Source organism: Cytobacillus sp. S13-E01, from assembly GCF_029193815.1.
Classification (GTDB): domain Bacteria; phylum Bacillota; class Bacilli; order Bacillales; family Bacillaceae_L; genus Bacillus_BV.
On sequence record NZ_JARFVC010000001.1, the window covers coordinates 115,343 to 173,013 of the forward strand.

56 protein-coding genes and 1 pseudogene (2 of these 57 running past the window's edge) are annotated in these 57,671 nt (G+C 36.6%); 2 read left to right on the forward strand and 55 right to left on the reverse strand.

The window, feature by feature from the left end:
* The 39 genes from fliF to PY093_RS00725 form a co-directional block, all read right to left on the reverse strand.
* Window positions 1–1,032, reverse strand: partial view of a flagellar basal-body MS-ring/collar protein FliF gene (gene fliF / locus PY093_RS00535; protein ID WP_275643899.1) — the 5' portion only. The gene continues 567 nt to the left of window position 1, outside the view; 1,032 of the gene's 1,599 nt are visible here — the first part of the coding sequence; its start codon is at window positions 1,030–1,032; the stop codon falls past the left edge of the window.
* 116 nt (window positions 1,033–1,148) lie between these two features.
* On the reverse strand, window positions 1,149–1,454 hold the full coding sequence (fliE, locus tag PY093_RS00540; RefSeq protein WP_275643900.1) for a flagellar hook-basal body complex protein FliE: 306 nt from the start codon (window positions 1,452–1,454) through the stop codon (window positions 1,149–1,151).
* A 9-nt stretch (window positions 1,455–1,463) separates the two neighbouring features.
* Window positions 1,464–1,919, reverse strand: coding sequence for a flagellar basal body rod protein FlgC (gene flgC, locus PY093_RS00545; RefSeq protein ID WP_275643901.1), 456 nt, complete (start codon window positions 1,917–1,919; stop codon window positions 1,464–1,466).
* 2 nt (window positions 1,920–1,921) lie between these two features.
* Entirely contained in the window at window positions 1,922–2,317 is a 396-nt protein-coding gene (gene flgB, locus PY093_RS00550; protein WP_275643902.1) for a flagellar basal body rod protein FlgB, read from the reverse strand.
* A 409-nt stretch (window positions 2,318–2,726) separates the two neighbouring features.
* On the reverse strand, window positions 2,727–3,506 hold the full coding sequence (codY, locus tag PY093_RS00555) for a GTP-sensing pleiotropic transcriptional regulator CodY (protein WP_275643903.1): 780 nt from the start codon (window positions 3,504–3,506) through the stop codon (window positions 2,727–2,729).
* A gap of 148 nt (window positions 3,507–3,654) precedes the next feature.
* Window positions 3,655–5,055, reverse strand: a complete 1,401-nt coding sequence (gene hslU / locus PY093_RS00560; RefSeq protein ID WP_275643904.1) for an HslU--HslV peptidase ATPase subunit — start codon at window positions 5,053–5,055, stop codon at window positions 3,655–3,657.
* Between the two features lie 15 nt (window positions 5,056–5,070).
* Window positions 5,071–5,613, reverse strand: a complete 543-nt coding sequence (hslV, locus tag PY093_RS00565; RefSeq protein WP_275643905.1) for an ATP-dependent protease subunit HslV — start codon at window positions 5,611–5,613, stop codon at window positions 5,071–5,073.
* A 29-nt stretch (window positions 5,614–5,642) separates the two neighbouring features.
* Window positions 5,643–6,545 (reverse strand): tyrosine recombinase XerC, encoded by a 903-nt coding sequence (gene xerC / locus PY093_RS00570; RefSeq protein WP_275643906.1) that lies wholly within the window; start codon window positions 6,543–6,545, stop codon window positions 5,643–5,645.
* 56 nt (window positions 6,546–6,601) lie between these two features.
* On the reverse strand, window positions 6,602–7,915 hold the full coding sequence (gene trmFO, locus PY093_RS00575) for an FADH(2)-oxidizing methylenetetrahydrofolate--tRNA-(uracil(54)-C(5))-methyltransferase TrmFO (protein ID WP_275643907.1): 1,314 nt from the start codon (window positions 7,913–7,915) through the stop codon (window positions 6,602–6,604).
* Window positions 7,916–8,056: 141 nt separating this feature from the next.
* On the reverse strand, window positions 8,057–10,132 hold the full coding sequence (gene topA, locus PY093_RS00580; RefSeq protein ID WP_275643908.1) for a type I DNA topoisomerase: 2,076 nt from the start codon (window positions 10,130–10,132) through the stop codon (window positions 8,057–8,059).
* Between the two features lie 184 nt (window positions 10,133–10,316).
* Window positions 10,317–11,201: a DNA-processing protein DprA gene (gene dprA / locus PY093_RS00585; protein ID WP_275644179.1), complete on the reverse strand. Its 885-nt coding sequence runs from the start codon at window positions 11,199–11,201 to the stop codon at window positions 10,317–10,319.
* Window positions 11,202–11,290: 89 nt separating this feature from the next.
* Entirely contained in the window at window positions 11,291–12,193 is a 903-nt protein-coding gene (gene sucD / locus PY093_RS00590) for a succinate--CoA ligase subunit alpha (protein ID WP_275643909.1), read from the reverse strand.
* 17 nt (window positions 12,194–12,210) lie between these two features.
* Window positions 12,211–13,371: an ADP-forming succinate--CoA ligase subunit beta gene (sucC, locus tag PY093_RS00595; RefSeq protein ID WP_275643910.1), complete on the reverse strand. Its 1,161-nt coding sequence runs from the start codon at window positions 13,369–13,371 to the stop codon at window positions 12,211–12,213.
* A gap of 281 nt (window positions 13,372–13,652) precedes the next feature.
* Entirely contained in the window at window positions 13,653–13,928 is a 276-nt protein-coding gene (locus PY093_RS00600; RefSeq protein WP_275643911.1) for an EscU/YscU/HrcU family type III secretion system export apparatus switch protein, read from the reverse strand.
* The gene (locus tag PY093_RS00605) at window positions 13,925–15,235 is read right to left on the reverse strand and encodes a hypothetical protein (protein WP_275643912.1); all 1,311 of its coding nucleotides are present in this window, start codon (window positions 15,233–15,235) and stop codon (window positions 13,925–13,927) included. The genes PY093_RS00600 and PY093_RS00605 overlap by 4 nt, the downstream gene beginning before the upstream one ends.
* A gap of 30 nt (window positions 15,236–15,265) precedes the next feature.
* Entirely contained in the window at window positions 15,266–16,042 is a 777-nt protein-coding gene (locus tag PY093_RS00610; protein WP_275643913.1) for a ribonuclease HII, read from the reverse strand.
* 120 nt (window positions 16,043–16,162) lie between these two features.
* On the reverse strand, window positions 16,163–17,023 hold the full coding sequence (gene ylqF / locus PY093_RS00615; RefSeq protein ID WP_275643914.1) for a ribosome biogenesis GTPase YlqF: 861 nt from the start codon (window positions 17,021–17,023) through the stop codon (window positions 16,163–16,165).
* 47 nt (window positions 17,024–17,070) lie between these two features.
* Entirely contained in the window at window positions 17,071–17,595 is a 525-nt protein-coding gene (gene lepB / locus PY093_RS00620) for a signal peptidase I (protein WP_275643915.1), read from the reverse strand.
* A 426-nt stretch (window positions 17,596–18,021) separates the two neighbouring features.
* Complete coding sequence (gene rplS, locus PY093_RS00625) at window positions 18,022–18,366, reverse strand: 50S ribosomal protein L19 (RefSeq protein WP_275643916.1); 345 nt, start codon at window positions 18,364–18,366, stop codon at window positions 18,022–18,024.
* 143 nt (window positions 18,367–18,509) lie between these two features.
* Window positions 18,510–19,247, reverse strand: coding sequence for a tRNA (guanosine(37)-N1)-methyltransferase TrmD (trmD, locus tag PY093_RS00630; RefSeq protein ID WP_275643917.1), 738 nt, complete (start codon window positions 19,245–19,247; stop codon window positions 18,510–18,512).
* Window position 19,248: 1 nt separating this feature from the next.
* Window positions 19,249–19,764, reverse strand: a complete 516-nt coding sequence (rimM, locus tag PY093_RS00635) for a ribosome maturation factor RimM (protein WP_275643918.1) — start codon at window positions 19,762–19,764, stop codon at window positions 19,249–19,251.
* Between the two features lie 10 nt (window positions 19,765–19,774).
* On the reverse strand, window positions 19,775–20,161 hold the full coding sequence (locus PY093_RS00640; protein WP_275643919.1) for a YlqD family protein: 387 nt from the start codon (window positions 20,159–20,161) through the stop codon (window positions 19,775–19,777).
* A gap of 218 nt (window positions 20,162–20,379) precedes the next feature.
* Window positions 20,380–20,610, reverse strand: a complete 231-nt coding sequence (locus PY093_RS00645; protein WP_275644180.1) for a KH domain-containing protein — start codon at window positions 20,608–20,610, stop codon at window positions 20,380–20,382.
* 14 nt (window positions 20,611–20,624) lie between these two features.
* Window positions 20,625–20,897, reverse strand: a complete 273-nt coding sequence (rpsP, locus tag PY093_RS00650; RefSeq protein WP_193472748.1) for a 30S ribosomal protein S16 — start codon at window positions 20,895–20,897, stop codon at window positions 20,625–20,627.
* A 92-nt stretch (window positions 20,898–20,989) separates the two neighbouring features.
* On the reverse strand, window positions 20,990–22,330 hold the full coding sequence (gene ffh, locus PY093_RS00655) for a signal recognition particle protein (protein WP_275643920.1): 1,341 nt from the start codon (window positions 22,328–22,330) through the stop codon (window positions 20,990–20,992).
* A 12-nt stretch (window positions 22,331–22,342) separates the two neighbouring features.
* Window positions 22,343–22,672 (reverse strand): putative DNA-binding protein, encoded by a 330-nt coding sequence (locus tag PY093_RS00660; protein ID WP_275643921.1) that lies wholly within the window; start codon window positions 22,670–22,672, stop codon window positions 22,343–22,345.
* Window positions 22,673–22,910: 238 nt separating this feature from the next.
* Window positions 22,911–23,906 (reverse strand): signal recognition particle-docking protein FtsY, encoded by a 996-nt coding sequence (gene ftsY / locus PY093_RS00665; protein WP_275643922.1) that lies wholly within the window; start codon window positions 23,904–23,906, stop codon window positions 22,911–22,913.
* A gap of 30 nt (window positions 23,907–23,936) precedes the next feature.
* The gene (smc, locus tag PY093_RS00670) at window positions 23,937–27,497 is read right to left on the reverse strand and encodes a chromosome segregation protein SMC (RefSeq protein ID WP_275643923.1); all 3,561 of its coding nucleotides are present in this window, start codon (window positions 27,495–27,497) and stop codon (window positions 23,937–23,939) included.
* Between the two features lie 135 nt (window positions 27,498–27,632).
* Window positions 27,633–28,373: a ribonuclease III gene (gene rnc, locus PY093_RS00675; protein ID WP_275643924.1), complete on the reverse strand. Its 741-nt coding sequence runs from the start codon at window positions 28,371–28,373 to the stop codon at window positions 27,633–27,635.
* A 229-nt stretch (window positions 28,374–28,602) separates the two neighbouring features.
* Window positions 28,603–28,836 carry an acyl carrier protein gene (gene acpP, locus PY093_RS00680; RefSeq protein WP_275643925.1) on the reverse strand — a complete coding sequence of 78 codons (234 nt, stop codon included), beginning with the start codon at window positions 28,834–28,836 and terminating at the stop codon, window positions 28,603–28,605.
* 151 nt (window positions 28,837–28,987) lie between these two features.
* On the reverse strand, window positions 28,988–29,728 hold the full coding sequence (gene fabG, locus PY093_RS00685) for a 3-oxoacyl-[acyl-carrier-protein] reductase (RefSeq protein ID WP_275643926.1): 741 nt from the start codon (window positions 29,726–29,728) through the stop codon (window positions 28,988–28,990).
* A complete protein-coding gene (gene fabD / locus PY093_RS00690) occupies window positions 29,721–30,674 on the reverse strand; it encodes an ACP S-malonyltransferase (protein WP_275643927.1) in 954 nt (317 codons plus the stop codon). Before fabD ends, fabG begins: the two co-directional genes overlap by 8 nt.
* Before the next feature lie 25 nt (window positions 30,675–30,699).
* Window positions 30,700–31,689 (reverse strand): phosphate acyltransferase PlsX, encoded by a 990-nt coding sequence (gene plsX, locus PY093_RS00695; protein WP_275643928.1) that lies wholly within the window; start codon window positions 31,687–31,689, stop codon window positions 30,700–30,702.
* Window positions 31,690–31,701: 12 nt separating this feature from the next.
* Complete coding sequence (fapR, locus tag PY093_RS00700) at window positions 31,702–32,271, reverse strand: transcription factor FapR (protein ID WP_275643929.1); 570 nt, start codon at window positions 32,269–32,271, stop codon at window positions 31,702–31,704.
* Window positions 32,272–32,382: 111 nt separating this feature from the next.
* Window positions 32,383–34,431, reverse strand: a complete 2,049-nt coding sequence (gene recG / locus PY093_RS00705) for an ATP-dependent DNA helicase RecG (RefSeq protein ID WP_275644181.1) — start codon at window positions 34,429–34,431, stop codon at window positions 32,383–32,385.
* Window positions 34,424–35,311 (reverse strand): L-serine ammonia-lyase, iron-sulfur-dependent, subunit alpha, encoded by an 888-nt coding sequence (gene sdaAA, locus PY093_RS00710; RefSeq protein WP_275643930.1) that lies wholly within the window; start codon window positions 35,309–35,311, stop codon window positions 34,424–34,426. The genes recG and sdaAA overlap by 8 nt, the downstream gene beginning before the upstream one ends.
* Before the next feature lie 66 nt (window positions 35,312–35,377).
* A complete protein-coding gene (sdaAB, locus tag PY093_RS00715) occupies window positions 35,378–36,040 on the reverse strand; it encodes an L-serine ammonia-lyase, iron-sulfur-dependent subunit beta (protein ID WP_275643931.1) in 663 nt (220 codons plus the stop codon).
* Window positions 36,041–36,139: 99 nt separating this feature from the next.
* Entirely contained in the window at window positions 36,140–37,825 is a 1,686-nt protein-coding gene (locus tag PY093_RS00720; RefSeq protein ID WP_275643932.1) for a DAK2 domain-containing protein, read from the reverse strand.
* 15 nt (window positions 37,826–37,840) lie between these two features.
* Entirely contained in the window at window positions 37,841–38,203 is a 363-nt protein-coding gene (locus PY093_RS00725; protein ID WP_275643933.1) for an Asp23/Gls24 family envelope stress response protein, read from the reverse strand.
* Window positions 38,204–38,460: 257 nt separating this feature from the next.
* Between PY093_RS00725 and rpmB the strand changes: the two genes are divergently transcribed.
* A complete protein-coding gene (gene rpmB / locus PY093_RS00730) occupies window positions 38,461–38,649 on the forward strand; it encodes a 50S ribosomal protein L28 (RefSeq protein ID WP_193472733.1) in 189 nt (62 codons plus the stop codon).
* A gap of 79 nt (window positions 38,650–38,728) precedes the next feature.
* Here the strand turns inward: rpmB and spoVM are convergent, their stop codons facing one another.
* The 16 genes and pseudogenes from spoVM to PY093_RS00805 form a co-directional block, all read right to left on the reverse strand.
* Window positions 38,729–38,809, reverse strand: coding sequence for a stage V sporulation protein SpoVM (spoVM, locus tag PY093_RS00735; RefSeq protein ID WP_275644182.1), 81 nt, complete (start codon window positions 38,807–38,809; stop codon window positions 38,729–38,731).
* Between the two features lie 484 nt (window positions 38,810–39,293).
* A pseudogene (locus PY093_RS21270) lies at window positions 39,294–39,368 on the reverse strand (thiamine diphosphokinase); the annotation flags it as partial.
* Window positions 39,369–39,488: 120 nt separating this feature from the next.
* Window positions 39,489–40,130, reverse strand: coding sequence for a ribulose-phosphate 3-epimerase (rpe, locus tag PY093_RS00740; RefSeq protein WP_275643934.1), 642 nt, complete (start codon window positions 40,128–40,130; stop codon window positions 39,489–39,491).
* 4 nt (window positions 40,131–40,134) lie between these two features.
* Window positions 40,135–41,019, reverse strand: a complete 885-nt coding sequence (gene rsgA / locus PY093_RS00745; RefSeq protein WP_275643935.1) for a ribosome small subunit-dependent GTPase A — start codon at window positions 41,017–41,019, stop codon at window positions 40,135–40,137.
* A gap of 21 nt (window positions 41,020–41,040) precedes the next feature.
* On the reverse strand, window positions 41,041–43,011 hold the full coding sequence (pknB, locus tag PY093_RS00750; RefSeq protein ID WP_275643936.1) for a Stk1 family PASTA domain-containing Ser/Thr kinase: 1,971 nt from the start codon (window positions 43,009–43,011) through the stop codon (window positions 41,041–41,043).
* Between the two features lie 5 nt (window positions 43,012–43,016).
* Window positions 43,017–43,766 (reverse strand): Stp1/IreP family PP2C-type Ser/Thr phosphatase, encoded by a 750-nt coding sequence (locus PY093_RS00755; protein ID WP_275643937.1) that lies wholly within the window; start codon window positions 43,764–43,766, stop codon window positions 43,017–43,019.
* A 169-nt stretch (window positions 43,767–43,935) separates the two neighbouring features.
* Window positions 43,936–45,279: a 16S rRNA (cytosine(967)-C(5))-methyltransferase RsmB gene (gene rsmB, locus PY093_RS00760; RefSeq protein WP_275643938.1), complete on the reverse strand. Its 1,344-nt coding sequence runs from the start codon at window positions 45,277–45,279 to the stop codon at window positions 43,936–43,938.
* On the reverse strand, window positions 45,272–46,222 hold the full coding sequence (gene fmt, locus PY093_RS00765; protein WP_275643939.1) for a methionyl-tRNA formyltransferase: 951 nt from the start codon (window positions 46,220–46,222) through the stop codon (window positions 45,272–45,274). Before fmt ends, rsmB begins: the two co-directional genes overlap by 8 nt.
* Window positions 46,223–46,230: 8 nt before the next feature.
* On the reverse strand, window positions 46,231–46,704 hold the full coding sequence (gene def, locus PY093_RS00770; RefSeq protein WP_275643940.1) for a peptide deformylase: 474 nt from the start codon (window positions 46,702–46,704) through the stop codon (window positions 46,231–46,233).
* Between the two features lie 111 nt (window positions 46,705–46,815).
* Complete coding sequence (priA, locus tag PY093_RS00775) at window positions 46,816–49,230, reverse strand: primosomal protein N' (RefSeq protein WP_275643941.1); 2,415 nt, start codon at window positions 49,228–49,230, stop codon at window positions 46,816–46,818.
* A complete protein-coding gene (coaBC, locus tag PY093_RS00780; protein ID WP_275643942.1) occupies window positions 49,227–50,432 on the reverse strand; it encodes a bifunctional phosphopantothenoylcysteine decarboxylase/phosphopantothenate--cysteine ligase CoaBC in 1,206 nt (401 codons plus the stop codon). Before coaBC ends, priA begins: the two co-directional genes overlap by 4 nt.
* Before the next feature lie 315 nt (window positions 50,433–50,747).
* Window positions 50,748–50,981 (reverse strand): DNA-directed RNA polymerase subunit omega, encoded by a 234-nt coding sequence (gene rpoZ, locus PY093_RS00785; RefSeq protein ID WP_275643943.1) that lies wholly within the window; start codon window positions 50,979–50,981, stop codon window positions 50,748–50,750.
* A 2-nt stretch (window positions 50,982–50,983) separates the two neighbouring features.
* Window positions 50,984–51,598: a guanylate kinase gene (gene gmk / locus PY093_RS00790; protein WP_275643944.1), complete on the reverse strand. Its 615-nt coding sequence runs from the start codon at window positions 51,596–51,598 to the stop codon at window positions 50,984–50,986.
* 15 nt (window positions 51,599–51,613) lie between these two features.
* Complete coding sequence (remA, locus tag PY093_RS00795) at window positions 51,614–51,877, reverse strand: extracellular matrix/biofilm regulator RemA (RefSeq protein WP_275643945.1); 264 nt, start codon at window positions 51,875–51,877, stop codon at window positions 51,614–51,616.
* Between the two features lie 140 nt (window positions 51,878–52,017).
* The gene (locus tag PY093_RS00800; protein WP_275643946.1) at window positions 52,018–52,899 is read right to left on the reverse strand and encodes a YicC/YloC family endoribonuclease; all 882 of its coding nucleotides are present in this window, start codon (window positions 52,897–52,899) and stop codon (window positions 52,018–52,020) included.
* A 408-nt stretch (window positions 52,900–53,307) separates the two neighbouring features.
* Complete coding sequence (locus tag PY093_RS00805) at window positions 53,308–55,986, reverse strand: calcium-translocating P-type ATPase, SERCA-type (protein WP_275643947.1); 2,679 nt, start codon at window positions 55,984–55,986, stop codon at window positions 53,308–53,310.
* A gap of 214 nt (window positions 55,987–56,200) precedes the next feature.
* Here PY093_RS00805 and PY093_RS00810 point away from each other — a divergent pair, with 214 nt between their 5' ends.
* A protein-coding gene (locus PY093_RS00810) for an Rqc2 family fibronectin-binding protein (protein WP_275643948.1) crosses the window boundary here: on the forward strand, window positions 56,201–57,671 show its 5' portion. 239 nt of this gene lie beyond the right edge of the window; 1,471 of the gene's 1,710 nt are visible here — the first part of the coding sequence; its start codon is at window positions 56,201–56,203; its stop codon lies beyond the right edge, outside the window.

Genomic DNA, 57,671 nt, shown 5'->3' on the forward strand with positions numbered 1-57,671 from the left:
TTCGATACGTTCATAATCACCAGTTCCTGCAGTCCCGTCTGCAGGATAATTAGGTATTTCATTTTCACCTGCACCTACGATTCCACCTGCTTGGTTCGCATTACCCGTAAACGTTTCTGTTATACGCTCTACACTAATCTCAATACCTTCTTGATTCTCTACATCAACTGGCGTTACTATATTTTCTTCACGATTTTCCTGAGTGAAATCAAGGTCTGTTGTTACAGATACAACTACATTTTCTGGGCCCATCATCATACCCAGCATCTGTTGAACTTGTCTTTGAATATCTCGTTCAATTTCCTTTTTGACGTCCAATTGAGTCGCTATATTTCCTACAACTGAATTATTTTTTTCATTTTCAAGGTCAAAGTACTCAAAAAGTTGATTGGTAATGACGATATTATCAGTAGGGAGGTCTGGAACACTTCTTGAAACCAAGTGATACAATGAAGTGATTTGTTCTTGGTCGAATTTATAGCCAGGCTTAGTATTCAAAACGATGGAAGCAGAAGCAGCTTGCTGCTGTGTTCCGACAAAGATATTTTCTTTTGGGAGGGTTATCATTACTTTTGCATCATTTATACCTTCAATACCCTTTATTAAGTTTGCTAGTTCTGTCTGCATTGCCTCTAGCTTAAGTACACCAAATTCATTATCCGTCATCCCAAAACCAGCGTTCTGGCTAAAAAATGAATAATCAATACTACCACTATCAGGTATACCCTCTGCAGCTAACTCGACTTTCAATGTATCGACAACTTCTTGGGGAACCCTTATAGTTGTGCCATTATCAGCTAATTCTGATTTAATCCCCCTAGAATCTAATGTAGCTTTAATTTGTCCTGTTTCTTGTGGTGTCAGGTTACTATATAAAGGAACAAAGTTACTTCTAGTGGTTAATGCTGTAATGATTGCAATTACCAAAACAACAGATACAGCCGCACCGATCATCCATCCCTTTTGAGATTTCGTTCTATTTTTCCAGGATTCTACAATTCTATTTTTATATTGTGTCAATTTTTCGTTCATTTCATAACGCGCCCCCGGTTATTAAAATCGTTTGTTCTCCGATGCAGCTAATAACCGCCCTAAAGAATATATAGTAAGATCATTTTATTGCTACGTTTTATACCTGCATTCTCATTTTATACCTGCATTCTCATAACTTCTTGATATGCCTCAATTACTTTATTCCGTATTTCTAAGGTCGTTTGTAGTGTAACACTAGCTTTTTCTGCAGCAATCATAACCTCATGCAAATCTACATTTTCACCCTTTGCTAGCTTCACTGTCATTTCATCCGATTTTAACTGAGCATCGTTGACGCTATTTATCGCATCTTTTAACATACCAGAAAAGGCCTGATGAGCTTCATTTGGAGTTGTCACTTTTTTTTGTGAAAAAGGACTTGTAACTAATTGCTGATTTGCAATAGCAAGTTTATCTATCATTTATATCACCTATTTCCCAATTTCTAGTGCCTTCATTAGCATCCCTTTAGTTGCATTTAACACCGTCACATTTGCTTCATATGAACGTGTTGCACTAATTAAATCGACCATTTCCTGTAATGGGTCTACATTTGGCAATTGTACATACCCTTCTTGATTTGCATCAGGATGAGCTGGGTTATAAACCATTTTAAACGGAGTTTCATCCTCGACGATTTTCGTCACTATTACGCCACTTCCAACATTATTTCTCCCGTTGTTCATAGCTTTATTTAAAAACGTTGAGAAATTACCTTCACTTGGTTGCATTTCCACCATTTTTCTACGATACGGCTGCCACTGACCATCAACAAACTTTCCGCGAGTTGTATCAACATTGGCCATATTTGATGAAACAACATCCATCCTCAACCTTTGTGCTGTTAATGCTGAAGAGCTTGTATTTAAACTTTGAAAAATCGTCATACTTATTTACCTCCTCGAATAACAGTTTTCAACGAATTAAATTTACTGCCTAATCTATCAGCAACTGCATTGTAATAGATTTGATTCTTTGCAAGCTCTGACATCTCTTTATCAATATCAACATTGTTACCGTTTTGATTAAATGTTCCACTACTTTGATTAAATAAAGGGAAATTACTAGAACTACTTGAGCTAAAAGTAAAATGACGTGGGTCAGTCCTATTGGCCTTTATTGTGTTTGACAAAACTCTATCAAACTCGGTTTTAAAACTAACATCTCTTGCCTTGTAGTTAGGAGTGTCCACATTAGCAATATTTCGTGATATAACCTTTTGCTTTGAAGATGAATAATTCATAGCTTGTTCTAAAGTATTAATAGTACTAGAAAAAAGTTTCAATGGAGAACCCCCATAAAATTTCTACAAATTTCGAACTAATATGATGTATTCTGATAACTATCACTAATTGTAATGAATAATTATGAGTATGTCTATGACACTTATGTTAAAATAACAGTTTTTTCGACAAAATAGGACTTTTTTCTCAAACTATATTAATAAATAAACCTTTAATTCCTATATTTTGTCACAAAACCTGATTTACTGTCTAACTATGCTATATCTTGTAAGCGATGTTATTATTATAAGCTAATAATTTGACATATTCATTACTTTTCTATATAAGTTCTAAAATAACTTTTTTCCATTGACTATATCGGTGTATACAAATTATGTACTAACTATTTTATACACAAAAAGAAGGCTGAGTTTATCAGCCTTCTTTTTTACACTTTGAACTTTTAGGTGGTTAGCTTGTTTTTAATTTCGCTAATTCTACTAAGAATTTATCATTTAATACTTTAATGTATGTCCCTTTCATTCCTAGTGAACGTGATTCAATAACACCGGCACTCTCTAATTTACGCAATGCGTTAACAATTACTGATCTTGTGATCCCCACTCTATCAGCAATTTTACTTGCTACTAATAAACCTTCATTACCATTTAACTCTTCGAAGATATGCTCAATTGCTTCTAACTCACTATATGATAGGGAGCTTATTGCCATTTGTACTACTGCCTTACTTCTTGCCTCATCTTCGATTTCTTCAGCTTTCTCACGAAGGATCTCCATCCCAACTACTGTAGCACCATATTCAGCGAGGATTAAGTCATCATTCTCAAACGATTGTGTTAAGCGTGATAAAATTAGGGTCCCTAGACGTTCTCCTCCACCAATAATTGGAACTATGGTAGTTAAACCCGTTTTAAATAATTCTTTGTTTTCAATTGGAAATGCAGTATATTCACTATCCACATCAAGGTTTGATGAAGTTTCAGGAATATTGAAAAGGCTTTTAGTATACTCTTCTGGGAATTGACGATCCTCTAGCATTTTCTTCATTCGTTCATTTTCAATCTGTTGGTTAATAGCAAATCCCAGTAATTTCCCTCTACGACTTAACACAAATACATTTGTTTCAATTACATCACGTAATGTTTCGGCCATCTCCTTAAAATTAACAGGTTTTCCTGCTGCTTTTTGGAGCATTGAATTAATTTTTCTTGTTCTTTCTAATAACGGCATTATAAATGCCTCCTATTTACTTTTCAAATGTTAAATTATCGATATTAAAAACTGAAACATTTCTAACACATTTCATTTATTTTAGTTTTTTTACGACGAAGCCTACACCATTATTCTTTAGCTGTATTTCGACTTAGAAGTAATAGCATTATAATATGAACTGACTTAAATCCTTGTTTTTAGCGATTTTACTTAATTTATCATCAACGTATTGTGCAGTAATTGTAACATTACCCATTGAAATCTCTGGTGCTTCAAAGGATAAGTCCTCTAATAATCTTTCCATGATTGTATGTAGTCTTCTAGCACCAATATTATCGGTATCTTGGTTCACTTCAAAAGCAACCTCGGCTAACCTACGAATAGCATCGTCAGAAAATTCTAGTTTTATACCTTCAGTTTCCAATAAAGCTATATATTGTTTTAGAAGTGCATTATCAGGTTCTACTAATATTCTTACAAAATCATCAACTGTGAGTTTTGTTAACTCCACCCTAATCGGAAAACGTCCTTGTAATTCAGGGATTAAATCTGATGGTTTCGCCATGTGAAAAGCTCCTGCTGCAATAAATAGAATGTGATCTGTTTTAACAGATCCATATTTCGTTACAACTGTTGAGCCTTCTACGATTGGAAGAATATCACGTTGGACACCCTCACGCGATACATCTGCCGAAGATGAATTATTCTTCCCAGCTATTTTATCGATTTCGTCAATAAAAATGATTCCTGATTGTTCCGCTTTAAACATTGCGTCAGAACTTACTTCATCCATATCAATTAACTTAGATGCTTCTTCTGTAATTAAAACCTTACGAGCATCTTTTACAGTTAATTTTCGTTTTTTACGCTTCTTAGGCATAAAACCACTTAGAGCATCTTGCATATTCATTCCCATTTGCTCCATTCCAGAGCCTTGAAGCATATCAAACATTGATGGTTGTTGTTCGTCGACCTCTACTGTTACATAGTGATCTTCTAATTCACCAAGTGCAAGTTGATGTACCATTCGCTTGCGTTTTTCGGTAACGTTTTCTTCATCTTCTGTTTTTTCTTGTTCGACTTGAGGATTATTTTGTCCACCGCCAAATAACATTTCTAAAGGATTTTTATAAGAAGTTTGTTTTTTTGGACTGGGTACTAATAATTCAACAATTCTTTTGTTTGCATTTTCTTCAGCTTTGCCTTTAACACTGTTCATCTTCTCTTCTTTAACAAGGCGAACGGACGTTTCAACTAGATCCCGAACCATTGACTCTACATCACGACCAACATAGCCAACTTCGGTGAACTTAGTTGCTTCAACCTTTATAAATGGCGCACCAACAAGTTTAGCTAGTCTACGAGCAATTTCCGTCTTCCCAACCCCGGTAGGTCCCATCATTAAAATGTTTTTTGGGACAACCTCATCTCTTAATTTATCATCAAGTTTGCTTCGACGATATCGATTTCTAAGTGCTACTGCTACTGCTTTTTTTGCATCTTTTTGGCCTACTATATATTGATCAAGCATTTCAACAATTTGACGTGGAGTTAGACTGTTTGTCATTTTCTTCTTCCTCCTTTATAACTCTTCAACAATAATATTTTCATTTGTATACACGCAAATTTCACTAGCAATTTCAAGTGCTGCTTTAGCAATCTGAGTAGCAGTTAGTTGCTCTCCAGAATATTTTTTTAGTGCACGACCAGCTGACAGAGCATAATTGCCACCGGATCCTATCGCCAATACGCCATCATCTGGTTCAATTACTTCACCTGTACCTGAAACAAGTAAAATGTTCTTTTCATCCATAACAATCAGCATTGCTTCAAGTTTCCTTAGGACCTTATCACTTCGCCATTGTTTAGCAAGTTCTACTGAAGCACGTTGAAGATTCCCATTGTATTCTTCAAGCTTCCCTTCAAACATTTCAAATAAAGTAAAAGCATCTGCTACAGACCCAGCAAAACCTGCTAGGACTTTCCCTTGAAACAATCTTCTAACTTTACGAGCTGTATGCTTCATAACAACTGCATTTCCAAAGGTTACCTGACCATCACCTGACATTGCACATTTTCCATTATGTTGAACTGCAAAGATGGTTGTCGCATGAAACGTTGTCATAATTTGGACCTCCTCTTTTAGAGAACACTTTATGCCCTAGGATGGGAGGACATATAAATGTTTCTTAAATAATCCTTCGTTACATGTGTGTACATTTGTGTTGATGAAAGATGAGAATGTCCTAAAAGTTCTTGAACAGTTCTCATATCTGCGCCAGCATTTAATAAATGAGTAGCGAAAGTATGACGTAGCATATGTGGACTGATATGAACTAAAGAAGCTGAATCTTTTATCATAGTGTTTAAAACTAACCTAACTCCCCTGGATGTAAGTTGCCCACCACGAAAGTTTAAAAATAAATGATTTGTTTTTGCTTTCGCCTTTTTACCTAGCCCTACCCTGCCTACATTTATGTATTGTTCAATCGCTTCTTTAGCAAAGCCCCCAAAAGGAACATAACGTTGCTTATTCCCTTTGCCATGAACTAGCACTGTTTCGAGTGAAAAATCTATATCATTCAATTCAATTTCACAACATTCACTAACTCGAATTCCGGTTGCATATAATAGTTCTAAAAGAGCCTGATTGCGTTGGCCGATTGGAGTAGTTAAATCGGATACTTCAAAAAGAGACTCTAATTCCTCTTTATATAAAAAATTGGGAATTCTTTGTTCCTTCTTTGGAAGAGATACTAAAGTAAATGGATTCTCCGCAACTATTTTTTCTCTCAACAGAAACTTGAACAAGCTTCGCAAACTCGATATTTTACGAGACACTGACCTACTACTAAGGTTGTTATTATATAGGCCGGTTAAATATAATCGAACGTCTGAATAAACCACTTCAGAAAAATGAGCAATCGTTTGCCGTTTCATGAACTCCATAAATTCCTTAATATCTTGCTCATAGCATACAATTGTATATTTTGAAGCGTTTTTCTCAATTTGTAAATATTGAATAAACAAATGTAATGAAAATTTCACATTTTCCAAATTTTTCACCTCACAAGGGCTACTAAATATTATCATAATTCAGTAGCCCTTGCAAACTATTTCGATTCTTTTTTTATAAAATTCTGAATTGTTTCCAATGCTCTCCCGGCATATTGCTCATACCGTTCCTGCTTGTTTTTAATTCTTTCATTTAAATCAGGAAATAGTCCAAAATTAGCATTCATAGGTTGGAAGTTTTTAGAATTAGTTGTCGTAATATATTTTGCCATACTTCCAATCGCTGTTTCAGCCGGGAATGTCAGCAATTCTTGACCTAATACAAGCCTGGCAGCATTTATTCCTGCAACTAAGCCTGAAGCTGCCGATTCAACATAGCCTTCTACACCCGTCATTTGTCCGGCAAAAAACAAGTTGTTTCTATCACGGTATTGATATGTTGGCTTTAATAGCTTTGGCGAGTTAATAAAAGTGTTCCTATGCATGACACCATATCTCACGATTTCCGCATTCTCAAGACCTGGAATAAGTCGAATAACTTCCTTTTGCGGACCCCACTTTAGGTGTGTTTGGAAGCCTACAATATTATATAAAGTTCCAGCTGCATCATCTTGTCTTAATTGTACCACTGCATAAGGTCTTTTGCCTGTTTTAGGATCTTCTAGTCCAACAGGTTTCATTGGTCCAAATAGCATTGTCTTTTTTCCGCGTTTTCCCATAACCTCGATAGGCATACAACCTTCAAAGAAGATCTCCTTTTCGAACTCTTTAAGTGGAACAGTTTCTGCAGTAATTAATGCTTCATAAAAACGATCAAACTCTTCTTCTGTCATCGGACAGTTTAAGTAGGCTGCTTCTCCTTTATCATAGCGTGATTTAAGGTAAACTTTATTCAAATCAATGCTATCTTTTTCAAGAATAGGTGCCGCTGCATCGTAAAAATACAGATATTCTTCACCGGTAAGAGATCGTAATTGCTCTGAAAGTGATTTTGATGTTAATGGCCCCGTAGCTATTATTGTAGGACCCTCAGGTATTTTTACAATTTCTTCATTATATACTGTTACATTAGGATGGTTTTTAACTCGATCAGTAACATTTGCAGCGAATTCATGACGGTCAACAGCTAAAGCACCACCAGCAGGGACAGCACATGCGTCTGCCGATCCGATTATTACTGAATCCAGGATTCGCATCTCTTCTTTAAGAACACCTACGGCATTTGTTAGTGAATTGCCTCGCAGCGAGTTACTACATACAAGCTCTGCAAATTTATCTGTATGGTGTGCAGGAGTTTGAACTACAGGTCTCATTTCATATAAGTTTACTTTTACGCCTCTTTTTACAACTTGCCATGCTGCTTCACTTCCAGCTAACCCGGCCCCGATTACATTTACTACAACTTCATTCATATTTTAAAGCCTCCAATGCTCTACACTATTAAATGCGATATATACTCCTATTATGGGAATCAAAATCACACTTATACAAATTCATTTTTTAGAATAAAAAGAGGTGAGCATAATGTGAGCTCACCGCAAAATAAGTTTCCTTTATTTTTGAGTCTCTTCTTTGTAATCACATTCTACACATTGTACTTGTAATCCCTTTTTAAGTTTTTTCTCAACTAGCATACTTTCACACTTAGGGCATTTTCTGGCAATTGGTTTATCCCAAGATAGGAACTCACATTTTGGGTATCGGTCACAGCCATAGAAGATTCTTCGTTTTTTACTTTTACGTTCTATGATATTACCCTCATTACAATTAGGACATGTAACTCCTATTTCTTTAACAATTGGCTTCGTATTTCGGCATTCAGGGAAATTGGAACAAGCCATGAACTTTCCGTAACGCCCCATTTTAAAGACCATTGGGTTGCTACATTCTTCACAATCTACGCCTGCTGGTTCATCCTTTATCTCAACTTCTCGCATTTCATTTTCTGCAATTTCTAATCGTTTTGCAAAATCGTGATAAAATTGATCGATAACATCTACCCATTCAACTTTTCCATCTTCGACTTCGTCAAGACCATTTTCCATCTTTGCAGTAAACTCAACATCCAAAATTTCAGGGAAGAATTCTAAAATTAATTCTAAAACAATGTCCCCTAACTCTGTTGGGATAAACCGTTTATTATCCAAGGATACATAACCACGCTTTTGTATTGTATCCAAGGTAGGTGCATATGTGGAAGGTCTTCCTATACCAAGTTCTTCTAGTGTTCTAACTAGACGAGCTTCAGTATATCGTGGAGGCGGCTGTGTGAAATGCTGTTTAGGTTCAATATCTTTCGATAGAACATTGTCCCCTTCTTTCAGGTTAGGAAGCATTTTATCTTTTTCCTCTACCGTATCATCCGTTCCCTCAACATATAGTTTCATAAAACCTGGGAATTTTATCTTTGAACCGGTAGCCCTAAAGATAACATCAGCATTACCGAGATCGACACTCATTGTATCCATCACAGCATGGGCCATTTGACTTGCAACAAATCTTTCCCAAATTAACTTATACAGTCTTAATTGATCCCGGCTTAAATATTCCTTTAACGTGTTTGGTTCTCGTAATGTCGAAGTTGGTCGTATTGCTTCATGGGCATCTTGGGTATTAGCATCTTTCTTTTCTTTTCTTTTTTCATCAGAAAGAAAGTTTTTACCATAGGCTTGCCCAATATATTCAGCAGCCTCGTTTTGCGCAGTCTCAGAAATACGAGTTGAATCTGTACGCATGTATGTAATAAGACCTACCGTACCCTCTTTTCCAAGGTCAATTCCTTCATATAACTGCTGGGCGATCATCATCGTCTTTTTAGCTCGGAAATTAAGTTTCCTAGCTGCTTCTTGTTGCAGGGATGATGTGATAAAAGGTGGTGCTGGGTTTCGTTTACGCTCTTTTTTAGTAACTGACTGAACAGTGAAGGATGCTCCCTCAATTTTTTCAAGAATGTCTTTTACTTCTACTTCATTTGTTAATTCCTGTTTTTTGCCACCAACACCAAAGAATTGAGCTTCAAAGGTTTCTTTTCCCTTTAGAAAATCAGCTTTAATTGTCCAGTATTCTTCTGGAATAAATGCTTTTATTTCTTTTTCTCTTTCAATCACAAGTCTAACAGCAACTGACTGAACTCTTCCTGCACTTAGACCTTTTTTTACTTTTTTCCAAAGCAATGGACTGATATTGTAGCCCACCAATCGATCAAGAATGCGGCGTGCTTGTTGTGCATCAACTAAATCCATATTAATTGCTCGCGGATGCTTGAATGATTCCTTTATCGCATCTTTCGTAATTTCATTAAATACCACACGACAATCAGATGTCACATCTATATTAAGGCTATGTGCTAAATGCCACGCAATTGCCTCTCCTTCTCTGTCGGGGTCAGCTGCAAGAAAGATTTTTTTTGCTTTTTTTGCAGCAGTTTTTAATTCTTTTAAGACAGGACCCTTACCGCGAATAGTAATATATTTAGGTTCAAAGTGATTTTTAGTATCAACACCCATTTGGCTTTTAGGTAAATCCCTAATATGGCCCATTGAAGCCTTTACCTTATATTTTTTACCTAAATAACGTTCAATTGTTTTTGCTTTAGCTGGTGATTCAACTATGACTAAGTAGTCGGACATGAAACAGTTCCTCCTTAAAGAGGGTAATATAAATCTTCACTATTATTAAATATTACTCTATGGTTTGTCAAACAGTTATTTTTAAATAGTTTAAATATAATGTATTAAATTGCTTTTTTATTCTTAGGTTGCATTCACCTAAAAAAGATAGCGGATGGCCTTTTTGTTGAATCGGCATATGACATCATGTATGGATGTTAAGCTCTTCGAAAATATCTTCATGGCTAATTACTAATTTAGCTCCTTGTTGAATAAGGCGATTAGTACCTGTACATTTCTCGTCTAAAATTGAGCCCGGGACAGCAAAGACCTCCCTACCTTGTTGTAGAGCTTGATCTGCAGTAATGAGTGAGCCGCTTCTTTCTTTAGCCTCAATAACGATGGTTCCTGCACTTAAGCCACTAATTATCCTATTTCGCATTGGAAAATGCCATCTCTGTGGTTTCGTGGTGGGGGGATATTCTGAAAGTAATAGATGGTCAATCTCTACACATTCTACTAATTGCTGATTGCTTTTTGGATAAATATGATAAAATCCACTTCCGATTACTGCAATTGTTTTTCCGCCATTAGCAATGGTGAGTTTATGGGCTATTGTATCAATTCCCTCAGCCAATCCACTTACAACGCACCACTCATTTTCAATTAGCGGTGGAATAAGCTTTTGCAAACTTTTAAACCCATATTCAGTAGCTAGTCTCGTTCCAACAACACTTATTAACTTTTTTGTATTTAGTAATGAGATATCGCCTTTTGCGTATAAGACCCAAGGTGGATCAAAAATTTGTTTCAATAATGCAGGGTAGGCATCATCAAAAATTGTAATTACATGAATATTTTTTTCATAATATTGTTTTAGCATACTTTGGATTTTAGTAGAATGCAAATCATTTACTAAATTTAAAAGTGAGGTTTTTGAAATTTCAAGGAGAGTCTCAAGTTTTTTTGGGGAAAGATGATAAATCGAAGATAGGGTAGGATCATATTGTAGTAACCGATGAATTGATTTCCAGCCGACGCCTCTACAGTGATGTAGATGGATTAAGTGTTCTCTAATTGTATTCACAATTGTACCTCCTAATAGATTCTATATTAACTTAGTGATTCCATTTTAAAATCATGCAAAATAGCCCCCATAGGGGGACTATTTTATCATTTTTAGTGTGTTTTACACTTGTCATATAAACCTTTTTCTTTTAACACAGATATTAAAGTTTCACCCATTACTGATGGTGTTTCAGCTACCTTAATACCACATTCGTTCATCGTTTTAATTTTCTCTTCAGCAGTACCCTTACCACCTGAAATAATTGCGCCAGCATGGCCCATACGCTTTCCTGGAGGAGCCGTTTGGCCACCAATGAAGCCTACAACCGGCTTAGTCATATTTGCTTTTACCCACTCGGCTGCTTCTTCCTCGGCAGTTCCACCTATTTCACCAATCATGATAACGGCATAGGTGTCTTCATCTTCATTAAATGCTTTTAATACATCGATAAAGTTTGTGCCATTAACAGGGTCTCCACCAATACCAACAGCAGTTGATTGTCCAATACCCTCTTGAGTTAATTGGTGAACTGCTTCGTAAGTTAATGTTCCAGAACGAGACACAACTCCTACGTGACCTTTAGTGTGAATATATCCTGGCATAATACCAATTTTACATTCGTCAGGCGTAATAACACCTGGGCAGTTTGGACCGACTAAACGAGTCTTTTTGCCTTCCATATAACGCTTTACTTTAACCATGTCTAATACAGGAATATGCTCAGTAATACAAATTACTAGATCCAATTCAGCATCTACTGCTTCCATAATTGCATCAGCTGCAAACGGTGCTGGAACGTAGACTACTGAAGCGTTAGCTCCAGTTGCACTTACTGCATCACTAACAGTATTATATACTGCTACTCCTTCAACTTCTGTACCACCTTTACCAGGTGTTACACCACCAACAATATTTGTACCGTATTCTAGCATTTGCTTCGTATGAAATAATGCTGTAGAACCGGTAATTCCTTGAACAAGTACTTTTGTATCTTTATTAATAAATACGCTCATGAATGTCCCCTGCCTTTCTATCCTACAAGTGATACGATTTTTTGTGCGCCATCTGCCATAGATTCAGCAGCAGTTATATTAAGACCTGACTCTTGTAAAATCTTTTTACCTAGGTCAACGTTTGTTCCTTCAAGACGAACTACTAGAGGAATCTCTAAGCCTACTTGTTTTGTAGCTGCTACAACACCTTCTGCGATAACATCACATTTCATAATTCCACCAAAGATATTTACGAAAATACCCTTTACAGCTTTGTCTGATAGAATAATCTTAAATGCTTCTGTTACTTTCTCAGCAGTTGCACCGCCCCCAACGTCCAGGAAGTTTGCGGGATCGCCGCCATAATGCTTTATAATGTCCATCGTCGACATAGCAAGTCCTGCACCATTTACCATACAACCGATGTTTCCATCAAGTGAAATATAGCTTAGGTCATATTTAGATGCTTCAATCTCTTTTGCATCCTCTTCATCTAAATCGCGATATTCAACAATATCTTTTTGACGATATAACGCATTTGCATCGAAGTTTAATTTTGCATCCAATGCCATTACTTTCCCATCACCTGTAACAACTAGTGGATTGATTTCAGCGATTGAACAATCTTTTTCAACAAATGCAGTGTATAAGCTCATCATGAATTTAACTGCTTGTCCAACTAATTCTTTTGGAATATTAATGTTAAAAGCAACTCTACGAGCTTGGAAACCTTGTAATCCTACTACAGGATCGATAACTTCCTTGAAGATTTTTTCTGGCGTGCTTTCTGCCACCTCTTCAATTTCTGTTCCGCCTTCTTCAGATGCCATTAAAACAACACGAGAAGTAGCGCGATCTAATACTAGACCAATATAGTATTCTTTTTTGATATCGCAGCCCTCTTCAACTAGTAAGCGCTTTACCTCTTTACCTTCTGGACCTGTTTGGTGAGTTATTAGAGTTTTTCCTAGTATTTCACTAGCATATGTACGAACCTCTTCTAGGTTTTTAGCAACCTTAACTCCTCCAGCCTTACCACGTCCACCCGCGTGGATTTGAGCCTTAACTACACAAACCTCTGTGCCAAGTTCTTTTGCAGCGTCAACAGCTTGTTCAACCGTAAATGCTACTTTACCATTTGGAACAGCAACCCCGTATTTTCTGAGGATTTCTTTCCCTTGATACTCATGGATATTCATTTCCCATCCTCCTATCATATGTAAGCCTTTTGTGAGAAAATTCAAGCAACTAAAATCTTGCTTTATTTTCATATTTAGAAATCAGAACATTCATTTATAGTTTCTGATCAAAAAAATTAGACTGCGTTTACATTGTATAAAATGATATGTACATTGTCTACTATTCAATTCAAATAAGTACATTTAAATCTAAAATTTTCTTACTTTCTTAAAGTGATTAAACACCGTTACATCAATAGACCCACCAAAAACTATCCAAAAATAATAATTTTAGAATTATTTTATTGATTCATTTTTTTATCTACTTTGTAAATAAATGCAAAAATTTCCGCTACTGCCTGATATAATTCTTCAGGTATTGTTTCATTAATCTTTAATTGACTTAATAGCTGAACTAATGTCGGGTCATCTTGGATTGGAATATTTTGTTCCCGTGCTAGCTTAATAATGTTCTCAGCAATCACACCTTGACCTTTAGCAACAATTGCAGGTGCCGGCTTAATTTTATCATAAGATAAAGCTACTGCACGTAATGGCTCAATTTTGTTTTTCTTCATATCCGCAAATCAACTCCATGAAATCCTTCAAAACTACTCCTTGAAACGATTGATTCTTTTTTTGGCCCAAGGCTCAGTTCCGTTCCATTTACTACCTGTAAGCTCGATAGCTTATAATTAATATGTTCAAGGCCTTCTACTAAGGATGGTTTCAGACTTGCAATTATTAGATCTAATCGCCTGTTATCATTAAAAATTGTTATATTCATCACTCTGTTTTGTATTTTAACATCAACCGTTATTTCTTTAAGATGTTCTAACTCCAAGTTAAAAATGATGTGACAATAGTTTGGATCTATTTCTCCATTATTTTGTTTTTTACCATTGAATTGGATTGTCAAATCAGTAAGTATACTACCTAACTGAATAGGTAATTGGAGAATTAATTGTTGAAACGACCCAGTTTCTTGTGAAAGTAACTGCTGACCTGTTAGTCTATTAATAATATGTTCGATTCCATCTTTCATCGGTGTTTGTCCAAGTTCGGATAAAGTTGACAATAGAAGCGGCTTTAAAGTATCATTTTGGATTTGCCTCTCACCTCTACTTAATGACGTAACCACATCATGTTCATATTGTAGGCCAAACATGGTCAAAAGTTGTTTCATAGCTGTTAAAGTATTCGGGCCATCATCCCACGGCTGAGAAAGGCCTACTCCTGACTCTTTGGCCACAATAAACTTTAGCTTCTCGAGAAGTTGATTCACACTTGCAGATTTGCTCTGCAGCACCTCTAGTGAATCATGCAACTTTGTTAAATGGTTAACTAGGGGAGTTTCGTCCTGAAGGGCTACCATAGCTTTAAAGCTGTTATAGGTGAAAGGTAAACCTCGTGTAAGTAAAAGTTTAAATGCAATTAAGCCTTTCGATACTCCCTCTTCCACTGGAAGCCACTGTCTGGCATGATGCAAATTTTCCTTGGAAAAAGGAATATTATTTTTCAGGAAAAACTGTGTTAGTTCAAGATTTTCTTTCGTGCTTTTAAGACCTAACTTTTGCATAATTTGTGTTGCTGGTTTGTTTGAATTCCCCATGTTCATTGATGAATTCTCTTTAACTCTATCCAGTATTTTCAACTCTGTTTGTTCTTTACTAGGTTGTACTTGAAACAAGTACTGATTATCAATACTTAGCGGTGCTTGAAGTTTAGCAACTAATTTCAATTTTCCTACTTGAATTTGAGCAATATCATCCTTGTATAATTTAACAACCCTGCCTTGAAAAATCTGACCTTTCTTAAAAGCTAAGGCATGACTTTGTCCGATATTCGCACTTTTTAGCATTGATTGGATCATGTTTACCTTCATTATCTTTTCCCCTTGAGTGTAGATAGATCTTTAAATAGGATTCATAACATTTGCCACCGGTGCAAATGACTGTCTATGTTCGGCTGTCGCCCCATGTTTATTTAATGCGTCTATATGTAGAGAAGTCCCATATCCCATATGTTTCTCAAATCCGTATAAAGGGTATTTATCTCCTAACCTCTTCATTAGCCTATCTCGTGTAACCTTTGCAATAATAGAACTAGCTGCAATCGATATGCTTGTGGCATCACCTTTGATTATTGAAGTTTGAGGGATTTGTACGGGTAATTTCATCGCATCTATTAATAAATGCTCTGGTTTTAGTGATAATTGCTTAATAGCTTTTATCATAGCTAACTTAGTCGCCTCATAAATATTCACTTCATCAATTTTTTTCGCCGATATGATGCCAATCCCAATAGAAAGTGCTTCTTGATTAATAGTTTCAAACAGTTCATCTTTCTTTTTATCTGTCAGCTTTTTCGAATCATTAATTCCTAACAATTTAAAGTCTCTTGGGAGGATCACCGCAGCTGCAACTACCGGACCAGCCAATGGTCCGCGGCCAACTTCATCAATACCTGCAATATAGTTAATCCCTCTTTTATATAATGCACTTTCATACTTAGACATTTCTAAGAAACTAATTTCAAAATTCAGCTCTTCGTTTTTACCATTCAACCATTTTTTTACTAATTTTTGGACCCCCTTACGACTATCTTGCTGGCATTCCGATATAAATGGATGATTTACATCTGTCATTGTCCCTAATAATTTCTCAATATCTTTTATTGTTTTAGTATTCATCGTTAATAACTCACTTTCTTTAATGCTTTATTCTTATATCGACAAAAACACAAAAAAATAAAGACCTGCTAGTGTGGTAGCAAGTCCAGTTCTGATTATCTACTAATTAGTATCGTATTATTAATCTTCAACTTCTTCCTTAGGTTCTTCAAACGATATTGGACCAAGCTTTTCTGAACGAAGCTCGCGTAATATAAGTTCAGCTGTTTTATCATAATCAATATATCCACCTGAGACCATACAGCCTCTCCGCTTACCGATTTCATCAAAAAGCGACACGATATCTTCTGGATATTCATCTAGATTATATCTTTCCTTTAAACGATTTGGATATTTCTCTTTTAAAAACGTAAGGGCATAGACGGCTATATCTTGAAGATTAATGATTGTATCTTTAATCGCTCCAGTCACAGCAAGCTTTTGACCAACTTGTTGATCTTCAAACTTTGGCCATAGAATACCAGGAGTATCAAGTAACTCTAATTCCTTACCAACTTTAATCCATTGTTGAGCCTTAGTTACACCGGGTCTATCACCCGTTTTGGCAATATTTTTTTTGGCTAGTCTGTTAATCAATGTAGACTTTCCGACATTTGGAATTCCGACGATTAAGGCACGTATAGCCCTTGGCTTAATACCTTTAGCAGCCATTTTATCAAACTTTTCCTTTAGTATCTCTTTTGAAGACGTTATAATCTGTTTTAGTCCACTTCCCGTTTGTGAATCAATTGCCAAAGCATGAATTCCTTGTTTTTTATAAAAGGAAATCCATTCTTTAGTCATTCTCGGGTCAGCCATGTCAGCTTTATTTAAAAGGACCAGGCGTGGTTTATTCGTAATAATTTCATCAATCATTGGATTCCTTGACGCAGCAGGAATACGTGCATCAACTAATTCAAATACAATGTCAATGAATTTTAATTTTTCTGTTACTTGTCGTCTCGCTTTGGCCATATGGCCTGGAAACCATTGAATTGTCATTTATTCACCAACTTAACTTAATTTTCTTCGCATTAGTGAACCCATTATCATTTTTTTATAATTCTCACATCAGATAAAGGCCAATATACCAAATTTGTTTTTCCAAGTATTTCTTCCATAGGTACAGGTCCAATATGGCGGCTATCCTTACTGAACCTTCGATTATCACCCATTACAAATACTTGACCTTCTGGGACACGTTCAAAAACAAACGGTTCTGTTAATGGACCATCCACCAATTCTGACTTATATTGATCTAAATAAGCCTCTTCATATGCTTTTCCATTAACATATAGTGTGTCGTCTTTATATTCAATGTAATCACCTGGTAGACCTATGATTCGCTTAATATAATCCTTCTCTTCTGTTGCATGGAAAACAACGATATCAAACCTTTCTGGACTGCCGATTTTATTTACAATCATACGATCTTCATTTTGAAGTGTAGGCATCATTGATAAACCATCAACAACTATCGGCGCAAACAAAAAATAACGAATCGTAGCCGCTAAAATCACAGCAATTGCTAATGCTTTAATCCATTCCCAAAGCTCATTTTTTTTTCGAGTCATCTCCTGTTCCTCCACCTAACAATAGTCTTTGTACAAAGATAAGTAAGTAAATATAAAATTATTTACCTAGTTTTGGTGTTTAGCTCTGGGCGCCATCGACTCGAGGTCATAAGCCAATCCCGTCCGGAAGGTAAAGAACAACCTTCCAGCCGGCTCGTCTTATGCTTGACTTGCTCAAGAAGTGCTAATGTCGATGTTCGCCACAGGACGTGGCGGGTTTTAATCGACGCTCAGGTAGGCTGGCGCCCTACGCTTTTTCTCTTATGTATTATAACAATTTCTATTAACCCTATGTCAAACAATGCTAGCAACAAAAGTCCAGACACTGATAAAAGTTTAAGAGAAACTACATTCATACACTACTTATTATATGTAGTTTTTTATGAAATTAAAAGGAGCTTGTTAAACAAGCTCCTTTTCTTACTATTATCGAATTTCTTTAATACGTGCTTTTTTACCACGAAGTTCACGTAGATAGTATAATTTCGCACGGCGAACTTTACCACGACGAAGTACTTCTAGCTTAGCAATTTTTGGTGTGTGCACAGGGAACGCACGTTCAACACCTACACCATAAGAGATCTTACGTACTGTAAATGTTTCGCTAATTCCGCCACCACGACGCTTAATTACAACACCTTCATATACCTGAACACGTTCGCGTGTACCCTCGATAACTTTAACGTGTACACGTACAGTATCTCCAGGGCGGAACGTAGGAAGGTCTGTTCTTAATTGTTCTTTCGTAATTTCTGCGATTAATTGTTGCATCGACTTTCATCTCCTTCTCACAGATGCTCATAACAATGCTTTTTACTATCATTGCAGCGGAACATCGTTATAAAGACAAGTGCAATATTTATTGCCCAAGTCACAAAAAATATCATACCATAACACCTAGTATGTTGCAATAGTTACTCTACTTCTTTCTCTATTTCTTTTAACCATTTTTTTTGTCTTTCTGACAATTCATAGTTTGTTATCAAATCAGGGCGGCGAAGAATTGTTCTTCGCAACGATTCTCGTTCTCGCCATTCATCTATTTTTTTGTGATTTCCGTTTAGGAGAACTTCAGGTACCTCTAATCCACGGAAATTAGCAGGTCTTGTATAATGAGGATGCTCTAATAATCCACTACTATGAGAATCCTTTATAGGAGAATCTTCATTCCCTAATACGTCAGGTAATAAACGGACAACACTATCAACAATTACCATTGAAGCTAATTCTCCACCAGTAAGTACATAATCACCAATCGATATTTCATCTGTTACAACATGCTGACGAATACGCTCATCGTAGCCTTCATAGTGTCCGCAGATAAAAATAAGGTGATCTTCTTTAGAAAGTTCTTCCGCTTTTTTTTGATTATACCTTTCACCTTGAGGGCACATAAGAATCACACGAGGTTTCTTTTCATTCTGATTTGTCAAGTCAGCAACAGCATCAAAGATAGGTTGGGGTGTTAAGACCATTCCAGCCCCACCTCCATAAGGATAATCGTCTACATTTTGATGTTTATTTGTTGAGTAGTTGCGAAAATTTACAACATTATAGGTTACTGCGTTTTTTTCTTGTGCCTTTTTTAAAATCGACTCCCCAAATACACCGGAAAACATCTCTGGAAAGAGAGTTAAAATATCGATTTTCATACTATAGTAGTCCTTCCATAAGGTGGATTTTAACAATTTTATCTGCTACATTAACCTCTTTTACAATATCATTAATATAAGGGATTAAAACTTCCTTACCACCTTTTCTTTTAACGACCCAAACATCATTTGCACCCGGGGTTAACACTTCACTTATCTTCCCTAACTCTTCTCCATCCTCTGTTAAAACGGTACAACCGATTATTTCATGAAAATAATATTCGTTTTCTTCTAGCTCACCTAATTGTTCTTTAGGTACTTTAATAATTGCATCTCTAAGCTTTTCAACTTCATTTATCCCGTTATAGCCTTCAAATGTAAGTATATCAAATGATTTATGAACTCTATGACTAGTAACAGTTACTTCAAATGGCTCCGTACTATTTGGCATAAAAAGATAGAGCTTATTACCCACCTTATACCTTTGGTCACCAAAGTCCGTTTTGGATACAACTCTAACTTCCCCTTTAATGCCTTGTGTATTAACAATTTTCCCAACATTAAACCAATTCTCCATACTTTCACCTCTAACGTATGTCCTCTATAACTCCATCTTTAACAAGAATTATTTTTGTAGAACTTATTTCATCCCAATTATCACCAATAGAAACATCAGCAATACCTTGAATTTCTTTTTCCTTTATCTCACTGCCTAAAGGAAGTGTATGTAGTTGATCAATTTGAAAATCAATGAGCTTCACTTTTTCCTGTCTTGCATCGATTTCCTTAGCAAAGTAAGCTTGAACTTGGTTGGGGCTATACTTGTTATTCTTAGCTGTTTTTTTAGCATCAAACCGCAATTGTTCACATTCATTTACTAGCTGTCTTTTTTTATGTTCAAAGCTTTCTAAGAGCTTAGCTTTACTTTGTTCGGTCAAAACCTGTTTAACAACTACATTACGTATTATTTTCACTACAATCACCTCGAGTAAAAGCTAGCCTTACTACTAATAAGAAAAAAAGAAAGGGGCAATCAGATTCTAAGGAAATACTCTTTTTTTCGTATATAAAAAAGGGGAGGTTTCCCTCGCCCTTATTCTTCGTAAAGCAGTAATCTTGTTTATGAATTCATAAGCAGTTTACCCATTTAAGATTGTCCACTTACTCAAAAATCAAGTTAACATCACTTTACCTATTCGTTAATCTCTAGATGAATTCGTTTATTAAGTCCAGTGCCTGCTGCATAAACAACAGTTCGAATTGATTTAATAACTCGACCTTGTTTACCGATTATCTTTCCCATATCATCTTTATTGACAGATAATACGTACGTAATTGTACGATCATCAGAAGCTTCTGTAACAGTAACTTCATCTGGCAAATCTACAAGGGCCTTGACAACTGTTTCAATTAACTCTTTCATCTTTACCATATTCATTACTTGCTTTGTTTAGCGTTGTGGAATTTTTCCATAATGCCTTGTTTAGAAAATAAGTTACGAACTGTATCAGATGGCTTAGCACCATTTTGTAACCATTTTAATGCTAACTCTTCATTAATTTTTACTTCAGCTGGTTGGTTTACAGGATTGTAAGTTCCAACTGTCTCAATGAAACGTCCATCACGTGGTGAACGAGAATCAGCTACTACGATACGATAAAAAGGAGATTTGTTTGCTCCCATACGTTTTAAACGAATTTTTACTGCCATTTTATATAGCACCTCCGAAATTATTTAAACAAGATATAATATTAGCAATTACTTTTATGTTTGTAAAGTATTTTTTCTTAACACAGGATACTTTACATAAATGGTAATTTAAACCCTTTTTTCTTACCCTTTGTCATGCTTGTCATTTGCTTCATCATTTTTTTCATGTCTTCAAATTGCTTTAGTAGTCTATTCACTTCTTGAACAGTTCTTCCACTACCTTTTGCAATTCGTTTTTTACGACTCGCGTTGATGATGTCTGGGTTAACTTTCTCTGCTTTTGTCATCGAACGAATAATCGCTTCAACATGATTAATTTGTTTTTCATCAACTTGAACATTTTTCAAGCCTTTCATTTTGTTCGCACCAGGAAGCATCCCTAATATTTCATCTAATGGACCCATATTACGAACTTGTGAAAGCTGATCTAAAAAGTCTTCGAAGGTAAATGACGCTGAACGCATTTTTTGTTCTAGCTCTTTAGCCTTATCCTCATCAACAGAGGCTTGTGCTTTTTCAATTAATGTTAGCACATCACCCATGCCGAGAATTCTCGAAGCCATCCGTTCAGGATGAAATGCTTCAATTGCGTCTAGTTTTTCACCTAGACCTACAAACTTAATCGGCGTATTTGTTACAGCCTTAACAGACAGAGCTGCCCCACCACGAGTATCTCCATCTAACTTGGTTAAAACTACACCTGTTAATCCGAGTAGATCATTAAAGCTTCCGGCAACATTTACTGCATCCTGTCCGGTCATTGCATCAACAACAAGGAAAATTTCATCTGGCTTTGCAATTTCTTTGACTTGCTTTAATTCATCCATTAAAGTTTCGTCAATATGAAGTCGCCCCGCTGTATCGATAAGAACATAATCATGATGTTCTTCCTTTGCCTTTTCAATGGCTTGTTTTGCAATTTCAACAGGACTGATCTTATCACCAAGTGAAAAGACAGGCATACTCAATTGTTTTCCAAGAGTTTCTAATTGTTTAATTGCAGCTGGTCGATATATATCAGCAGCAACCAACATCGGATTACGGTTATGCTTTTTTCTAAGTAAATTAGCAAGTTTACCTGCCGTTGTCGTTTTACCCGCACCCTGTAAACCAACCATCATAATAACCGTTGGTGGACGCTTTGCGACGGCTATTTTACTTTGCTCGCCACCCATAAGATTTGTAAGTTCTTCTTGGACAACCTTAATAACCTGTTGACCAGGGGTTAGGCTTTTCATCACTTCTTGTCCAATTGAACGCTCACTTACGCGTTTTACAAAATCTTTTACAACTTTAAAGTTAACATCAGCTTCAAGAAGTGCAAGACGAACTTCTCTCATCATTTCCTTTACATCAGCTTCAGTTACTTTTCCTTTTCCACGGATCTTCTGGATAGTGTTTTGCAGTCGGTCGGCTAATCCTTCAAATGCCATGTATGCCGCCCCCTAATCTAATTTCTCAAGCATTTCAATTATATTTAAAAGTTCATCCTTGGAACCGTTTTGGTCGCAAAGATGTTTTAGCTTTTGTAACAATTGTTGTTGCTCTTGAAACTTTTGAAATAGTAACAGCTTTTCTTCATACTCTTCAAGCATTAATTCAGTACGTCTAATATTGTCATATACCGCTTGACGACTTATTTCATATTCTTCTGCTATTTCACCAAGGGAAAAGTCGTCTAAATAATATAAAGACATGTAGCTCCTCTGCTTGGGTGTTAATAACGACTGATAAAAATCAAAAAGATAATTGATTCTTGTCGTTTTTTCAAGCATAGTGGCTGCCCCCTTTGTTAAGTGAAATACCTTTACAAGAGATTATTTTACAATTTACCAGCATGGATGTCAAGTTTTTTTCTTGGCAGTACCGAAAAGCGCAAGGCGCCTGGAGCTAGACACTAAGACTAGTTACAAATTTATATCCTTTCTTATCTTTCATGAAAAGCGCAAGGTCCCCGGAGATAGAATTTAAAAAACACCCCTGCATTCATCTGCAGGAGCGTCAAATACCTTATCAATCCTCTTCTGTATCCTTCTCAATCAAATCAGAAAATAAACCATATACAAATTGTTCTGCATCAAACTTTTGTAAATCATCAACCTTTTCTCCTAATCCAACAAACTTAACTGGTATTTCTAACTCATTTCGAATAGCTAAAACGATTCCTCCTTTAGCTGTTCCATCTAGCTTTGTTAAAACGATTCCAGTAACGTTTGTAGCTTCAGAGAACGTTTTGGCTTGTGTCATTGCATTTTGTCCAGTTGTTGCATCTAGAACTAATAGAACCTCATGTGGAGCGCCAGATTGCTCACGCTCGATTACACGTTTTACTTTTTCGAGCTCTTTCATTAAGTTCACTTTATTTTGCAACCGCCCAGCTGTATCACATAATAAAACATCTACATTTCGTGATTTAGCTGCTTGAACTGCGTCAAACATAACTGCAGCTGGATCTGAACCTTCTGATTGTTTGATAACATCAACACCTACTCGCTCACCCCACACCTCGAGTTGATCGATTGCCCCAGCTCTAAATGTATCACCTGCAGCTAGCATGACAGACTTACCTTCATTTTTCAAACGGTGCGCTAATTTACCGATAGTCGTCGTTTTCCCTACTCCATTAACTCCAACAATTAAGATTATTGTTAAACCATCGGATTGGAGATTTAGGTCTGGCGATACTTCATTTCCACCTTTATAAATATCAACAAGCTTTTCTGAAATTACTGCTTGAACATCTTTTGTTTCTTGGATGTTTCTTCTTTTGACCTCCATTTTTAGTTGGTCTATAAGTTCCATTACGGTAGAGACCCCAACATCAGCAGATATTAGAATCTCTTCTAATTCTTCAAAAAAGTCTTCGTCAACTTTACGGTACTTGGCAACAAGGTCATTTATACGTTCAGAAAATGAGTTGCGCGTTTTCGACAACCCTTCTTTAAACTTTTCACTAACTGTGTCACTTTGCTTTGTTATTTTTTCTTTTAATTTTTTGAAAAAGCTCACATTACCATTCCTTTCGTTATTAGTTATTTCTTAAACTAGCTCTTTGGTTTCTTCCAGTCTAACAGAGACTAACTTTGAAACTCCGGATTCCTGCATTGTCACACCGTAGAGGACGTCAGCCTCTTCCATTGTACCCTTTCGATGTGTAATAACAATAAATTGCGTATCATCACTAAAATTTTTAAGATATTGTGCAAACCTGAATACATTTGCTTCATCAAGTGCTGCTTCTACCTCATCGAGCACACAAAATGGTACTGGTCTTACTTTTAGGATTGAAAATAGAAGTGCGATTGCTGTTAGTGCTCTCTCACCACCTGATAATAAACCGAGATTTTGCAACTTTTTACCAGGCGGCTGCGCGACAATATCAACTCCTGTATTTAATAAATCAGTAGGGTCTGTCAAACGTAGATCCGCTCTTCCCCCACCGAATAAAGCTTGAAACACCGTTTCAAAGTGTGAACGAATACTTGTAAACGTCTCATTAAAGCGCTTTTTCATTTCATCGTCCATTTCATCGATTACTTTGTACAAGGTGTCCTTTGCTTCTTGTAAATCATTTTTTTGTTCTAACAAGAACTCATAGCGCTCTGACACCCTTTCAAACTCCTCAATTGCTCCAATGTTAACCAACCCTAATTCATCAATCGCAAGCTTGATGAGTTTTACTTTTTTACGAGCTTCCAAAGCATCAATTTCAAGCGAATATTTTTGCTTAGCAGCTTCAAAGGTTATATGATACTCCTCACGTAGATGTGTCAACCTATTTTCTAGTTCGACATCCAGTCTGTTCATTTTGACTTCTTCATCTTTGAGAATATCTACGAGCTGTTTGTACTGCCTTTTTCCCTCTTTAAGCTCTCGCTCGAGGTCCTCAACACTAGTTTGTATCTGCAAGCGTTGTTGTCGGCGACTTGAGATGAGTTGAATGGTTTGATTTTTATCATTAAATTTTCGCTTGGCAGCAGCTTCTAATTCCACTTCCCCGGAACTACTAGACGACATCTCATTTGTTAATAGCGATAAATCCTCAGTTGTTTCAGTATATTTTGATTCTGTCTCTAGAAACTCATCTGTTGTGCGTGAAAGTTTCTCTTGCTGATTTTCTAGTAACTGAAGCTTTCCTGCTAGTAGTACTTTTATATCTGTGATTTCTGATTGCAATGTCTCTTTCAACATTTGTTGGTCATTTCTCTGGAAATTCAACTGATTAATTGTTGTGTCAAGTGCTTGTAATTCGGTAGAAATAGTAGTTAACGTCCGTTCCAGCTCCGAAGTGCGTGAAGCCATTTTTTTATTCTCACTATCAGTCATCTGTTTTTCCTGATCATATAGTGTTAAATGGTCGTTCGCGCTTTTTTCTTTAAACTCGACTTCACGAACTTCACTTTTAATCGTTTGATGCTTTAACCGTAAATTTTCCCCATTCTCGCGAAATTGTTCTAGAACTATTTCTTGGTTAGAAATAGACTGCTTTAACGTCTTAACTTGTTCTTCAAGTTGTGCGGTTTTCGTCTCCATTTCTGCTAATTTCTGGGTAATATCCTCTAATTCACGACTTCTCCCTAGTAATGAATTAGACTTTTGTTTAACAGCACCACCTGTCATAGAGCCACCTGGATTGACAACATCACCATCCAAAGTAACAAGCCGAAAACGGTAATTTATAAGCCTCGCTAAATCATTTGCACCTTTTAAATCCTTTGTTACAATAACAGTTCCCAACAGACTAGTGACCACCGACTGAAACTTAGTTTGAAATGCAACAAGGTTTGAAGCAACTCCTATAAATGCAGTGTGACTTGTTAAAGACTGTAGTTGACTTGCTGGGATTGTGCGTTCCTTGATTACCGTCAGAGGTAAAAAAGTAGCCCTTCCAAATGAATGCTGCTTTAAAAAGTTAATGGCCTTTCTTGCATTTTGTTCATCGTCAACAACAATATGCTGGGTTGCAGCACCAAGTGCAATCTCAATAGCAGTCTCATATTCTTTAGGTACACTTATTAATTCAGCAATCGCCCCTTCTATTCCTTCGAGCTTTCCCTCTCTTGCTTTAAGGACTTCTTTTACTCCTTGGAAAAAGCCTGTGTAATCATCCTGCATTTCCTCAAGCATTTCTTTCCGCGATTTTGTCTGTTGTAAAAATTGATAGGCCTGATAAAGAATTGATTCCTGCTTTTGATACTTTGCCTTTAGGTTTTCAAGTTTAATTTGTTCGTTACGATAGGATTTGATTTGTTGGTCTAATTCAGCTTCTATAGTAGAAAGCACCGTTTGGAGACGAATTTTTTCATTTTCAATTTCCATACGTTCTTTAATGTATTTTTCGTTCGTTTCAACTAACCTAATATTTTTATTTTGCTGTTGCTTTATTTGATCTTGCAAATAACTTAATTCGTTACGTGAAGAAGCTTGTCGATTTAATAACTCGATATATTCACTTTTTAAATCCTCGAGCTTTTCTTCTATATTTTGATCATATGCAGAAAATAATGCTTGTTTATCTTTTAGTGAAGCTTTTATAGCATTCACTTCTTTAGTCAAAGATTTCACAAAGTCATTCTCGATTACTTTTACTTGTGATAGATGATCTAACTTTTCTTTTAGTTCTTCAACAAGACTTTGCAATTGGGCTTTGTTTTGATGGGCATTCTTCTTACGTTCTTTTAAAACTTCCTTTCGCCCCTCCAGTTTTTCTAGCTCCTCACTAGCAATTAGTAATACTTGTTGTAAGTCGTTTATAGATCCATCAAGAGCTTCAACATGGTCACGATGTTTTTCGATTTCAGCCTCTTTCATTTGCAGTGCAAAAGACATATCTAGTTCCTGTTGTTTATGGAGTTTAATTTGCTCATTAAAGGCTTCCCATTTTTGATGAAAATCCTCTATCTCATAAACAGTTAACGCAACCTCAATATGCTCTAGTTCTTCTTTCTTCTGTAAGTAATCCTTTGCAATGGATGCTTGTATCTTTAAAGGCTCTACTTGACTTTCTAATTCATGTAAAATATCATTTACACGATTAACATTTTCTTGCGTTTCTGCTAGTTTATATTCTGCCTTTTTCTTGCGATTCTTATATTTAAGAACCCCAGCTGCTTCTTCAAAAATACTACGTCGTTCCTCTGCTTTACTACTTAATATTTCTTCTACTTTTCCTTGACTTATGATTGAAAATGCTTCACGACCAAGTCCTGAATCCATAAAAAGGTCAACAATATCCTTAAGTCTACAGCTTTGTTTATTTATAAAAAACTCACTATCACCAGAACGGTAGACTCTTCTCGTTACACTAACTTCATGGTAATCTATTGGCAAAAAGTGATCTTCATTATCTAATGTTAGGGTTACTTCAGCAATATTTAACGCTTTTCTGGAATCACTACCTCCAAAGATAATGTCTTCCATTTTTACACCTCGGAGTGATTTTGCAGATTGTTCACCTAAAACCCATCGGACGGCATCTGTAATATTACTTTTCCCGCTTCCATTAGGACCCACAACTGCTGTAACACCTGGTACAAAATCAATTGCAATTCTTTCGGCAAATGATTTAAAACCAACAATATCTAAACGTTTGAGGAACATAAGCCCCCCCCTTAAGCAAAAATTAGTATGTATGACATAGAAGTCTTACATATTTTATCATAAAGTACAGTTTTGGTCAGAATGTTTTTTATTAGTAAAATAAATAATCCCCCATTTCATATGGAGGGATCGTTTTTATTTTATTTCATTCTTTTCCTGTAAAAGCTTAAGTGCAACTTGAGCAGCCTTTTGCTCTGCTTCCTTTTTAGATTTTCCTGTGCCGATTCCAAGCTCAACTCCGTCCATCGAAACTCGTGACATAAATTCACGATTGTGGGCAGGTCCTTTTTCTTGTAAAACCCGATATTCTACTATGCCTCTCCCATCACGTTGAACTAATTCTTGAAGTTGACTCTTATAATCCATCACATGAGAAAAAGCACCTTCATTTATTTTTGGAAAAACGACACTCTCAAGAAACCCTCGTACCTTTTCAATACCTTGGTCTAAATATAATGCACCTACAAATGCTTCAAATACATCTGCTAATAAGGCCGGTCGCTCACGTCCACCTGTTAATTCTTCACCTTTACCAAGCAGGACCAAATCACCAAATGCAAGACCATGTGCAAACGATACTAGGGAAGGTTCACAAACAATTGAAGCACGAAGCTTTGTTAATTCACCTTCACTCATATAAGGGTATTTTTTGAAAAGATACTCAGAAATAGTCAGCTCTAAAACTGCATCTCCCAAAAATTCTAACCGTTCGTTATCTTCGTACGGTTTTTTGCGATGCTCATTCACATAAGATGAATGAGTAAAAGCATGAATTAATAATTTTTCATTGTTAAAGGCAATTCCTATTCTTTCTTGAAAGCTTGTAAATTTTGGACCTACATAATTTCTTTCTTTGCGATTAACTCGTTTTATCATATGTTCCTCCATAAGAAAAGCGCAGTGCGCCAGCCTAAACTATGTTCAAACTTTTCTTTCCTTTTTAACTTTTACCATTACCCGAAAACAATTACAAAAAAAAACAGAGGTATGCACTTACCAAAAGTGTTTCCCATTCATTTTAAAGTTATCATGAAGTACTAGTTATTGTTTAAGATAAAGATGTAAAGCCCCGTAATAATATAATTACGGGACTTTACAAAAAATATTAAGCCTTGCTATTTATGTAGTTAACAGCATCTCCAACAGTTGCAATTTTTTCCGCATCATCATCAGAGATTTCCATATCAAACTCATCTTCAAGTTCCATAACAAGCTCAACTACATCAAGGGAATCAGCACCAAGATCATCTTTAAAATTAGATTCCAATTTCACTTCTGCCTCATCAACGCCTAAACGATCAACGATAATTTTTGTTACACGCTCTAATACTTCTGCCATCTTCAGTCACCTCCCCTCAAGTATTATAGTAGATTTTAGTTAAAAAAACCAGGTCAAGTAAATATTACTATAAAGGTAACTTCCCTCAGAGGGTGTTAATGCCCGTTAATGCGGGATAAGACTGAGTGTTGTAGTCTAGTGTAATAATATTTTACATTACCATACCACCATCAACATGTAGGGTTTGTCCTGTCATATAATTACTTTGTTCAGAAGCAAGGAAAAGTACTACGTTTGCAATGTCCTTCGGTTCACCAAATTTAGCGAGTGGAATTTGCTTTAACATCTCTACTTTTACTTCTTCTGCTAGTTTATCTGTCATATCTGTTGTAATGAAGCCAGGTGCAATCGCATTTACATTAATATTCCTTGTAGCTAGCTCTTTTGCAGTTGTTTTCGTTAAGCCAATCACACCTGCTTTGGCAGCAACATAGTTAGCTTGACCCGGATTTCCACTAACACCAACAATAGATGCTATATTAATAATTCTTCCAGAGCGTTGTTTCATCATTTGTCTGGTAACTGCCTTCGTACAGTTGAAAACGCCCTTCAAATTAATATTTATTACGTCATCCCACTCTTCTTCTTTCATTCTCATTAGCAAATTATCACGTGTAATCCCTGCATTATTTACTAGTATATCTAATGTGCCAAATGTCGCTATGACTTCTTTAGTCATAGCTCCGACTGACTCCGCGTTTCCTACATCGGCTTGTACAGCGATTGCTTCTTTACCGAGTGCTTTAATTTCAGCTACCACTTCAATCGCCTTTGCTTCACTTCCAGAATAATTAACTGCTACACTTGCACCCTGACGCGCTAGTTCAATTGCAATAGCACGTCCGATTCCTCTTGAAGCCCCTGTTACAAGCGCTACTTTTCCATTAAGCATTTTGTGTCTCCCCCTTGATTGATTCAATTGTAGAAAGGAGTGATTCCTCATCACTGATTGAATATGTTGTAATTCGTCGATTCACTTTCTTTACTAGGCCTGACAAAACCTTACCGGGGCCGATTTCAATAAAGGTATCTACACCTGAATCTAGTAACGTTGTAACAATACCCTGCCATAAAACAGGAGAATATAATTGCTCAATAAGCTTCGTTTTAATTTCATCTGCTCTAGTAATTGGCATAGCCGTTACGTTTGAAATGACTGGAATTGTTGCATCTTGGATTTTAATATGATTTAATACTTCTGTAAACTTCTCAGCTGCAGGCTGCATTAAGGATGAATGAAACGGACCACTTACCTCCAAAGGAATGGCTCTTTTTGCACCATTTTCCTTTGCCATAGCAGAAGCTAACTGTACACCCTCAGTTGAACCTGAAATAACAATTTGACCAGGACAATTTAAATTAGCTAATTGTACTGGATTACCTTCAGAGGTAATTTGATTTGTTATTTTAAGCAGATCTTCACTTTCCATCCCAAGGATTGCAGCCATTGTACCTTTTCCTGCAGGAACTGCTTCTTCCATTAGCTCCCCACGTTTACGTACTGCGAATACAGCATCTTCAAAGGCAATCGCATTTGCTGCCACAAGAGCTGTATACTCTCCAAGACTATGACCTGCAACAAAATCAGGTTTGATATTGGCCTCTTTAAATTTTTCTAGTATTGCAATGCTGGTTGTTAAAAGAGCTGGTTGTGCATTTACAGTCAACGTTAAGGTTTCCTTTGGTCCATTAAAAATTAATGAAGATAGCTCCGTATTAAGTGTTTGGTCCGCTCTTTCAAAAACAGTAGCTACATTAGCATATCGTTGCGCTAATTGCTGACCCATACCAACCGTTTGTGAACCTTGCCCTGGAAAAATAAATGCAATTTTCCCCATCCTTTTCTCCCCCTTATAAGTTAGTTTATTTGCTTGTTTTACTCAATGCTTCACAAATGGTGTTCGCAACATTATTAGTAACCATATCTCTCGCTTGTCGTACTGCGTGAAATAGTCCATTTGCGTCTGAAGATCCATGAGCTTTGATAACAGGGGCATTTAAGCCAAAAAGACCTGCTCCACCATATTCCGAATAATCCATTTTCGTTTTTATTCCCTTTAATTGCGGTTTAAGAACCGCGGCTGCTAATTTACTCTGTAGGTTACTTGTCAGAGCTGTTTTTAACATTGAAAAAACAGCAAGCGCAGTACCTTCTATCGTTTTTAACGCTACGTTACCTGTAAAACCATCTGTTACCACAACATCTGCAGCTCCGGTTAATAAATCTCTAGCTTCCACATTTCCAATAAAATTTAATCCTGATTCTTTTAGTAGCTGGAAAGCATCCCTTGTTAACTCATTCCCTTTTTTATCCTCAGTACCGACGTTTAATAAGCCTACTCTTGGGCTTGCTACTCCACGTACTTTTTCTGTGTAAATAGAACCCATAATTGCATATTGCAATAGATGCTCAGGCTTAGCGTCAACATTAGCACCGACATCTAATAAAAGAAATCCTTCTCCTCCGATAGTTGGAAGTGTTGGTGAAAGTGCTGGTCTATCAATACCTTCGATTCGCCCGACTATAAATAAGCCTGCCGTCATTAATGCACCTGTATTCCCTGCAGATATACATGCATCTGCATTTCCTTCACTTACCTCTTTTGCCATTAATACCATAGAGGCATTTTTCTTTCGTCTAACTGCCCTAACAGGTTCATCCGTACCTTCTATTACTTCATCGGTATGTATAATCGTAATACGTTCAACACTTGTTAAGTACTTACGGATTTCTGCTTCTTTACCAACCAATGTTATATGTAGATCTTTAAAGTGTTCGACCGCCTTGATTGCACCTGCAACGATTTCCTTTGGTGCATGATCTCCACCCATCGCATCAATTGCAATTCTCATATGTAATCACCCTTACTCTTTTTTGTTAGAACGGAACATTTCAAATTCACCTGAGAACACCAATTCATTTCCAACGAAACTGTCTACCTCTACAAGCGTTCTCCCTTTAGCTTGTTCCAAACTTTTTACCCTAGCTTTTGCGACAACTCTTTCATTTTCTTTAACTTGCCTAGTAAACCGAATATTCGCCTTAGCAGTTAAAGCTAACTCATCGTTTATAACAGCAACCGCTAGTGAATTTGCTTGAGCAAATAAGTGATGTCCACGGGCAATTTGGTTTCTTTTAAAGACATGCTCCCTTGTTACCTCTAAAATTGATATGGCACTCTTGTCCAAATCGATATCGATAATTTCACCAATTACTTCATCTATAGGCAAAGCTTTAACTTCATTTTCAAGTTTTTTTTCGGCAACATGCTTAATTCGCTCCCTTAATTCAGGAATTGATAACTCTAAGCGATCTAATCTTATTGTTTGAACACTTACAGTAAATTTTTCTGCAAGGTCCTCATCTGTAATAAATGGATTTTCATTTATCGTTTCAAGTAGGCTGCCTTGTCTCTCTTTTTTATTTCGTCTCATGTATTGTAACACCATCCGAACTATTATGACTAGGTACTAACAGTAGTATAAAGTTTAAAAAAGCAGATTGCAAGACTTATACTTGCAATCTGCTTTCACGAACTTATCATTTTAATCGAGCTTTTCACCCGTTAGAATACCGGACTTTTCTAAGACTTCTCTTAAAGGAAGATATTGTTCATCCACCCAGAATGCTTTAGAATTTATTAGTTTTGTTGCATCGTCTCTAGCAACTTCTAAGGCCCGATAATCATGTACCATGTCTGCAACTTTAAACTCTGGCATACCACTTTGTTTTTTTCCAAAGAAGTCTCCTGGTCCTCGAAGTTCAAGATCTTTTTCAGATAGTTCGAATCCATCATTTGTTTCTGTCATAATCCTCATTCGTTCTTTTCCTACTTCCGACTTAGGATCAGCTAATAAAATACAATATGATTGTTCACTGCCTCTACCAACTCGTCCTCTTAATTGATGTAGTTGTGATAAGCCGAAACGCTCAGCATCATAAATAACCATCATAGTTGCGTTTGGTACATTAACTCCTACCTCAACAACTGTTGTTGATACGAGGATTTGCACATCATTTTGGCTGAAATCTTTCATGACAGAATCCTTTTCTTCTGAAGATAAGCGACCATGCATAAGACCAACCTCCCATTTCCCTTGAAAATGATGTGTAAGTGTACTATGAACATCAATTGCATTTTGAACATCTAACTTTTCAGATTCTTCTATTAAAGGGCAAATAACATAGGCTTGCCTGCCTTTTACTAATTCTTTATCGATGAAACTCAGTATTCGAGTTAACATATCATGCTTAGCCCAATAGGTTTCAATCGTTTTTCGCCCTGCAGGCATTTCATCTATAACGGATACATCCATTTCACCGAATACAGTAATAGCAAGTGTGCGTGGTATTGGCGTTGCGGTCATAAACAATACATCAGGACTTTCACCTTTCTCTCGTAAAACACGACGCTGCTCAACACCAAAACGATGCTGTTCATCTGTAATAACAAGACCAAGCTTTTCAAAGCTAACCTCATCTTGTATTAATGCATGCGTTCCTACTAGAATATGAATTTTACCATCTAAAAGTAGTTGAAGTAGTTCTCTTCTTCGCTTACCTTTTACTGAGCCTGTAAGAAGTTCGACTCTAACATTAAAAGGGTTAAATAACGATTTTAGTGATTGAACATGCTGTTCAGCTAGTATTTCAGTCGGGACCATTAATGCTCCTTGATAGCCGGATAACACGGTTGAATACAGTGCAATAGCAGCGACAATTGTTTTTCCTGAACCGACATCACCTTGCAGCAGGCGGTTCATTCGAAAGGGCTTTTCTAAATCAGATGTAATTTCCTCAACTACACGCTGTTGAGCACTTGTTAAAGGGAATGGTAGTGCGCTTATGAACGCTTCTAAAAGCGATACGGAAAAGGAATGCTGTATTCCTTTTGATTGTTCACGTTCATATTTACGTAATGCTTGCATTCTTAATTGGAATAATAAAAATTCTTCATATACAAGTCGGCGTCTAGCCTGCTTTAAATCCTCATGACTTTTTGGTGAGTGCATAATACGAATCGCATCAATTTTCGAGAGAAGTTTGTATTTTGATAGTAGAGGCAATGGAATTGTATCTTCAATAAACTGACCATATTGGTTTAAAGCAAGTGAAATAAATCTTCTCATACCCTTAACAGTTACTTTCCCTTTTATAGAATAGACTGGTTCAATGTCTTTATCTCTTGTGGATGGAGTAAAGTTGATATCACTAACAGTAATTGTTTGTCGATGTTGATCCCATTTACCTGTCACAGTAATTGTTTGGTTAAGTGAAAATTTATCTTTAAAATAGGGTCTATTAAAGCATACAGCCTTTACTAGGTACCTACCTACCAACAGCCTAATGGTTAGCCTTGAACGTTGCCTACCAAAATACGTTAAGGAAGGTTCGCTGTGAACCTTCCCTTCAACCGTAACACGCTCTTCATGTTTAACTTCAGCTAGATCACGGAGTTGGTAATCTTCATAGCGATAAGGTAAATAATCTAGTAAATCAATTATTTTATAGATGTGCATCTCGTTTAGATGAAGGGCAATCTCTTCACCTACACCTTTTATCTCTGTAATCGGATTATTTAATACGCTATTCACCTTTAGATAGCGGTATACCAAAGATTTTAGCCTCGAGCTCTCGTCCTGTTGGTGTAGCCGCTAAACCTCCCTGCGCAGTTTCTCTAAGTGCAACAGGCATTGATTGACCAATTTTATACATGGCATCAATGACTTCATCACAAGGAATACGACTAGTAATTCCTGCTAGTGCCATATCTGCTGCAACCATTGCATTTGCTGCTCCCATTGCATTTCGTTTTACACACGGAACTTCTACTAGACCAGCAACTGGATCACAGACTAAACCGAGCATGTTTTTAAGAGTGATGGCCATTGCCTCAGCAGACTGACTAGGTGTACCACCAGCCATTTCTACAATTGCAGCAGCAGCCATACCAGAAGCAGAACCTACTTCAGCCTGACACCCACCTGCGGCTCCAGAAATCGAAGCATTATTAGCAACTACAAAGCCAAAAGCACCTGCTGTAAATAAGAACTCAATCATTTGTTCTCTTGTAGGATTTAATTTATCTCTAACTGCAAATAATGTCCCTGGTACAACACCTGCAGACCCAGCAGTAGGTGTTGCGCAAATTGTTCCCATTGCCGCATTCACTTCATTAGTAGCTACAGCTTTGCTTACTGCATCAAGAATTGTTTTCCCTGTAAGAAAATTTCCTTTTTCTATATACTTCTGTAATAAAACGGCATCTCCACCAGTTAACCCTGAGTGTGATTTAACCCCTTGTATACCCTTTTCTACCGCTTGTTCCATTACTTCTAAATTAATTCCCATTTGTTTAAGGATGGCTTCTCGACTTTTCCCTGTTATCTCAACTTCTTGATTGATCATAACTTCTGATATTTTCATATTTTTACTTTCTGCTAATTCTACCAATTCTGCAACATTGCGGAACATCTAATTCTTCCTCCCTCGCACAAGCAAATTGTGGAAACGTTTTCAAATATTGTATTTTAGACACTTTTAATCAACAATCTTTGTGACTTTAAGAATGTTTGGAAGTTTGCCTAATTCATCAAGAACCTCTTGATCAATATTTTGATCTACTTCAATTGTCATTAACGCTTGTTGTCCTTTTTCTTTCCGTGCAACTTCCATGTGACCAATATTAATAGCATATTTAGCTAATACGTTTGCTACGCCAGCTATTGCACCATACCGGTCATTATGGACCACTAAAATCGCAGGGTGGTTACCTGATAGCTTTAGTTCAAAGCCATTCAATTCTGTAATCTCAATTTTTCCCCCACCTATTGAAATACCGACTAGCTCAAGTTCACCTTGGTCATCACCAATTAGAACTCTTGCAGTGTTTGGGTGATCGGTAATAGCGTCTTCTTCAAGAAATGTTATTTTCATACCAGCTTCATTAGCAATATCAAGCGAGGTCTTGATTCTTTCATCAAATGTATCAAAATCCAATAACCCTCCGATTACAGCTACATCTGTTCCATGCCCTTTGTATGTTTTAGCAAAAGAACCATAAAGTGAAATAATTGCCCATTTGGGTTCTCTCCCAAATAGACTTCTTGCTACTCGACCAATTCTTGCCGCCCCAGCAGTATGTGAGCTTGAAGGGCCAATCATAACTGGACCAATTATATCAAAAACACTTCTGTATTTCATATCAACGCTTCTCTCCCTTTAGAGGTAATTAATGGATATGTTATTATCTCTATTTTTTTACATTGAAATAGAAGGGATAAACCCTTCTATTTTTATATGTTATTCAATTGAAAAAATAAAAGTGTATAGAGGTTGGTTGCCATTATGAACTTCTACTTCGATATCTTCAAATTGGTCTTCAATGTAGGAAACAAGTTCATTTACATCTTCTTCTGTAGCATCTTGGCCGTGTATGATTGTTACTATTTCATCGCCTTCTGTTATCATAACAGATAATAACTCTTTTGTTGCAATTATTTTATCCTTATTCGTTACAATAATTTTACCATCTGAAATACCCATAAAATCATCTTTTTCAATATCTAATCCATCAATATTTGTGTCACGAACAGCGAATGTAATCTGTCCAGTTTTCACGCTAGATAGTGCATCCTTCATAGTGTTTGCATTCACCGACAAATCCAAAGCAGGATTAAAAGCAAGTAATGCTGCCATACCTTGTGGTACCGTTTTAGCTGGAATAACAATTACATTATTGCCAACCACTTGTGCAGCTTGTTCCGCCGCCATGATAATATTTTTGTTATTTGGTAAAATGATAATATGTTCTGCATGAACTTCTTCAATCGCTTTAACAATATCCTCCGTACTAGGGTTCATTGTTTGCCCACCTTCTATTACTGCGTGAGCACCTATACTTTTAAACAATTCTCCAATACCTGAACCCATTGCAACTGAAACGATACCATATTTTTGCTTTTCCTTCTTCGGCTTCGGGGCTGCTGTTTGAGGGGAAGACTCCTGCTCCTCATACAATAAATTACTATGTTGTTCTCTCATATTTTCAATTTTCATGTTTATTAAGCTACCGTAACGTTGTGCGTACGTTAACACATCGCCAGGCTGTTCGGCATGAATATGTACTTTCACAATTTCTTCATCTGCAATAACTAAAAGTGAATCACCGTACTTGCTTAAGTCATTTCGAAATTTATTTTCACTAAATGGATGCTTTTGAGCCTTGTCATCTTCAAATTTAACCATAAATTCAGTACAATAACCAAACTCGATATCTTCTGTGTTGATATGGCTATGAACACTTTTGTGATGCTCGGCATTTACAAGGTCTGTTAAGCTTGGCATCCCAAGCGGTGTGCCAGGTAATTCTTCACCTTTTAACACAGCAAGGAATCCTTCATATACCAAGACTAGTCCTTGACCACCACTGTCAACAACACCAACTTCTTTTAAAACCGGTAAGAGATCTGGTGTACGTTGTAAAGATGCTTTAGCTTCTTTTACAGTTTCCTCCATTAATAGCACAATATTATTCTGCTTCTTAGATTCAGCTACGGCCCGCTTTGCAGAATCCTTTGCAACCGTTAAGATAGTTCCCTCCACCGGTTTCATAACCGCTTTATAAGCCGTTTCCACACCAGCTTCAAGTGCATTTGCAAATTCTACTGAAGTAATACTTTCTTTTTTCTCAATAGCTTTTGAAAATCCTCTAAAAATTTGTGAAAGGATAACTCCTGAGTTACCCCTAGCACCCATTAAGAGACCTTTCGATAAAGCTACTCCTACTTTACCAATATGAGCATTGACATTGTTTTTTACTTCTCTTGCACCAGATGTCATAGACAAATTCATATTCGTTCCTGTGTCACCATCTGGAACTGGAAAAACGTTTAGCGCATCAACCATTTTGGCATTATTTGATAAGTGATTTGCGCCTTGTATAATCATCTCCGCAAAACGTTTTCCGTCTAACTTTGTAATTGACACAAACTTTTCCTCCTCTTACGGGTTCGTAACACGAACTCCCTGAACAAAGATATTAACCGAATCAACAGCTAGTCCTACAGTTTGGTCTAGTGTATATTTTACTTTTGTTTGTACATTGTGAGCTACTTCAGAAATTTTTGTACCATAGCTTACGATTATAAACATATCGATATGTACTTCTTCATTTTCTTGGCGAATAAGAACTCCACGAGTAAAGTTCTCTTTTCGTAAAATTTCTGAAATCCCGTCTCTTATTTGATTTTTTGATGCCATACCAACGATTCCATAACAATCAATAGCAGCTCCACCAGCAATTGTAGCGATCACTTCATTCGATATATCAATTTGCCCGTACTTCGTTTTTAATTCGATGGACATATAAGTTCCCCCTTTGGAATTGTTCATCTTGGCTAACGTCATTTTACTATAATACTGATATTTTTTAAAGCTATTCTATTTTTTTTAGTAAGTATATATCTATATTATTATACATAATTGCTAATTTTATATGTCAAGGTTTAATTCTTGAAAGCTTTTTATTGCATTCTAATGATAGTTGTGATAAATTAATAAAGTATTTTCGTGAACTAGTTAAGTAAAATGGTTAGTTTTGTGGTAGTAAGGAGGGAAATAATATGGCACGTAAATGTGTAGTTACGGGTAAGAAAACTCGTTCTGGTAATGCACGTTCTCATGCAATGAACGCTTCAAAACGTACATGGGGTGCAAACCTTCAAAAAGTGCGTATTTTAGTAGATGGCAAGCCTAAACGTGTATACGTTTCAGCAAGAGCTCTTAAATCTGGTAAAGTTGAACGTGTGTAATTGTTGAAAGCGCAAATAAAATGAGGACAATAATTGATTGTCCTCAGAAAGAAAAGCACCTAAAACTGGTGCTTTTTTATTATCCTTTTTTAATTGACCCCAGCATTGCACGAACTATGCCTCCTAGAAACTTTGGCAACTTAATCGTATAGAATTTCATAGTTTCCCTCCTCAACACAATTTCCTGTACGTTTCTTTCTACCCGGTTAAAGAATTGCTAACATTGGTGAATAAAATATCCCCTAATGCTGTTAACAATGCTTATGGTTCAGCTGTTTCTGTTGAATATTACTTCTTTCTTCTAATGTATCTGAAAACATTAGAAAAGCGCAGGACGTCCGCCTGTATGGAAGGTCGACTAAAACCTGCCACGTCCTGTGGCGAACATTGACATTAGTACATCCTGTGCAAGTCGACTTTAAGAAGGTGGTTTTCCTCCTTAAAGTTGACATATACCATAGAGACAGGTGGCGCAAGGAGCTTGACACCAAAACTAGGTAAAAAATTTTTTATCTTTTTTAATTAAACGCATTAAACATGAGTCCTTATAAGTATATTCACAACCAAGAAAAGAGTACCTAGATTAGTGATGATATAAGTATATAATCGTCACTCTTTATCAACATTAATATGCCATTATTGAATTAAAAAGTACCTGTATAATTTATAAGTTCGTTACTAATACATAGTGTAGGATTGTTCTTAATATGACACTTATTTTATGGGTTAAAAACAGCCAATAAGCATAAATGCTTTAATACCGGGTAAAAACACCGGTAAATTAATTTAAAAACCTCCTCAATTGTAGTTCATACAAAGAGGAGGGTTTTAGTTCATACTTATCTTAATTTTGAAATAGCAATTGCTCGGTCTTTTTCATCATAAACAGCTGACCCTGCTACTAATACAGTTGCTCCCGCTTCTACACAAAGTTTAGCTGTGGCCTCGTTAACTCCACCGTCAACTTCAATTTCGATAGAAAGCTCACGGTCGTTTATGATTTTTGATAGCTCGTTTATTTTCGGTAAAACTGAATGAATAAACTTCTGTCCACCAAAACCAGGATTTACTGTCATGAGTAAAACTAAGTCCACATCATCTAAAATGTGCTTGATGGACTCTATTGGGGTTGCAGGGTTTAATACTACACCAGGCTTTACCCCTTCACTTTTTATTAATTGAATCGTCCTGTGAAGGTGTCTACAAGCCTCGACATGAACAGAAATATAATCAGCACCTGCCTTAGCAAAATCAGAAATGTATTGATCTGGATTTTCAATCATCAGATGTACATCTAATGGTAATTGTGTTATTGGTCTAACAGCCTTAACAATCATTGCTCCGATTGTGATATTTGGAACAAAGTGACCGTCCATCACATCAATATGAATATAATCTGCTCCGCCTTTTTCAACATCTTTTATTTCATCACCTAGCTTCGAAAAGTCAGCTGACAAGATTGATGGTGCAATTTTAATCATCGTGTTAATACCTCGGCTTTCTATCCTTTATTTCCTCTAAAAAGCTAATATAATGCTCATAACGATAATCCTGAATCTCACCACTTTCAACCCCTTGCGTCACTGCACACTTAGGTTCAGATGTATGTAAGCATCCGCGAAATTTACAGTCTGCACCAGCTTTATATATTTCAGGAAAACAGTAAGATAATTCCTCGACCTCAATGTCAGTAAACTCAAGTGAGCTAAATCCCGGGGTATCAGCAATAAGTCCTGAACCAACTTTTATTAATTCAACATGCCTTGTAGTATGCTTACCTCTTCCAAGGTGCGAGGAAATATCGTCTGTCTTTAGTTCTAGATCAGGGCGTAACACGTTTAATAATGATGATTTGCCTACACCAGACTGTCCAGCAAAAACAGAAATTTGATTTTCTACTAACGGAAGAAGTTCTTCTATACCCAGTTCCTGAATCGTAGAGGTCATAATTACTTTATATCCAATTGCTTCATAATGTTTAACTGCATTTTCAATTTGTTCTCTTATGCTCTCGCTTGTTAAATCCATTTTGCTAATACAAATGATCGGCTCAATGTCATTAGCTTCAATTAAAACTAAAAACCGATCGAGAAGCAATGTCGAAAAGTCTGGTTCAACAGCAGAAAACACAAGTATAGCCTGATCAACATTTGCAATCGGCGGCCGAACTAATTCATTTTTTCGAGCTAAGACTTCCATAATATATCCTTCTAAGTCATTTTCTGCTTGAAACACCACAAGATCCCCAACAAGGGGCGTAATTTTATTCTTGCGAAATATACCTCGACCACGACATTGTGTAATTTGATTGGAACCGTCTAGTACATAATAGAAACCACTTAAAGCTTTTATGATTTTGCCTTCTGGCATATTTTCACTCCTTGTACTCCCTTATTCCTCTTTTGGATAAGGAACCTCATCACCATTAAAAAATTTGTCATTTATATGAATTAAATATCTCGCCTTTTTACCAGGTGAAATAACAAACTCTATTTCCCTCGTTGTAGATGCAACAATATCAAATGGTGGCAAATACAACTCTGTAATCGAATTTTCGTCATCCTGCACATAAATTTTAACATTAAGAACTTCACCTTCAAAGGCAGGTTCATAAGGAATTTCTATAGTTCTGACTACCGTTTTGGGAGGTTCCTCTTCAGGGCCTAATGAGTATACAATTTGGATCTTATCCCCTTTACCGAGCTTAGAACCCGCCGGTGGTGTTTGTGATATGACGCTCCCCTTTGGTACGGTTTTTGAGTACTCTTCTTTTGGTGGTTGTTCTTCCTTAAGCTCATTTGATGCTATGAAGGCATTAACAGACTTTTGATTCCACCCAGTTAAGTCCTCTAAAATAATTGGCTGTGGCCCTTGACTCACTTCAAAAACAACCTCGGTTTCACTAGGAATAACCATCTCGCCTGCTTCAACTGATTGATCAAGAATCGTTCCTGGTTGAGTTTCGTCATGTACATAGTTTGGAGATACTTGATAACCCTTATTTCTTAAAAATAGCTCGGTATCATTGTATATTTTTCCTACGTAATTATCAAACTCTTCCTTTTCTTTTCCTGTGCTTTCATAAATCGTAATCGTTTGTCCTTCTTTGACCACAACATTTGCCTCTGGATTAGTGCGAATAACATAACCTTCTTCAATTTCATCATGAGCTTGTCTGATGGGCTCACCAACCTTAAACCCGGCTGCATCTAATTTGTCCTCTGCGTCATCGTACGCAAAATTCGTAACATCTGGTACTGGTACGTCCTTAGGTAGCATTAAGGGCGGGATTATTGTTACCGCTGCAACTCCAGCAGCTACTAGAAGTAAGAAGGTTGTTATTATGAAAATAGCAACTTTATTACGTTTCTTAGGCTTACTTTCCTTTTTCTTATCATTTACATCATTTTGCAAATGATTGTCTGGGAATCTTACGATTGTATCGCCCTTATTTGTACTATGTTGATCTGTAATTATAGGAATTGCCTTGGTAATTTCCTCGCTATCTTCAGGAATCCTAAATTTAGGTTCATTTAATCGGTCCGGATGTAATGATGTTTGAAGGTCCTCATCCATTTTTTCTGCAGACTCATAACGGTAAAATGAATCCTTTGCTGTAGCTTTTAGAATGATATTTTCAACACTTTGGGGTATTGTTGAATTCCACCTCTTAGGAGAAGGGGTTTCCGTTTGCAGATGCTTAAGTGCAATTGAAACAGCCGACTCACCTGAAAATGGTACGCGACCAGTGAGTAATTCGAACATTACGATTCCTAGCGAGTAGATATCAGACTTACCTGTAGCCATACCTCCCCGTGCTTGTTCGGGCGAAAGGTAATGAACAGATCCTAAAACAGAATTTGTTTGTGTAATGGTGGTTGAACTTAACGCAACAGCTATTCCAAAATCAGTAACTTTCACAATGCCCTCATGATCAATTAGTATGTTTTGTGGTTTTATATCACGATGTACAATTCGATTGTGATGGGCATGTGCGATAGCAGAAGTTAGCTGCTCCATAATATTTAATACTTCTCTAGGATGTAGAGGGGCATGTAGTTGTATGTATTGTTTCAACGTTTTTCCCGCTACATATTCCATTACAATGTAGTAAATGTCATCTTCTTCTCCAACATCATATATACTTACGATATTAGGGTGTGCAAGACTGGTGGCTGCATGTGCTTCACGTCTGAAGCGCTTAATAAATTCTTCATCATTTGAAAAATCTAAACGAAGAATTTTAATTGCTACCTCTCTTTCAAGGATAATATCCCTTGCTAAATAGACGTTTGCCATGCCTCCTCCACCTATTACTTCAAGGACTTTATATCGTCCACTTAGTCGTCTACCAATGAGCATACCAATCACCCACTTTCACTTTCAGACGAATAATGAACTATTACTAAGGTAATATTATCTTCTCCACCATAATCATTTGCTAAAGAAACAAGGATCTCTGCCTTTTTCTTTAGGGAATTAGATGAGTGTAAGATTGTAGCCACTTCTTGTTCTGAGACCTTATTTGATAGACCATCAGAGCATAATAAAAGGATATCTGTTTCTTCTAAGATGATCGTTTTGAGATCAATATTCACATTCATTTCTGTTCCAAGAGCACGAAGAACAACATTTTTTCGTGGATGATGTTCTGCATCTTCCTTCGAGATATGACCTGAACGAACTAACTCGTTAACCAGTGTATGATCATCAGTAAGTTGCTTAAAACCAATTTCATTTAAAACGTAACAACGGCTATCTCCAATGTGACCGATAGTCGTAAACTTGGACGTGCAAATCGCACCCACGAACGTAGTCCCCATTCCTTGACAATCAATATTATCCTGTGAGTGCTTATACAGGATCTCATTAACCTTCAGCACATTTTCTTCCAACCACTTTTCAGCTACCTCTGGTGATTCCATTGTACTTGAATCTTCCCATAGTTGTTTTAAGCTTGAAACCGTCATTTCACTTGCAACATCACCAGCAAGGTGTCCACCCATACCGTCTGCAACTATGGCAAGGGTGTCACCATCCTTATTAATGAAGACCCCACAACTATCTTCATTATGCTGTCTTACTTTTCCCCTATCAGATAAAAAAAACGTCTTCATTGTTTCACCTCGTCTCTTCTTTACGCTCTTTTGCATGTAACTTCCTACATGCAGCCTTAACATTAATTGTGACGTTACTGCCTTGTTTCATTAACACTTGTTTAAATACAAAAGAAAATATGTAGATTTGCTTGCCTATTTTGTATCTTCAAGGTGGGCTTTGTTGTTTCTACACTTGCTTTTTTAAGCTTGCAATATAAAATCCATCAGTTTCAAAATATTGAGGGAAAATTTGAATTTGACCATCCTCTATATATGGTTGTACACGTTCTGGTAGCCTTTCCTTAATAGAATGATCATAACTAAAATCCTTATTTTCTGAAAGAAATTTTTCAATTATATCAGTATTTTCTTCTCTGTCAATTGTACACGTACTGTAGACAAGTATACCACCCTTCTTTAAAAGGGGTGAAACAGCCTGTAAGATTGAAAGTTGAATCCTTGCTAGATTTTCAATATCAGATTCTTTCTTTGCAAATTTTATATCAGGCTTTCGTCTGATTACCCCAAAGCCAGAACACGGGGCATCTACTAAAATTTTATCAAACGATTCTTCTACAAAGTGCTCTTTAACCTTGCGACTATCGAGTGCTTTTGTTGTTACATTAGAAAGTTGTAAACGCTCCACCTGTTGATCAATTAATCTAACCTTATGTTCATGTAAATCTAAGGAAATAACTTGTCCTGTATTATTTAGTAATTCGGCTATATGCGTTGTTTTTCCTCCTGGCGCAGCGCAGCTATCGAGCACTTTTTCGTTAATTGACACTCCTAGTGCACGGGCAACTAACATCGAACTTTCATCTTGAATTGTTAACAGGCCTTGTTTAAATGCAGTAGAATGGACTAGATTGCCACTTGTACTTTTTATACTATCTAGTGACAGATCCCCCTTACTTACACTATATCCATCATTCTCTAGTTGTTGCAAGAGCTCATCAACGGTAGTTCTTGAGATATTGACTCTAGCTGTTTGAACAGGTGGTTTGAGATTAATTTCACACATTTTCTTTGTTTCCTCATAACCTAGCTGTTCTACCCACCTTTTAACAAGCCACTCTGGATGACTAGTCTCAATTGCCAAACGCTTAGTAGGATCTAAGATCTCATTTAAAGATGGTACCCCCTCACGCTGAATGGTTCGTAGAACACCGTTTACCATTGAAGAAATACCTTTATGACCTCTTTTTTTAGCTATCTCAACGGCTTCAAAAAATATAGCACGTTCTGGTACTCTGTCTAAAAACAACATTTGATATACAGATAGACGAATTAAAATACTTACCCAAAGTTCAATTTTCTTCTTGTTTTTTAGAAAAGGTTCTACATAAAAATCAAGGAGATCACGCTGTTGAATGGAGCCATAAACCATTTCTGTTAAAAGGCCAATATCTTTGCCTTTTATATTGTTTTTTTCTATCATTTTGTTCAAAAGAAGATTGCTATATGACTGATTTTTTTCAATTGATACTAAAATATCTAAAGCTGTTTCTCTTACATTATGTTTACTCATGATAGTCGCCTAACTTTTCTCCAATTTGTATATCCGCACCACGTAAAAATTGTTCTGTTAGCATTCTTTTTTTACCTGAAGGCTGTAGTTCAGTTATTTTTATCGCGGTATTACTTCCTGTATTAACGATAAACCCGTCTTGTTCAATCTGAACAATTGTACCTGGTTTGTGTAATTCATTGGTAAAAGGCACTTTTTCCCCCGACCATATTTTTATTACATCATCTCTAAAGGTTGTATATGCCACAGGCCATGGATTAAGTCCACGTATCAGGTTGTAGACCTCTTCACCTGATTTACTCCACTCTATTTTTTCTTGTTCACGTTTAATGTTTGAAGCAAATGTAGCTTTGGTATCATCTTGTTTAATCGGCTGAATATCACCCGCTAAAACAAACGGAATTGTTTCTGACAGCAGTTTAGCACCTGCAGCACTTAATTTATCATGTAAGGATCCGACATTGTCTTTTTCCTCAATCATAACTTCCACTTGGGTTAAGATATCACCTGCATCAAGCTTTTCAACCATGTACATGATTGTTATACCCGTTTTTTCTTTACCTTGAATTATTGAGGAATGGATAGGTGCTCCCCCGCGTAGTTCTGGAAGTAAAGATGCATGTACATTAATACAGCCAAACTTTGGCGCTTCTAGTATTTCATTAGGTAAAATTTGTCCAAAAGCTGCGGTTACAATTAAATCTGGCTTATAATCTAATAGTTTTCTCACTTCTTTTGCTTCTCGAATTCTAGTAGGTTGAAGCACTGGTATACTATGCTTGACCGCCTCTACTTTAACAGGTGGTGGAGTCAACACTCGTTTTCTGCCTACTGGACGATCAGGCTGAGTAACGACAGCAACAACATGATATCCATCATCTAGTAATTGTCTTAAAACTGGCACAGAAAAATCGGGAGTTCCCATAAATACGATTCTTTCCATTTTAATACCTACCCTTCAATTTCATCATTTTCATAGTAGCGCGTAACTTTAGCTGTAAATAGCACTCCATGTAAATGATCTATTTCGTGCTGAATTGCTCTCGCTAGAAATCCTTCAGCTTCAAGTGTATAAATCTTACCGCGTTTATTTTGTGCGCGTACTTTTATGTAGTCTGCTCTTTTTACTTCGCCAAAAAGGCCCGGAAAACTTAAGCAGCCTTCAGGACCAATCTGTTCCCCCTGCATTTCAAGTATTGAGGGATTTATGAGGTCAATTCGACCATGATCATCACCAATATCAACAATCGCAATTTGTTCACATATCCCAATTTGTGGTGCTGCAAGACCTACACCATCTGCTTCAACCATTGTTTCGTACATTTGAGTAAGTAATTTCGAAAGTCTTAAGTTAAAAACAGTAACCTTACTACATTCTTTTTCTAGAATATCATTTGGATACACTACAATCTCTAATGCTGACAAAATAGATCCTCCATAAATACATTTATAAGCAATTTTTTCTTTATTCGTTTATTACTTTTAGTTTTTACATGATTAAATTTGTTTAATATTTTTAAATTATAATTATCATCATTACATCAACATATAAGGATTTAAATCTATTGATAAGGTAAGTTGATTTTTACTAATATCTTGCTGATATCTTTCCACAATTTTCTTTAAAATACTTGTCAAGTTTGGTTCTAGCTTGTATTTTACCATGCATTGGTAACGATATCTATCATTGATCCTAGGGATTGGTGAAGCGACTGGGCCTAGGATAATCGCTGAAGCAGATAATTGGTTTCTTAAGTGTGCAGTAATCTTTTCAGTAATTGCTACTACCTTTGTTAATTCGGGATGTGACACGGTAACGAGTGTCAGGAAATAAAAAGGCGGGTAGGCATGGGCTTTTCGCACCCTCATCTCATCAAGATAAAAATGATCAAAATCATGTTTACTCGCTAATGTAACACTATAATGCTCTGGAGTATACGTTTGGATAACAACCTCTCCAGGTAGCTCATGTCGACCCGCTCTTCCGCTTACTTGTGTTAGTAACTGAAACGTCTTTTCCGAAGCTCGAAAATCAGGTAGGTGTAGCATTGTATCAGCAGTGAGTACACCAACTAACGTAACATTTGGGAAATCAAGACCCTTAGCAATCATCTGGGTTCCAAGTAAAATGTCAGCTCTCCCTTCACCGAACTCAGTAAGAAGTTTTTCATGGGCGCCTTTTCTACTAGTGGTATCAACATCCATTCTGATAACCCTAGCCTCGGGAAATATCTTTGCTAATTCCTCTTCAACCTTTTGAGTACCTGTTCCAAAGAAACGAATATAATCACTGTTGCATTCTGGACAAACACTTGGTAAGTGTTCCTCATAACCACAATAATGGCATTTTAACCTTTGATTTGAACGATGATAGGTTAATGATATATCACAATGTGGACAGTTCATGACATAGCCACAATCTCTGCACATCACAAACGAAGAATACCCTCGCTTGTTTAAAAATAAAACGGATTGTTCACGTTTATCAAGCTTTTCCTGGATCTTTTCAAATAAGAGCGCAGAAAACATCGAGCGATTGCCATTTCTTAACTCTTCACGCATATCAATAACTTCAACCTTAGGTAGATCTCGATCATTCATTCGCTTTTTTAGAGTAAGAAGCTTGTACACTTTTTTAGATGCTCTAGCAAACGACTCAAGTGTCGGAGTAGCACTCCCTAAAACAATTGGACACTTATGGAATTTACCTCTTTGAATTGCAACATCCCTAGCATGATACCGGGGATTATCCTCCTGCTTGTAACTCGTTTCATGTTCCTCATCAATGATAATAATACCAAGGTTTTCAAAGGGTGCAAAAATAGCGGAACGTGCCCCAACTACTAAACGGACCTCTTTACGATGAATCTTGCGCCACTCATCGTATTTTTCACCAGTTGAAAGCCCACTGTGTAAAACGGCAACCTGTGAACCAAATCTACCCTTAAATCGATTCACCATTTGTGGTGTCAACGAAATTTCAGGAACAAGGACAATTCCTTCTCTACCTTGTTTTAGCACAGAATCTATTGCTTGCATGTAAACCTCTGTTTTGCCACTACCAGTAACACCATACATCAAAAATACGTCATGATGCAAAGCATTAACAGATTTGAGTATAGGAGTTATTGCGGCAGTTTGTTCTTCTGTTAACTTAAGGGCCGATGTTTGTTTAAACGTTTTATCCTCAAAGGGATCACGATAAACTTCCAGCTTTGTTTCTTTTAATACACCCTTATCAACTAATGATTTAATTGACGAGTCATTGGCAGATATATTTTCTAAAAGTTGTTTAACAGCCACCTTTTGCGGATTTTCAATCATATAGTTCAGTACTTCTTTTTGCTTATTAGCCTGTATTGTTAGTTTTTCTAAAAATACTTGCATGTCAACTGGACTTAAAGCAGGTTCTATTTGTCTGATCACTTTTTTTCTAGCTCGATCCTTTACTCGATAAACTACTTCTAATATTCCATTATGAATACCTTTTTGAATATGTTTTACCAAATCTGACTTCTCAATATCACCCCATGAAACAATACGTGTATCTTTAAACCATGACTGTAATTCGCCATGAAGATCTGTTACTGAATGGTCATCAGATAGAATAATGTCCTTTTCGTATTTAACCTTCATTGCCGTAGGAAGCATTGCTTGAAAAGCAGATATGGCATAGCAAAGAGTCGTTTCCGTTAGCCAAAAACCAATATCTAGAAGCTCTTTATTTAACACAGGGGAAATATCGAGAATAGAAAGGATTTGTTTTAGCTTCGCAAATTCAGATTCGCTTTTTATAGCGATTACAAAGCCCTGTACTTTTCTTGGCCCAAATGGTACAACTACCCTCATTCCTGGTTGGACAACACCCAACCATTTTTCAGGAATAAGATAATCAAATGCGCGGTCCGTTTGTTTTGCTGGTACATCTACAATTACACTTGCTATGTTCATCGATCATCCTCATTGACAAGCTTTTGTATTTCATCAATGATTACTTTCGCAACTTCACCCTTAGATAGGAGTGGTAGCTCAAGAAGGCACCCATTCCGCTTATAAAGTGTGACGATGTTTGTATCACCAGCAAAGCCTGCTCCTTCTTGGTTTACATTATTTGCAACAATCATATCTAAATTTTTAGATGTAAGCTTTTTCTTAGCATATTCTTCAATATTATCAGTTTCCGCTGCAAATCCAATTAACAATTGATGTTTTTTGGATTCCCCTAGTGTTTTGAGTATATCTACTGTTCGTTCCATTTCGATGGAAAGATTGCCAGATTGTTTTTTCATTTTACTATTGTGTATTGTGCTTGGACGATAGTCAGCAACAGCTGCTGTTTTTACAACAATGTCTGCTTCACTATATCGTGTCACAACTTGCTCTAGCATCTCGCCAGCTGATTCAATACGAATTGTTTTTACATTTGTCGGGTCTGCTAATGAGGTTGGTCCAGATATGAGCGTAACATCTGCGCCCGCACGTGCTGCCTCTTCAGCAATTGCATAACCCATTTTTCCACTTGACCTGTTAGAAAAAAAACGAACGGGATCGATTTTTTCTCTAGTTGGTCCAGCTGTGACAATCATGCTCTTCCCTTTTAAAGGTTGACCAGTTGTAAAATGTGAGAGGACTAGATCGACAATTTTTTCTGGTTCTTCTAATCTACCTTTACCAACATAACCACAAGCAAGATAGCCTTCTGATGGTTCAATAAATTTATACCCATCTTTTACAAGAGTATTTATATTCCTTATAACGGCGGGATGATCATACATATGTACATTCATTGCAGGTGCAATCCATACTTGTGAAGTTGTTGCTAGTAAGGTGGTCGTAATCATATTATCTGCAATACCGTTAGCCAGTTTGCCAATTACGTTTGCAGTTGCAGGAGCAACTATCACAAGCTCTGCCCAATCTGCCAAATCAATGTGGGCGATAACGGAAGGGTTCTTCTCATCAAACGTATCAATATATACATCATTTCGGGATAAAGCCTGGAATGTAAGCGGGGTAACAAACTTAGCAGCAGATTCGCTCATGATTACTTTTACCTGTGCCCCTGTCTGAGTTAATTTACTTGTTAATGCGGCTGCTTTATAAACCGCAATACCACCACTTACACATAAAACGATCTTTTTATTTGTTAGCACATTTCCTTCCCCCATTCTCAAAGTCCGAGAACACTTGAAAAGCGCAGGGCGCCGTAACGTGGAACGTCGATTAAGAACCGCCACGTCCTGTGGCGAACATCGACATCAGCACATCCCTGTGCAAGTCAAGCATAAGACAAGCCCTGAATGAAGGCGCTTTTTTGCCTTCTGAAGGGATTGGCTTATACCATAGAGCCGATGGCACCCGGAACTAGACAGTAAAACTAAGTTCAGATTTTTAGATAATATTAATTTTTAAAAAAATAACAACCTTCATTTAAGGTTGTCATTTTATGGTAAAAATTAAAACCTACCCTAAGCTCTTGTTGTAGGCGTTGTATCTGACTCGGCTTTTACATCAGAAGTATAATGTAGTATACCAGCATGGATTTCTTCTAAAGCCTTACCCACAAACTTATGTGAACGTGGCTTTTCAATTTTTTGATCTTTGTTATCTTGCATCTTACGTGCTCTTTTTGATGCAACTGTAACTAAAATATACTTTGAATCTACTTTCGTCATTAATGAATCAATTGAAGGATATAACATGTTTATTCGACCCCCATCATTTTTTTATAACGCCCAGATACTCGTTCGCGACGACAATGCTCTGCGGTTACGATTGATTTTATCCGTTCACACGCAAGCTCAATTTTATCATTTTCAACAACATAATCATATGCATCCATCATTTCAATTTCTTCTTTAGCAACCCTCATACGGTTATTAATTATATCCTCTGTTTCAGTCCCTCTAGTTACAATTCGGTTTTTTAATTCGCTTAAACTTGGAGGCATTAGAAAGATAAGTAATCCGTCAGGAAAGGCTTTTCGAACTTGAAGAGCGCCCTGTACTTCTATTTCCAGGAAGACATCTTTACCTTCTTGTAATGTTTTTTCAACATAATCAATAGGTGTACCATAATAATTCCCAACAAACTCTGCCCATTCCAATAGTTTATCTTCTTTAATTAATCTTTCAAACTCTTCTCGTGATTTAAAGAAGTAATCAACACCATCTACTTCTCCAATACGAGGTTGTCTTGTCGTCATTGATATCGAATACTGAAAAGTTGTATCAGGCTGCGAAAAAATTTCTTTTCTTACGGTTCCTTTCCCAACACCAGATGGTCCTGAAAGAACAATTAGTAAACCTCTTTCATTCATAATAAGAAATCAATCCTACCCTTCATCAGTTAAATCATCTTTATTAGTTAAACGTTGTGCAACAGTTTCAGGCTGAACTGCCGACAATATAACATGGTCACTATCCATAACCATAACGGCACGAGTTCTCCTACCGTATGTTGCATCAATCAGCATCCCCCTGTCTCTTGCATCCTGCACTATCCTCTTAATAGGAGCCGATTCTGGACTAACAATCGAAATAATACGATTAGCTGAAACAATATTCCCAAAACCTATATTGATTAATTTGATACTCATAAAGCTCCCCCTAATATGTCACAATCTATTTTTACCGTGACAGCCACATCATAACCATGCTTTTTTAAAAATATCAGAAAGTATAAAATTCTTTACCTAGTTTAGGTATCTAAATCAGGGCGCCCTGCACTTTTCTTTTATTACTCAATATTTTGCACTTGTTCTTTAATTTTTTCTAATAAACTTTTAACCTCGACCACTTGGTTTGCAATATGACTATCGTTAGCCTTAGAACCAATTGTGTTGATTTCGCGGTTCATTTCTTGAACTAAAAAATCTAATTTTCGCCCTACTACACGATTATTACTATTATGTATTGTTTCAATAAATTGAGTTATATGACTATTAATTCTAGCTATTTCCTCACTAATATCAACTTTTTCTGCAAATATAGCAACTTCCGCTAATAATCTATCCTCATCAACTACCCCAGTTACGAATTCTTTAACTCTTTTTGATATCCTGTCACGGTATTGGCTAACCACTTGTGGGGCTATTTCTGATATCAAACTCATACAATATTTAATGTCATTTAGATGAGAAGATATGTCAGCAAGCAACTGTTTTCCTTCCCTTTGTCTCATCAGTTTAAGCTGATTTGACGCCTTTTTAAGAGTTTCAAGAACAACTTCATGAATCTCTTCATTTCCAGTCTCTATTTCATTTATGGTTGTAATATCATCTAAACTAAACAATTGTTCTAACGTGATATCGCACTCAAGCGAATACCTATCCTTCGTTAGCTTTAATGAATTAAAATAGCTATCCATTAAAGTCCAATCTATATGTATAGACCTTTTAACAAAATTTTCCCCATCTATTGTCAAAAAGGCTTCTATTCGTCCACGATGAACGTATTCACCAATAACTTTTTTCATTTTATCTTCTATTATAGACAAATGTCTAGGCATTCGTACTATAATTTCACAAAAACGGTGATTAACTGATTTTATTTCAGCAGTGACTGAAATGTTATTAGACTCAATATGTGCCCGACCAAATCCTGTCATACTTACAATCATTTCATCACTTCCATTCTTAATAATGCCAAAAGTAAGCTAATAATAATGGAAACACATTATACTACTAATTTTATCATTTTTTCCTGCTAGATAACAGTTACTGTTAGTTTACAAAGATTATACAGTCCATAGCAACTATAAAGGGGCTTACTGCAAATTAATGCGGATTAATAAGAAAAGCTCAGGGCGCCCGCCTATCGGCGACAAGCATAAGACGAGCCCTGACTGAAGGCGTTTTTTGCCTTCGGGAAGGGATTGGCTTATGACCTCAGGTCCGATGGCGCCCGGAGCTAGACGTAGATAGACAGAGACACGAAGTTATACACAACCTTACAATTTTGTAAATTCTTTAACAATAAAAAAAGGTAATAGAGGTTAACTCTACTACCTTTTGGATTATACCATAAACTATTTTCTTTTTGTTGTTAAAAGTGAACCTGCAAGTAAAAAAGTTGGTACAGCTGATAGGCCGATAATTAGCAACCAGTCCTGAAGTATAATCGATTGAGTATGGAATATTGGCTGTAATGGTGGATAATAGATAACAACTAGCATTAATAGCATCGATGAGATAACTGCCCAGACTAAATATTTGTTTTGAAATGGATTTCTGTGAAATACAGACCGTTCACTTCTGCAATCAAATACATGGATTAATTGAGCTAATACGAGTGTTGCAAACGCAATGGTTTGTGCATACCCTAAGTTATTGGGATCCCTGTCATAGATAACCATGAATGCAGCCAAAGTTACAACACCAATCAAGAAACCTCTGCTAATGACTTTCCAGCCTAAACCTCGGGAAAATACTCCCTCTCTCGGATTCCTTGGGTTACGTTTCATGACATTATCTTCTGCTTGATCTAGCCCTAGTGCCATTGCGGGAAGCCCATCTGTTACAAGGTTGACCCAAAGAATTTGTATCGCTACTAAGGGTAAAGGAAGCCCTAACAGCATCGCAAATAACATGACAAGAATTTCACCAACATTTGATGCCAGCAGGTATCTGATAAATTTTCTAATGTTCTCATAAATATTTCTTCCTTCTTTAATAGCTGCTTTAATCGTTGCAAAATTATCATCTAATAAAACAAGTGAAGATGCTTCTTTAGCAACATCTGTACCAGTTATTCCCATAGCAATTCCAATATCTGAAGCTTTAATAGCTGGTGCGTCATTTACTCCATCGCCTGTCATGGCAACAATGTGACCTTTCTTTTGCAGCGCTTTGACAATCTTTAATTTATGTTCTGGAGAAACCCTTGCAAACACATATACGTCCTCAACTATTTCTTCTAATTCCTCGACTGTCATTTTTGATAAGGTGTAGCCATCAAGGACCTTGCCACCCATTGGTAAAATTCCAAGCTGTGTTGCGATAGCCTTTGCTGTTATAGCATGGTCACCTGTAATCATAACCGTTTTTATTCCTGCTTGTTTACATTCCTTAACAGCAGCTTTTACTTCTGGACGTGGAGGATCAATCATCCCTTGCAAGCCAATAAATGTAAGATCTTTTTCAGCTTCATTTTCATTGATCATTTTTTGATTAGAATTAATTGGTTTAAATGCAATCGCAATTGTACGAAGCGCTTGCCCAGCTAAAGTATCAATAGCAGTTTTTACCTCATTTTGATACTCCGAAGATAAATATTGCTGTTTGTTATCCCATAAAATTGATTGGCTCACATTTAATAATACATCAGGTGCTCCCTTTGTAATCACAAATTGTTTACCGGTACTATCCTCTACGACTACACTCATCATTTTTCTAGTTGAATCAAACGGAAACTCATGAATTAATTTAAATTCTGTTTGCAATAGTGCTCTTGTTAGTCCAGCTTTTAAACCGGCAACAAGTAAGGCACCTTCTGTAGGATCTCCATCAACTACATATTCGTCCTTCTTCATTAACAATTCAGCGTTATTACATAATAGGCCAAAGGTGAGTATTTGATGTACAGCCTTCTCGTTCTTTGGATTAATTTCTTGTTCTGCTGTATAAAAGCTTCCGTTAGGATCATATCCTGTCCCACTAACCTGCCACGTATTTCCGCTAGACCAAAGATGTGTAACAGTCATTTTATTTTGTGTTAATGTTCCTGTTTTATCTGAACATATAACAGAAGCACAGCCAAGTGTTTCTACAGCAGGAAGTTTCCTAACGATCGCATTCTTTTTAATCATACGTTGTACACCTAAGGAAAGTGCAACAGTCACAATAGCTGGAAGCCCTTCTGGGATGGCTGCAACAGCTAAGGACACTCCTGCTAAAAACATCGTATATAGATCATGACCTTGTAAAACGCCTACTATAACGACTAATGCAGTTAATACGAGTGCAACAGAAATTAAAATTTTCCCTAATTGTTCTAGCTTTCGTTGTAAAGGTGTTATCATCGTTTCTGCAGATTGTAATAAATCAGCAATTTGTCCCATGGCCGTATTCATACCAGTGGCTACAACAACACCGATACCACTTCCCCTCGTTACCAATGTACCCATAAACGCCATATTTTCCTGATCACCTATATTGACATTATCACCAGTGATAGGCTCAACAAACTTTGGCACCGGCACAGATTCACCTGTTAATGCAGATTCTTCTATTTCTAAACTTTTCGCATCAATAATTCTTATGTCTGCACCAATTCTATCTCCACTTGTAAACTTAACAACATCCCCAGGTACGACCTCTCTCGACGGAATCCGAACCCATTGTTTATTTCTCAATACAAAAACTTGCGGTGCCGATAATTCCTTTAATGCATGAAGCGATTTTTCAGCCTTACGCTCTTGGAAAAAACCTAAAATACCATTTATTAGAACGATGGCCATGATTGCGATTGCATCTATATACTCTCCTAAAAGTCCAGAAATAAGGGTAGCGGCTAGCAATACAACAACCATAAAATCTTTAAACTGCTCTAAGAACACAAGCAAAGCAGATGGTCTTTCAGCCTCCTTAAGTTCATTAAAACCAAGCTGTCTTTGTCTTAGCTGAACTTCCTTATCTGACAAACCTTCTTGAAAATCAGTGTTAATTTTCTCCTCAATTTCTTCGTTTCTCATTTCATACCAATTCATCCAACCACCACACACCCCTCACAAAAAAATCTTCGTCTATGATGACTAATCTCTATGAAAGCTTATTCAGCCTCGTCCCAAAAAATGCTATACTTTTTAATGAGTGATTATTAATCGTTTAATAATTGGAGTTTTTGATGGTCGAAACACTACTTAAAATGGTAATGTTAGGTGTGACTTAAAAACGTACTAAAATGAGAAATGGGTGTTCACTATGTCCTTTGATGGCATTTTCACAAACGCAATTACAATGGAACTTAAGGCAATGTTAGAAAATGGAAGAATATCAAAAATATATCAGCCATATAAAAACGAGCTTATTTTTCAAATCCGAGCAAAAGGTAAAAATCATAAGCTTCTACTATCAGCACATCCTAGTTATGCCAGGCTACATTTAACGGAAGGCACTTATGATAATCCAAGTGAACCACCAATGTTTTGCATGCTTCTAAGAAAACATTTAGAAGGCAGTATTATTGAAGACATCACCCAAGTTGGAATTGACCGTTTAATTGTTTTTACAATTAAAAGTAGAAACGAAATCGGTGATATATCCTATAAACAGTTAATTGTTGAGATTATGGGCCGACATAGTAATATCATCTTAATCGATAAAGACAAACAAATGATTTTTGATAGTATTAAACATGTTTCACTGGCCGTCAATAGGCATCGTACTATCCTACCAGGGCATCCCTATATTTCACCACCTGAGCAGGATAAAACTAACCCATTGACAGTTGACCATGAGACATTCAGTAAGCAGATTGACTACAACGCTGGAAAACTAAGCGAACAAATCGTTAATAAGTTTGCAGGTGTATCACCATTACTTGCTAATGAAGCTGTTTATAGGGCTGGACTAGCTAATCGTAAAACTCTTCCAGATGCCTTCATTTCCTTAATGGATCAAGTTAAGTATGGTCAGTTTCAACCACAAATCATTAGAAAAGGAAATAAAGAGATTTTCTATGTCCTAACACTTTCACATCTTGAGGGAGAATCACAACATTTTTCTTCTATAAGTGAGCTACTGGATCGATACTACTACGGTAAAGCTGAGCGGGACCGAGTTAAACAACAAGGTAATGATTTAGAACGGTTTATTGTTAATGAATTAAGTAAAAATAAGAAAAAGATTAAAAAACTTGAGGCCACCTTAAATGACGCTGAAAAAGCAGACAAATACCAATTACGTGGAGAATTAATTACCGCTAATTTATATGCTATTACACGAGGACAAACTCAGGTAGAAGTAATTAACTATTATGATGAAAACAATCAAACAATGATTATTGACTTAAATCCACAAAAGTCACCATCAGAAAATGCTCAAAGCTATTTTTTAAAATACCAGAAAGCAAAGAAGTCTGTCGCGATTGTAAAGGATCAAATTGAGAAAACAAAGGAGGAGATCATTTATTTTGATTCACTATTTCAACAAATTGAATCTGCTTCTCCAAAAGACCTCCAAGAAATACGCGTAGAACTAATCGAAGAAGGGTATTTACGTGGTCGTCAGAAAAAAGGGCAAAAGAAAAATAAACCACAAAAGCCGGTAATCGAACAATATCAGGCAAACGATGGTACTGAAATTCTTGTGGGTAAAAACAACAACCAAAATGAATATCTAACAAACCGCCTTGCCGCTCGTGATGATGTTTGGCTTCATACGAAGGATATTC

What these genes read in the sequence shown, in the direction of transcription:
- fliE (WP_275643900.1), bottom strand. Translation starts at nt 1,454, where the DNA reads ATGATAGATAAACTTGCTATTGCAAATCAGCAATTAGTTACAAGTCCT.
- flgC (WP_275643901.1), bottom strand. Translation starts at nt 1,919, where the DNA reads ATGACGATTTTTCAAAGTTTAAATACAAGCTCTTCAGCATTAACAGCA.
- codY (WP_275643903.1), bottom strand. Translation starts at nt 3,506, where the DNA reads ATGCCGTTATTAGAAAGAACAAGAAAAATTAATTCAATGCTCCAAAAA.
- hslU (WP_275643904.1), bottom strand. Translation starts at nt 5,055, where the DNA reads ATGACAAACAGTCTAACTCCACGTCAAATTGTTGAAATGCTTGATCAA.
- hslV (WP_275643905.1), bottom strand. Translation starts at nt 5,613, where the DNA reads ATGACAACGTTTCATGCGACAACCATCTTTGCAGTTCAACATAATGGA.
- trmFO (WP_275643907.1), bottom strand. Translation starts at nt 7,915, where the DNA reads ATGAATGAAGTTGTAGTAAATGTAATCGGGGCCGGGTTAGCTGGAAGT.
- topA (WP_275643908.1), bottom strand. Translation starts at nt 10,132, where the DNA reads ATGTCCGACTACTTAGTCATAGTTGAATCACCAGCTAAAGCAAAAACA.
- sucD (WP_275643909.1), bottom strand. Translation starts at nt 12,193, where the DNA reads ATGAGCGTATTTATTAATAAAGATACAAAAGTACTTGTTCAAGGAATT.
- sucC (WP_275643910.1), bottom strand. Translation starts at nt 13,371, where the DNA reads ATGAATATCCATGAGTATCAAGGGAAAGAAATCCTCAGAAAATACGGG.
- PY093_RS00600 (WP_275643911.1), bottom strand. Translation starts at nt 13,928, where the DNA reads ATGAAGAAAAACAAAATTGAGCCATTACGTGCAGTAGCTTTATCTTAT.
- PY093_RS00605 (WP_275643912.1), bottom strand. Translation starts at nt 15,235, where the DNA reads ATGAAGGTAAACATGATCCAATCAATGCTAAAAAGTGCGAATATCGGA.
- PY093_RS00610 (WP_275643913.1), bottom strand. Translation starts at nt 16,042, where the DNA reads ATGAATACTAAAACAATAAAAGATATTGAGAAATTATTAGGGACAATG.
- ylqF (WP_275643914.1), bottom strand. Translation starts at nt 17,023, where the DNA reads ATGACAATTCAATGGTTTCCAGGCCATATGGCCAAAGCGAGACGACAA.
- lepB (WP_275643915.1), bottom strand. Translation starts at nt 17,595, where the DNA reads ATGACTCGAAAAAAAAATGAGCTTTGGGAATGGATTAAAGCATTAGCA.
- rplS (WP_275643916.1), bottom strand. Translation starts at nt 18,366, where the DNA reads ATGCAACAATTAATCGCAGAAATTACGAAAGAACAATTAAGAACAGAC.
- trmD (WP_275643917.1), bottom strand. Translation starts at nt 19,247, where the DNA reads ATGAAAATCGATATTTTAACTCTCTTTCCAGAGATGTTTTCCGGTGTA.
- rimM (WP_275643918.1), bottom strand. Translation starts at nt 19,764, where the DNA reads ATGGAGAATTGGTTTAATGTTGGGAAAATTGTTAATACACAAGGCATT.
- PY093_RS00645 (WP_275644180.1), bottom strand. Translation starts at nt 20,610, where the DNA reads ATGAAAGAGTTAATTGAAACAGTTGTCAAGGCCCTTGTAGATTTGCCA.
- rpsP (WP_193472748.1), bottom strand. Translation starts at nt 20,897, where the DNA reads ATGGCAGTAAAAATTCGTTTAAAACGTATGGGAGCAAACAAATCTCCT.
- ffh (WP_275643920.1), bottom strand. Translation starts at nt 22,330, where the DNA reads ATGGCATTTGAAGGATTAGCCGACCGACTGCAAAACACTATCCAGAAG.
- PY093_RS00660 (WP_275643921.1), bottom strand. Translation starts at nt 22,672, where the DNA reads ATGCTTGAAAAAACGACAAGAATCAATTATCTTTTTGATTTTTATCAG.
- smc (WP_275643923.1), bottom strand. Translation starts at nt 27,497, where the DNA reads ATGTTCCTCAAACGTTTAGATATTGTTGGTTTTAAATCATTTGCCGAA.
- rnc (WP_275643924.1), bottom strand. Translation starts at nt 28,373, where the DNA reads ATGATAAAACGAGTTAATCGCAAAGAAAGAAATTATGTAGGTCCAAAA.
- acpP (WP_275643925.1), bottom strand. Translation starts at nt 28,836, where the DNA reads ATGGCAGAAGTATTAGAGCGTGTAACAAAAATTATCGTTGATCGTTTA.
- fabG (WP_275643926.1), bottom strand. Translation starts at nt 29,728, where the DNA reads ATGCTTAATGGAAAAGTAGCGCTTGTAACAGGGGCTTCAAGAGGAATC.
- fabD (WP_275643927.1), bottom strand. Translation starts at nt 30,674, where the DNA reads ATGGGGAAAATTGCATTTATTTTTCCAGGGCAAGGTTCACAAACGGTT.
- plsX (WP_275643928.1), bottom strand. Translation starts at nt 31,689, where the DNA reads ATGAGAATTGCAATTGATGCGATGGGTGGAGATCATGCACCAAAGGAA.
- fapR (WP_275643929.1), bottom strand. Translation starts at nt 32,271, where the DNA reads ATGAGACGAAATAAAAAAGAGAGACAAGGCAGCCTACTTGAAACGATA.
- sdaAA (WP_275643930.1), bottom strand. Translation starts at nt 35,311, where the DNA reads ATGTTCCGCAATGTTGCAGAATTGGTAGAATTAGCAGAAAGTAAAAAT.
- sdaAB (WP_275643931.1), bottom strand. Translation starts at nt 36,040, where the DNA reads ATGAAATACAGAAGTGTTTTTGATATAATTGGTCCAGTTATGATTGGC.
- PY093_RS00725 (WP_275643933.1), bottom strand. Translation starts at nt 38,203, where the DNA reads ATGTCCATCGAATTAAAAACGAAGTACGGGCAAATTGATATATCGAAT.
- rpmB (WP_193472733.1), top strand. Translation starts at nt 38,461, where the DNA reads ATGGCACGTAAATGTGTAGTTACGGGTAAGAAAACTCGTTCTGGTAAT.
- spoVM (WP_275644182.1), bottom strand. Translation starts at nt 38,809, where the DNA reads ATGAAATTCTATACGATTAAGTTGCCAAAGTTTCTAGGAGGCATAGTT.
- rpe (WP_275643934.1), bottom strand. Translation starts at nt 40,130, where the DNA reads ATGATTAAAATTGCACCATCAATCTTGTCAGCTGACTTTTCGAAGCTA.
- rsgA (WP_275643935.1), bottom strand. Translation starts at nt 41,019, where the DNA reads ATGCCAGAAGGCAAAATCATAAAAGCTTTAAGTGGTTTCTATTATGTA.
- pknB (WP_275643936.1), bottom strand. Translation starts at nt 43,011, where the DNA reads ATGCTCATTGGTAGACGACTAAGTGGACGATATAAAGTCCTTGAAGTA.
- PY093_RS00755 (WP_275643937.1), bottom strand. Translation starts at nt 43,766, where the DNA reads ATGAAGACGTTTTTTTTATCTGATAGGGGAAAAGTAAGACAGCATAAT.
- rsmB (WP_275643938.1), bottom strand. Translation starts at nt 45,279, where the DNA reads ATGAGTAAACATAATGTAAGAGAAACAGCTTTAGATATTTTAGTATCA.
- fmt (WP_275643939.1), bottom strand. Translation starts at nt 46,222, where the DNA reads ATGGAAAGAATCGTATTTATGGGAACTCCCGATTTTTCTGTGCCAGTT.
- priA (WP_275643941.1), bottom strand. Translation starts at nt 49,230, where the DNA reads ATGAACATAGCAAGTGTAATTGTAGATGTACCAGCAAAACAAACGGAC.
- rpoZ (WP_275643943.1), bottom strand. Translation starts at nt 50,981, where the DNA reads ATGTTATATCCTTCAATTGATTCATTAATGACGAAAGTAGATTCAAAG.
- gmk (WP_275643944.1), bottom strand. Translation starts at nt 51,598, where the DNA reads ATGAATGAAAGAGGTTTACTAATTGTTCTTTCAGGACCATCTGGTGTT.
- remA (WP_275643945.1), bottom strand. Translation starts at nt 51,877, where the DNA reads ATGAGTATCAAATTAATCAATATAGGTTTTGGGAATATTGTTTCAGCT.
- PY093_RS00800 (WP_275643946.1), bottom strand. Translation starts at nt 52,899, where the DNA reads ATGATTGTAAGTATGACAGGATTTGGTCGGGCACATATTGAGTCTAAT.
- PY093_RS00805 (WP_275643947.1), bottom strand. Translation starts at nt 55,986, where the DNA reads ATGAATTGGTATGAAATGAGAAACGAAGAAATTGAGGAGAAAATTAAC.